The sequence below is a fragment of the Arthrobacter sp. Hb9-2 genome, from assembly GCF_059091165.1.
The window spans coordinates 1-55,259 of sequence record NZ_JBNHGJ010000004.1; the positions used below are offsets into that span (position 1 = coordinate 1).

A 55,259-nucleotide genomic window follows, 5' to 3' on the forward strand; every position below is an offset into this window, starting at 1 on the left:
GGGCCTTGGCTTTGAACCGGTACGCCGGCATCTCCCCGACCGTGGCGGCTGCTCCCGGTTTCGGCGTGTCCGGGTCCAGGAAGTGCGCCTCCAACGCCGCCGCCCCGGCAGGGTCAAGGCTTGCGGTCTGGTCCACCATGGTCCGGGCGTGCGCCCAGGAAATCGTCCCGGCCTGCAATGCCGCCAGGGTGCGGGGCAGGGATGTGATGAGGGCATGGGAATCGGCGAGCAAGGCACCGGCGGCCCGGTCACCGATCGCCAGCACACACCCGACCTCCGCGACCAGGCTCCGCTCCTGCGCCGTCGCCTCATACGGCGAGGCGGCTGGAGCGTTCAGCGCTTTTGTGGCCCCGGCAAACACCGCCACGGTCTGTGTCTTCGCCGCGGCCAGTTTCGCTTCCGACCGGGCCACCGCGGCCAGGACATCCAAAGCCCTGTCAGCAACCCGCTGCAACGGATCATCAGACTCAGCCGCGGCCCCAGGATCAGCGGCACCGGAAGCAGCAGTGCAGCTGCCACCGAGCACCGCAGCAAACGCAGCGACAGAAGCGTCAACAAGCTTCTCCGCATGCACCACTGCCGCGTCCGTCTCCATATGCAAAGCATTTCAGAGGGGTCTGACAATCCAGCACGCGTGGCGCGGATAGGCACAATGCCGCAATGCCCCTACCAAACGGCACGCCCGCGTAACACCCGGGGCACCGATCTAGATAGGACGCTGCTGCTCCGTCACCCATTCGCCCCGGCGCAGAACCCCTGCCAGCTTCAGTTCAGTGTCCACGACGACCACGTCGGCTGGCATCCCTGCCCGCAGGTCACCCGCCTGCCCCGACAATCCCAGGACCGCCGCGGGTATCGCACTGGCTGACGTGATGGCGTCCCTTAACGCAACGCCGGCTGCCACTGCGGTGCGGACAACGTCGAGGAGCGTGGCCGTGCCGCCGGCGATGGCGCCCGTGCTGTCCACGCGGGCTACGCCTCCCTCAACCGTTGCCGTCAGCGTACCCAGCTTGTAGTGACCGTCCTGCAGGCCGGTGGCAGCCATGGAGTCGGTAACCAGCGCAATGTTGTCTGCTCCCACCAGCTCGAACAGGGTCTTCACCGTCTCGGGAGCCAGGTGGACGCCGTCGGCAATGAGTTCGACGACGGCGTCCCCGGCAGCGGCGGCGCTGAGGCACGCGGAGACGGGGCCGGGAGAGCGATGGTGCAGGCTGGGCATGGCGTTGAAGAGGTGCGTGACGGTTGGGCGCCGGCCCCTGTGGGCTGTTTCAGTGCCTGGCTCCGCGTAAAGCGCAGGCGCCGAAGAAAGCCCTGCGGCAGCCCGCTCCAGGAACGCGGCTGCGGCCGGGTGATCTGCGGCGGTGTGCCCCAGGGACGGAATGACGCCGCGCCCAGAAAGCAGGTCCGCCAGTTCGCCCGCGCCCGGCAGTTCAGGGGCCAGCGTCATGGAAGCCAGGGAAGGGCCTGCCACGTCGAGCAGTTCGGCCATCAGCCCGGCGTCGGGTTCCAGCAGCAGCGAGGGGTCATGCGCTCCGCACTGCCCGGGTGAGAGGAAGGGGCCTTCCAGATGCGACCCCGCGACCAGCCCTTCCTCCGTTACCGTCCGCAGCGCCTTAAGGCTACGGAGCAGGTCCGCGGGCGCTGCAGTCACCAGGCTGGCCAGCAGCGTGGTGGTGCCCCGCCCGTGCAGGTAGCGGGCAGCAGCACGGGCGCCCTCCACAGAACCTTCGGAGAAATCCGACCCGTGGGCGCCATGGCAGTGCAGGTCAACCAAGCCCGGCATCAGGATGTGGCCCGCACCTTTTCCGGCGGCATTCCCGTCGGCGGCACTCCCGTTTTGTGCACCCACGTCCCCTGCAGCCTCCCCACGGAAGCCCGACGCCGGGCCGGCGTAGGTGATGTGCCCGCCGCCGACCGCTATCAGGCCGTCCTCGATGTCCATGGTCCCGGACACGATCCGGCCCCGAAGTATCAGTTCCTCGCCCATAAGTCGTCAGCCTCCTGCTGAAAGCGCCGCTGCCATGCTGGCAGCGAGTAAGGGATCAGCGGCATTGGCCCTGGTCCCGGTGGAATGGTCGTAGTTCCGCGCCGAGGTGTGAACGGCATGTACTCCGCTGCGGACCAGCGCGGACATCAGTTCCAGCCGGACACCCCCTCCAGCCATGATCTGTAACGACGGCGCGTGGTCCCGTCCCAGCTCCACCAGCCGGGCCAGCATCGGCAGTCCCGCCGTGCAGTCGGGGCTTCCGCCGCTGGTCAGCACGCGGCTGACTCCGCCGTCGTGCAGCCGGGCCAGTGCATCGGCAGGGTCCACGCCTGCGGCGAGAGCCGCGTCGAACGCCCGGTGGAACGTCACCTCTGCACCTGGACTGTGACTGCGTGCCACGTCTGAAACCCGACGGAGCGCTGCAACGTCAGGGCCGCCGTCGTCCGCCAACATGCCCACCACGACGCCGGCGGCCCCGGCACCCAGCGCCGCATCGACGTCGCGCTCCAGCACCTCAAGCTCCTCGGCGTTGTAGGTGAAGCTGCCCGGGCGGGGGCGGACCAGTACATGGACCGGAAGGCCCACTGCACACGCCTGCTCCACGGTTCCGATGCTCGGGGTGATCCCGTCAGTTTCGGCGAGGGCCGCGCAAAGTTCCACCCTCGCGGCCCCCACTGATGCTGCCAACCGCACGCCTTCGGCACTCTCTACCGCCAGCTCGAGCTGCGGTGTCCGGAGCATGCCCGGGGCCGCGCTCAAAGTCCCTGCCAGGCAGGTTTCCGCCCGAACGTGTCCTGGTAGTACTCGCGGTGAGCCAGCCTGGACGCCGCAGCCTCGTCCAGCAGGACGGTGACGTGCGGATGGAGCTGGAGCGCGGAGGCAGGGCACACTGCCGCCACCGGACCTTCCACGGCCGCCGCGATCGCCTCTGCCTTGGCCTCGCCCATGGCCAGCAGCAGAAGGTGCCGGGCTTCGCGGATGGTGCCCAGCCCCTGGGTCAGCACATGGTCCGGAACATCCGCCGGATCCTCGAAGAAACGGGCGTTGTCCTGCCGTGTCTGCTGGGTCAGCGTCTTGATCCGGGTCCGCGAGCCCAGCGAGGACATCGGCTCGTTGAAACCCACGTGGCCGTCCGTTCCGATCCCCAAAATCTGGATGTCCACCCCGCCTGCTGCCGCAATCGCGGCCTCGTACCGGCCTGCCTCAGCCTCGAGATCCTCCGCCACACCGTCCAGGCCGTGGACAGCGCCCGCGGCGAAGTCAACGCTGTCCACGAACTCTGCCCGGATCACCGAATGGTAGGACTGGGGATGCGCGCTAGGCAGGCCCACGTACTCATCCAGGAGGAAGGCCTGCGCCCCGGCAAAACTCAATCCGCCGTTTCGGTGCCGCGCAATGAGTTCCTGGTAGGTTCCGAGCGGTGTTGAGCCTGTGGCCAGGCCAAGGACGGACGGGCCGCTGCGGACCTGCTGTTCGATGGCGTCTGCAGCAGTGCGGGCCACATCTGCAGGAGCGGGGAGGATGACGATTTCCATGATGTTCAGTGCTTTCGGTTGCTGTGACTGTTGGGTGGTGGCTGGCCTGCGGCCTACTTGGCCGCGTCAGTCTCCACCGTGACTTCGTCGTCTTCCCGGCCGGGCGTCCGCAGGTTCCAGCGCTTGATGACGATGGAAAAGAGGAAGTAGTAGATCACCGCGTAGCCAAGGCCGATGGGGATTAGCAGCCACCCGTTCTCCGACTTGCCGAAGTTGAGGATGAAGTCGATCAGCCCGGCGGAGAACGTGAACCCGTGGTGGATATCCAGCGCGTTGACCAGGGCCATGGAGGTTCCGGTCAGGGCAGCATGGACGATGTAGAGCGGGAAGGCAACGAACATAAAGGAGTACTCGAGCGGTTCCGTGATGCCGGTGAGGAATGCCGTGAGGGCGGTGGAGAGCATGATGCCACCCACAATCTTCTTCTGCGAAGGCTTGGCGTGGCGCCAAATGGCGAGGGCGGCAGCGGGAAGGCCGAACATCATGATGGGGAAGAACCCGGTCATGAAGATGCCGGCGCTGGGATCGCCGGCGAAGAACCGGTTCAGGTCGCCGCGGACCAGTTGGCCGGAAGCGTCGGTGTAGTCGCCGATCAGGAACCAGACGGCGGAGTTCAGGATGTGGTGCAGCCCTGCAGGGATAAGCATGCGGTTGGCAAAGCCGTAGACTCCACCGCCGGCAACGGCGTTGCCTGCCACTGCCTCACCTACGGCTGAAAGGCCTGCATTGAAGAACGGGTAGACAAAGGCAAGGGCGACGCCGGCCACCAGGCTGGCGACGGAGGTCAGGATTGGCACCAGGCGCCGGCCGCTGAAGAAGCCCAGGAAGTCTGGAAGCTTGGTGCGGTAGAACCGCTGCCAGAGCATCGCGGAAAACAGGCCCACCACAATACCGGCGAGCACGCCGTAGTTGATCATGGCTGGCTTGCCCGCGGGGTCCAGCTGTCCGGCAAGTACCAGCGGGGACATCGCCTTGAAGACGCCGTCAATCACCATGTAGCCCACCACCGCCGCCAAAGCGGTGGATCCGTCAGCCTTCTTGGCCCAGCCGATGGCAATGCCCACCGCGAAGATCAGCGGGAGCCAGGTGAAGACGGCGTTGCCTGCCGCCGAGATGACCGCCGCGCCCCCTTCGAAGCCGGGGATGGCTCCCAGCAGATCGGCCTGGCCGATGCGCAGGAGGATGCCTGCGGCGGGCAGGACGGCAATGGGGAGCATCAGGCAGCGGCCAAGGCGCTGCAGTGTTGCGAAAACCCTGTTTGGCTTCTTCTCCGGAGCCAGGGCGGCGGTATCAGATGTTGACATGGTTGCACCTCTGCGGGGTCGGTGGGGCTTGTGGAGTGATGGGGTGAGCCGGTACTGTCTGGTTATGACCAGTTCAGTGTGATCCATCCCACGAGCGCCTGTCAAGGCAGTGGAGAGGCCGCCGGCTATTCAAAAGCCCCGGCGGTGGACGCCATAATTGGTCCACTTGGGCCGCCGGCCCCGGTGATCATTCAGTGCTCCGAACGGGCACCGTCAGAAAGGGCAGCCATGTCCAAAGCAGAAAAGATCATTGAAGGCCTCGGCGGAGCCGGCAACATCGTCGAAATCGAAGCCTGCATCACCCGCCTTCGCACGGAAGTCAAAGACGGCTCACTCGTCAACGAAGCCACCCTCAAGGCCGCCGGAGCCCACGGCGTCCTGGCTGCCGGGACTGCTGTCCAGGTCATTGTGGGGCCTGAGGCTGACAACCTGGCCGAGGACATCGAGGACCTCCTCTAGTGGCGCAGTCCCTGGTTGTCCACGCGCCCATCAGCGGCAGGGTTCTTCCCCTCGCCGAGGTCCCGGACCCCGTGTTCGCGGGCCAGATGGTGGGGTCAGGCGCTGCCGTCGAACCGCCTTCGGGCGAGATGTTCGGCGTCGTATCCCCGGTGGCGGGAAAGGTGATCAAGCTCCTGCCGCACGCCTTTGTTGTGGTGGAGTCGTCCGGGCGGGGTGTCCTCACCCACGTGGGCATTGACACGGTCAAGCTCAAGGGCGAAGGTTTCAAGCTGCTCATTGCCCAAGGGGACACTATTGATGCCGGCGCTCCCGTAATGCGCGTGGACCCCACCGCCGCCCTTGCGGCGGGGTATTCCATGGTGAGTCCCGTCGTCGTCCTTGACACGAAACCTGACACCGCAACCTTGGTCGCATCCGGCACTGTAGCCGCCGGGGCCAGCCTGTTCTCGCTCGACTAGCGCGAACGCCGGGCTGGTTCCTAGAGCCGGACTTCCATGTTGAGGGAGTAGCGGTCCGAGCGGTACCAGGAACGCGAATGCTCGATGGCCAGCAGCCCCGAATAGGAAACGCGGTCAAACGCCAGTACCGGCGCTCCCGTTCCGGTGCCGAGGAGCGCCCCGACGTCCGCCGGGGCGCCCTCGGACCTGACGCTCTGCCGCGCCCGGTCAATTTGGTGGCCCAACTGCGCTGCAAGTGCCTTGTAGACGGATCCCGTCAGGTCAATGTCCAGCAGCCCCCGGGCGTGTTCGGGGTTGTACCAGGCGTCATCCACGCTGACCGGCCGGCCATCCGCCAGGCGGAGCCGCTTGAGGTGGATGGCCTCGGATCCCGGAGCCAGGCTAAGGGCGTCGGCGGTGTCATCGGGGGCCGCAGCGGCCTCCGCTACCAGCACAACGGTGCTGGGCACGTGCCCCATCGCCTCCATTTCCTGGGTGAATGAGGCCAGGTGCAGGGTGGACTGCACAGGGGAATCGGCAACGAAAGTGCCCTTCGCGGGAACGCGGACCAGGTGCCCCTCGTTGACCAGTCGGCCGATGGCGGCGCGCACTGTGATCCGGCTCACGCCATAGGAGTCCATCAGGGTCCGCTCGCTGGGGAGCCGGGCGCCGGGCTCCAGCTCCTCCTTGGCCAGCCTGAGGATGATCAGGCGCAGCTGTTCATGCTTGGGGACCTGGGAATTGTTGATGGCCGCGCTCGCCGCCGGAGCGCTGCTCCCTGGTGCTGCTGTGGCTGGCACGTCGGCCCCTCCAATCCGTGGAGCGGTCCGGTCAGGACCACTGCTTCGGATTATTCCACAGCCTGCTTTGCAAGGGTGCACTCGGAAGCGTTTGCTGAAAGGTGCCGTGCCGGTATTTCCTGCCTAAGGGAAAACCCTTTAGTGTTACTAACACTAAGCATGCTTCCTATCTCAAAAGGGGTTGTACCTGATGCGAAAAGTACCTGCGCTTGGATTGATGACGGCAGCGATGATTGCCTTGGCGGGCTGCACGGGCGGCGGGGGTTCTGCGAGCCCCACGGCCACCGAAACGGCGAGTGCCTCGGCAACCGCAGAAGCAAAGGTCTACTCCGAGGACGAGCTGCGCGAGCTGATCTCGGGCATGAAGGACGAGGACGGCAACGAACTGAAGCTGTACTCCAAGGAACAGGTGGACCAGGGCGGCAACATCGCCAACCTGCTCCTGAGCACGGCGACTGTGGACCCTGAAGACTGCAAGGACATCGCCACCGCAGGACTGCTGGACACGGTCGAAAGCGGTGAGATCGCCGTCGCGCTGTCAGAGGGTGACCAGCCCCGCACCGTCTCTGCGCAGTCGGGCAGCGAGGGGCCTGACGCCGTCGAGGTCCTGGATGAAATCAGCAGCAAGATGGACCAGTGCGCCACGTTCTCCGTAACAGCGCTGGGTCAGACGTACGAGGTCACCAGCGAGGAGCTCCAGGCTGACACGGATGCCGAAAAGAGCTTCGGCACGCTCAGCACCCGCAGCGGGGAGAACCAGCAGAAGCTGATGCAGGTATCCGCCGCCGAGGGCAGGCTGCTTGTCGTCGCCACCAAGAGCGGTGCAAACCTCGGCGATCCGGACCAGAAGGAACTCGAGGACCTTATCAACGAGGTGCTGAAGAAGGCCGACGGCGGCAGCGCAACTTCCAGCCCGACATCCACCAGCACCTCCGGTTCCGCCAGCACGTCGTCACCGAGCGGTTCTGCGTCGCCTGAGGCAACAGAAACCGAGACTGAAGAGGCGGAGACGTCCTCCGCTTCGCCGACGGCCACGCCCTAGGCTGGTGCGTCTGGCAAATAGCAGGGCGGGCAGGGACATGGATAGTCCTGCCCGCCTGCTTTGTTGGGGATCTGGCCGGCAGAAAGCGGGGCGGGCTGAGGGGGCAGCACCGTACACTGAACCAACCAATACCTAGCATGAAGACATGGCGGACTCAATGAGCGATAAGCTGCACCTCACTCCGGAAGACCAGTTCCCGGAGGATCTGGAAACAGTCCCGGACCACGAATTGCAGGTACTGGACAGCCAAGTCCAACGCCAGCTGGATCACGAAGTGGTGGTTGACGGCGAGCCGAACCCCGAAACCGAGTTCCGCCACTACGAACTGGACGAAGAATTCAACGACCGCGACAAACGCTGACGCGCCGGCCCACGGGCGTTGGGTGAAAGGCAGGATCATGACCACTTCGAATGAGGAACCCCGCAACACTGCCGACCTTCGTGGTCCGGGTGACCCCGACGAGGCCGGGCAGGTGACGCAGGCTCCGCAGGGCGGCATGCACCCGGAGCTGCCCGGTGCCAGCAATATCCGCGAAGAGCAGCAGGGGCACGCGGCCGGTACTGTTCCGGCGTCGTACTCCGGAAGCGGCGAGCCGCCGCAGGAGCACAAGCCCGAGGATGCCCTGGCCGAGCCGGGCACCTGGGACGACGAACTCTGAGGTGATTACCCGCGCCGATGTGGATGAAGCGGCACAGCGGACAGCAGGACTCACCCGGCTGACGCCTGTCCTGCAGGCTGACCCGGGTGCGCTCCCGGCCGATGTGTGGTTCAAGTGCGAATTTCTGCAGCACACCGGCACCTTCAAGGCCCGCGGCGCGCTGAACCGCCTCCTTGCCAGCAAAGAGCGCGGTGAGCTGAAGCCTGACGTTGGTGTGGTGGTGGCTTCAGGAGGCAACGCCGGACTGGCCAACGCGTACGCGGCAGCCCAACTGGGAGTGCCGGCAGCCGTGTTTGTTCCGGCTGCCGCTCCGGCTGTGAAGGTGCGGAAGCTCGAAGCGATAGGTGCCACGGTAATCCAGGGCGGAGCCGAATACGCCGTTGCCTACCAAGCGGCTGTGGCGCATGCCCAGGAAACGGGTGCTGTTTACTGCCACGCCTATGACCAGCCCGAAATCGCGGCCGGCGCCGGAACTGTGGGGACGGAGCTGCTGGAGCAGATAGCCGGGATGGACACCGTGCTGGTGGCCGTGGGCGGCGGCGGGCTGATGGCAGGGATCGCTGCTGCTGTCGAAGGCCATGCGAAGGTGGTGGGCGTTGAGCCGGAGAACGCGCCGACGCTCCACGCGGCACTTGCCGCCGGGGAACCTGTTGACGTGGCGGTATCCGGCGTCGCCGCTGATTCCCTGGGGGCCCGACGCATCGGGGACATTGGCTTCTCCGTCGCGGTCCGCGCCGGCGTCGTCAGCGTCCTGGTATCCGACGCCGACATTGTCGCCGCACGTTCCCTGCTGTGGAACGACTACCGCATCATGGTGGAACACGGAGCTGCCGCCGCCTACGCTGCCCTGACCGCGGGTGCTTACGAGCCGAAGCCGGGGGAGCGCGTTGCGGTGGTTTTGTGCGGGGCCAATACGGACCCGGCCACCTTCCAGGAAGGGCAGCCGGGCCCGGTCGAAGAGTAGGGCTTAGCTGCAGAACTGGCTGTAGGTGCTGCCAGCCTGCTCGTAGCCGGCCTGGAGCTCGGAAAGCCTGGCCTCGTCCGGTGTTTCCTTTGCCTGTTCGTCCGTGTATTCAAGGATCGACTGAAGGGCGGGCTTGAGGTCATCCGATGCGACGGCATGGATGGGGCGGATCTGGTTGGCCAGGCGGTTCATACCCGTCTTGCCGGCGTTGTTCGCGGGGTTGGATACAACGCTCTGGATCCGCTCGCAGGTTTCCGCGGTGGAGAGCTGGTTCGAAGCGGTGCAGGCTGTGGCGGAAAGAACGAGTCCGGCAGCGAACAGGGCTGTGGTGAGTTTCTTCATGGGTCCCTCAGTAGTTGATTGAGGTTTTGATTGTAAGCAGAATCCGGGACACGGTGCTGGTCTACCCTGCCTGCGGCCGGGACTATGAAGGGGGCATCGGGCTCTGGCGGCCCTTCCGGCAGGTGCTTAAACTGGCATCACCATCGTGCGGAGCTGCCGCAGATTGGGCCCCGCGCATCAGCCCAATTCAAGGAAGCATCATGCGCCGAACAGTACAGCGCCGTACCGCCGTGGGATTCATTGCTCTTTTGGTACTGCTGTTACCGACGGCATCGCCGGCAGCGGCCTCAGCGCTTTCCCGCGACGATGTCATAGTCCTGGACGGCGCCACGTCAGCAGAGGGCATTGCCGCAGGGGAAGAAACAACTTTTTACGCCGGGGAACTGCTGACCGGCGATATCTTCCGTGGCGACATTGGTGACGGAAAGGCCAAGCGTTTCATTGACGCGCCGGAGGGCAGGATGGCCGTCGGAATGAAGGCGGACGTCCGGAATGACCTGCTGTTTGTGGCCGGTGGATCCAAGGGGAAGGCATATGTCTATAACACCGAAACCGGCGACACCGTCCAAGAATATGATCTTGCCCCCGGCTTCATCAATGACGTAACCCTCACCCCGGACGGCGCCTGGTTCACCAATTCGGCCGCGCCCGAGCTCTACTTCATCCCGGTTAGCCGCTGGGGCAAGCTCGGCAAAGCGGAAGATGTGGAGACATTGAAGGTAGGCGGTGAGGCAGGCGAGCCATTGCAGCCTAACCAGTTCGGATTCAACGGCATTGCAGCAGCCGAAGACGACGACGTGCTCATTGTCGCCCACACGCAGAACCAGGCCCTCTATGCCGTTGACCGGGACACAGGCGAGAGCAGCAGGATTAAAGGACCGGACCTGAAGTTCGTGGACGGGATCCTGGCGAAGGGCGATACCGTATGGGCGGTTCAGAACAGGGCCAACCAGATCAGCCGGCTGGAGCTCTGCGACGACTTGTCGTCATTCACGGTTGAGGACATCACCACGAGCAAGCATTTTGATGTCCCGACGACGGTTGCCAGGTTTGGCGATACCCTCGCCGCTGTCAACGCGCAGTTCATGCGCCCTGCCAGCCCGCATGAAGTGGTGCTGGTTCCTGCGTGGGACTAGCGGGCCAAAATTGGCTGGCGCTAACGTCGCCCTTGGAGCCATCTACTGCCAGCCAGTTTTGTATGTCCGGGCGGACAGGGGCCCCTAGATGGTCCGCGGCGCCTTGGCGAGGTTGTCCTTCAGTTCCTGGGCGGTCTGCCGCACCCCATACGCCGGCCGGTCGCGCTCCACTCGCCAGCTCTCCTCCAGCAGCCCGATGTTTACAGCATCAAAGCCGAATTCGTCATAGAGACGGGTGACCAGTTCGGCCGCTTCCGGGTAGTCGCTGGCCGTGGCCAGTGCCCGCCGGTTCTCCGTGCCCATCGGTGCCCCGTCCGTGGTGATTTGGGCGGCCCCAATGTGGTTGAAGCCCTTGGCCACCTTCGATTCCGGCAGGTGCTCCTGCAGCAGCCCGGAAGTGGTGGCCTCCCCGTTGTCCAGGGCCGGGACGTGACCGTCGCGTTCCCAGTAGTAGTTGTTGGTGTCGATAACGATCTTGCCGGCCAGCGGCTCCGCAGGAATGTCCCTGTAGTTCTTGAGGGGAACTGTGACCACGGCGAAATCGCCGGCCGCTGCTGCTTCTGCCGCTGTGGCTGCCCGTGCCCTGGGGCCGAGCTCCGCGACCAGCCCGGACAGGGTTTCCGGGCCTCGGGAGTTGCTGATGACTACGTCGTAGCCCAGCTCCACCGCCTTCCGCGCGATCTGGCTTCCAATGTGTCCTGCACCAATGATTCCGATGGTTGTCATACCCGGCCCAACTCCGCTTTGCCGGCAGATATTTCCGCACCCACGGTACGCATAACGAAACGTGATAGAACAAATTCGCCCACAAAAGCAACGCCAAAATCCTTGACCCGCCCCCGCCGGCGCTGATAGACCAGTAGGGCAGAAAGCGTTTTCCACTCTTCGCCAGCCACCCCCCTTCTCCCCGGAGCCGGGCGGTCAGCCTTAGTGAAACGTTCCAAACTGTCGTGCGGCAGACTCAGCTGCCGCCGCATCAAAGGAGATGTTCCCTTGCTCTATCCCTCACAATGTTCCCGTCCGTCCCGGGCCGGCCGCGCCTGGAAGGCTGCTCCGCTGGTGGCGGCTGCCTCACTCACCGTCGCCGTACTGGCGTTCACCGGCGTGCCCCTGGCCCAAGCCAACCCCAGCACGGCCCCCGGGCAGTCCGGCAAGGCAGGGCTCCAGCGCCAGGTGGAGAACCTGGACCGGGCACCTGTGGCTGTACTGACGGACCAGGGCGTCACCCTGGGCTGGCGCATGCTGGGCCTGGACAAGGACAGCGTGGGCTTCCACGTGATCCGCGACGGCGTCCAGCTCACCGAAGAGCCCATCCGAAACACCACCACCTACGTTGACCCTGCCGGAACCGCAGACTCCAAGTACGTCATCAAGACCGTGGGCAACGGCAATGGGCAGGACAAGCTCAGCGCCGAGGTCACCCCACTGGCCCAGAACTACCTCGCCATCAAGCTGGACAAGCCGGCCGACGGCGTCGGAAAGGACGGGAAGCCGTACACGTACTCGGCCAACGATGCCAGCGTTGCAGACCTGGACGGCGACGGCAGCTACGAGATCGTCCAGCTCTGGAACCCCTCCAACGCGCAGGATAACTCGAAGTCCGGCTACACCGGCAACGTGTATGTTGACGCCTACAAGATGGACGGCACCAGGCTGTGGCGCATCGACCTGGGCCAGAACATCCGTGCCGGTGCGCACTACACACAGGTGCTTGCCTACGATTTCGACGGCGACGGCAAGGCTGAAGTGTCCATGAAGACGGCGGACGGAACCAAGGACGGGGCCGGAACCGTGATCGGCGACCCCGCCGCGGACTACCGCAACAGCGGCGGGTACGTGCTGTCCGGGCCGGAATTCCTTACGGTCTTCAACGGCGCCACCGGCACCATCATGGACACCGTGCCCTACGACCCGCCGCGGGGCAACGTCAGCTCCTGGGGTGACAACTACGGCAACCGCGTGGACCGCTTCCTGGCGGGCGTCGCGTACCTCGACGGCGAGCGGCCGTCCATGATGTTCAGCCGCGGCTACTACACCCGCGCCGTGCTGGTCACCTATGACCTGGTGGACGGCAAGCTGGTGAAGCGCTGGACGTTCGACTCGGACGTTTCCGGGGCAGAGTACAAGGGCCAGGGCAACCACAACCTGTCTGTGGCCGACGTTGACCAGGACGGCAAGGACGAGTTCGTCTTCGGTTCAATGACCATCGACGACGACGGCAAGCCGCTGTACAACACCAAACTGGGCCACGGCGACGCCATCCACACCAGCGACTGGGATCCGTCCCGCCCCGGGCTGGAGACCTTCGCCGTACACGAGAGCATGAGCCAGAGCGGCAACCGCGGCGCCACCTTCCGCGACTCTGCCACCGGCGAGGTGCTGTGGAGCATTCCCGCTACCCGGGACACGGGGCGCGGCGCCGTCGGGGATATCGATCCCCGCCACGCCGGCGCTGAAGGCTGGGCTGTTGGCGGCGACGCTGCCTGGAACTCACCTGTCGGCTTCCTGATGTCTTCGAAGGGCGAAAAGATTGCCAACAAGATCCCGGCCGCCAACTTCATGGCCTGGTGGGACGGCGACCTCCTCCGCGAAATCGTTGACCACGACTTCGACGCCGCTGCCGGTGTGGGTGTCCCCACCGTTTCCAAGTGGAACTGGGAAACCGAGACCAGCGACCGCCTGCTGACGGCTACCGGCGCCAGGACCAACAACCACACCAAGGGCAACCCCTCGCTCCAGGCGGACCTCCTGGGCGACTGGCGCGAGGAACTGGCCTTCCCGTCGTCGGACAGCACCGAGTTGCGGATCTACACCAGCACCTCGCCCACCGAGGTCCGGCTCCGCACCCTCATGCATGACCCGATGTACCGGACGGGCGTGGCACGCGAAAGCGTCGCGTACAACCAGCCGCCGCACCCGAGCTTCTTCATCGGTGAGGGTATGGAAACCCCGGCCATGCCGTCCGTGAAGTACGCCGGCACGGACCAGTAGCACCAGAACAGCGAAGCGCCGCCCGCCTCCAATAGGAGGTGGGCGGCGCTTTCGTTATGTCCGGAATGTCCGACACCGGAGCCCTGCCTCAGCGGCAAGCCTCAGCCTGTTTCCGGCGTCGGTATGTCCCGCCTAGCGCTGGCCGATTCCGGCGACGGGCGGCAGGCCGCCGTCGGGCCCGCGGTCGTCGTCGCGGCGTTCCGCGCCGCTCAGGTTCTCGCCTTCGGCGGTCCCGTCGGACTCGCCGGTGGTGTCCACCAAGCCGTTCGTCTGATCGAAGGCGTGACCGATCCTGTCATCGCCCAGGTCGGCGACGGAACCCGTGGAGCCGGCTGCCGCCATCGTGCCCGTTGTTGTGCCGGTGCTCTTGGTGTCTGTCGTTGTGTCCGTTGAGATGGGCGTAACGGTGACTGGCTCCCCAGGAACCACAGGAGTTACCGTTTCATCGGCAGCTGCAGTGGTGTCCTTGTTGCCGCCGGCGGCCATGGCTGCTGCTACACCCGCTGCCGCGGCAACACCCAGGCCTGCGGCTACCTTGCCGGAGATGCCCGCCTTGCCTGAGTCGCCACGCGATCCTGCTGCGTCCTCGACGCCGGGCGTGCCTGCGGGTGCCCCGGAGCTGACGCTGCCGCGCCACGCTCCGCTGGCGTAGCCCTCATCCTCGATAAATTCCTTGAACCGCTGCAGGTCTGCCTCTGCCTGGCGCTCCACGACGTTGAGCTTGTCGCCCACCTTCTCAATGATGCCTTCGGGCTCGTACTCAAGCGTCAGCTGCAGGGAGGTCTGGCCGCCGCCGATGTCCTCGAACTCGATTGCGCCGGCGTTTGTGGCGCCTTCCGTAGCGGCCCAGGCCACTTTGCGGTCGGGGATCTGCTCCAGGATCTTGGCTTCCCACTGCCGGCGGATGCCACCGATCTCGGCCACCCACTCCAGCCGGTCGTCACTGAGCTGCGTCACGCTCTTGACGCCGCCCATGAAGTGCGGGAACTCCTCGAACTGGGTCCACTGGTTGTAAGCGGTGCTTACCGGTACGTTCACCAGAATGCGTTTTTCCACCTTCGTGCTCATAACGTCTCCTTCGCTTGTTACCGGAAGCTGATGAGTCGGTAAAATCATCAGCATGCTTACCAACATACCTTTTCGGGTGGCTGGTTTCCAGAGCAAGTAATAACGGCTGCGGCAGGGGGCGCGGAGAGTCCGTGTCGTAGAAGGGCTGGTCAGGGCTGCCCGAAAAGGTTGCCGTAGGGCGGGATTCCCTCCCCGTTATGGCGATTTCGCCGGGCAGTGGAGCTGTAGTTCTCGCCTTCAGCTGTTTCGTCCGACTCGCCCTCGAAGTCCACCAGGCCGCCGGTTTGGTCGAACGGGTGCTCAAACCGGTTGTAGGGCCGCGGCTCTCCGGTAGTCCCTGCGGTTGTCTCTGCAGTCCCAGCTGTCGCCGTGGGTGTTGCCGCTGCCCTGGTGGCTGTCCCCGGAATGGTCTCGCGCCAGGCCCCGGTGGCGTGGCCCTCGTGTTCGATGAATTCCTTGAACTTTTTCAGGTCGTGCTCTGCCTGGCGGCCCACGACGTGGAGCAGGTTGCCCACCTTCTCCACCACGCCTGCAGGCTGGTACTCGAGCGTCAGTGCCAGTTCGGTCCTGTTGTGTCCGATGTCCCGAAATTCGATCGCGCCGGAGTTCGTGGCACCCTCGGTGGACGCCCAGGCCACTTTGCGGTCCGGTACCTGCTCGACGATTTTGGCTTCCCACGTCCGGTGGACGCCGGCGATGTGGGCAACCCACCTCAGGCGGTCATCACTCAGCTGGGTCACGCTGTCCACGCCGCCCATGAAGTGCGGAAAATCCTCGAACTGCGTCCACTGGTTATAGGCCGTGCTGACCGGCACATCCACCACGATCCGTTTCTCCACTTTCGTGCTCATCATGTCTCCTTTGACTGAACCGAATCCGATGAGAGAACTGAGGTCATCAGTAGTTTTACGATAGCCCCGCCGGAAGCCCCCAACCACCCATGGGAGGGGACGGACGACGGCGGCACCTGGCGTTTGGAATTCAGCCCGCCGGGGTGCCGCCGTCGTACGTCGGAGCCTGACGGCTAGCGCAGCTGGTTGCCGATCAGCGCCAGGTTCTGGATGACTGCCAAGCCGAACTGGGAGGCGTCGTTGGTGGAGACGGTGGGTGCCTCGTCCACGGGCAGCAGCACCTGCGGCGGCTCGATCGTCCGCAGCGTGAAGGCCGATTCGTGGTTCAGGTGCTCCCCGCCTTCCGCGAAGCTCGTCCAGGCCCGGGCGGCCAGCTCCGGGTCGTTCAGCCGGGCCGCGGCGTAAGCCGTGAGGCGGCTGTGCGCCTGGGTGAGGTAAATCCCGGTCAGCGGCTGGCCCACGGCCTCCACCTGCTCCTCTTTCGTGGCCAGGAAGAGCCGGCAATACTGCAGCCAGGCCCGCTCGAACTCCGGATCACGGACCAGGTCCACCAGTTCGCTGCAGATTTCCACCAGCCCGAAGACTGCGCTGAGGTGTGAGACCTGGATGAGTTCCCGGCCGGTATCGAACCGTCCCCTGTCCAGGTCGTACAGGGCCTCACCGGTGAGGAAGCCGTACTTGAGTGCACCGATGTCCGCCATGGTGCCCAGCAGCCGGTCGCGGGAGCGGGGGTTCCCGGTGCGCTCCCAGTCGGTGAGCCACGTGGCCGCCAGGGAACCCCAATCCGTGCCCAGCCCCACGCCGAGTGCGTTCCGGTTGGGACGGTAGGTGTCGGCGTCGGGCCGGACCTTTCGGACCGGGTCCAAACCCAGGAAGTTCTGGTCGCTGTCCACCAGTTCGGACAGCAGGTCCCCGGTCCGTTCGTCCGCCGTCAGGTAGTAGTAGAACCGGCGGTAGGCGGGGGTGCTGATGCGCAGCTGCTTGGCGCTGCAGCCCCAGTGCTGGACATTGTGGCGGGAGCCAAGGCCCTTCCAGGGGCCGAGGTGGTAGACGTCCACCTCGCCGGTGTGCCGGGTCATGGCTTCGGCGAAGCGGAAGACGTCTGCCCGGCCGGAGCGCAGGTACGAGTACCAGAGCCACAGGTCCGGGGAGAGCTCGGAGTTGTCCCAGGCGTAGCCGCCCACGTCGTACCGCCACACGTGCCGGTCATGATCGTAGGTGTGCATGACGTCGCCGTAGTTCCAGAAGCCGTACCAGCGGCGCTGCTCCACCTGCCCGGCATAGAAATCGAAGTGGAAGTCCAGGTGGTCCTCAAGTTCGGCCCGGGCGGGGGTGCTGCGGTCCACGGGGTCCCAATCGCCGAAGACGCCCACACGGTGCAGGTATTCGGGTGTGGCTTGCAGCAGGGCCGGGATTGAGGCGGCTTGAGCGTCGGCAGCGACGCTTTCCGTTGCGGGCGTGCCCTCGTAGGCGAAGAGAGTTAACTCATGTGTGCGGGCAATCCCGGTGGCTTTGCCGAAGCCCGGCTCGTAGTCCTCATACGTGATCTCGAGCCCCTCGAGCTGTTCTTCGAAGGTGTCCTGGCCCAGGCCATCGTGGTAGAAGCGGAGGTCCATGGGCTGCGCCTCGGGGGAGTACAGCCAGGCGGTCATTGACGGCTCGCCGGTGGCCGCACCACGAATGTCCAGCTGGCCGGGGTGGGACTGCCAGAAGTCCTTAATGCCCACGCCGAAACCGCCGCGGGTATCGCTCAGCGAGCAGAATCCGGCCGACCTGGTTCCGCCGGAGATCCCCACCCAGGCGTGGCCTGCGGCGGTGCGCTTCCGGAGTTCGAAGCCGTCCGCGCTGAGCTGCGTGAGCGTGTAGTCATTCCACGCGGGAATCAGGTGGAGCCGCTCCGAAACCTCCGGGTTCCATCCGGTCAGCAGCGGCGTGGGCCGGCCTTCCACCTGCGCCCGGCGGACCTCCTCGCCCGGGTCCCGGCGCAGGCCGGTGAGCCCACGCACGCCTTCAACCAGGAATCCGCCGTCGGCCCCGGCGATCCGGATGTGCCGGTCATGAAGCTCGGCCTCCAGCGGCAATGAAAACCGAACGCCCAGCCCGGCCAGGAAGTCCTGCTCGGCGTCGCCATCCCAGATGAATGAATGCACCATCCGCACACTGCGGGCGTTGGCGTAGAAATAGAATCGCACCACAAACGGCAGCCAGCTGCGGCGGCCGCTGGCCGGCGCGTCGGGGCGGTGTTGTCCTTCCAGCCGAACGACGGCACGAACGGGACCAGCTTGTTCAATCACGACGGCGGTGACCTCGCCGGTGAAGGCCTCCCGGCTGGCGGTGCCCGCACCCTCCGGAATGCTGTCCTGCAGAAGGCTGACCAGGCGGGCATCCCGGGCCACTTCGGTTCCGCCGCGTGTAAGGCTGCTGAAAAGGTGGGAACCGCTGCAGTCGATCACCATCTGCAGTGTGCCCGTGTCCACCGTGAACGCTTCGGCCGTTTCGGTGACGGTGACGCTGGGGAGGCTCGACGGCGGGAGGCCAACTTTGGCGGCTGAGGCGCCGCCGTCGGCCGTTACCTCATATGCCTCGGAGGGAGCGCCGGTGGCAGGGATCGCCAACCCGGCCCATTTGAGCGAACCGTCGGGCCAGGTGGCAAGGGGCCAGGCTTGGCTTGGGGTGGGATTGCCATCCCGATCACGGACGCTGAGTTCCGCAGCGTCCGCTACTTTTCCGCGTGGAAACGGCATACCCCAGGTGGTGCCGCTGCTGATTTCTGCCGGGGCGTCGCCATCGATCCACCTGACCAGCGTATTTTCAATCATCGTGTCCAATTCCGTTGTGTTTGTTTCCGCTATTCCGGTTCATGCCCGGACCGCCAGCACGCGGCCCGCCAAGGAGCGAGAAACCGCTTTCTGATTCGTTTCAAAATAGTCGCAGGCGAAAGCGAACCGCAAGGGGTGGCCACCATCTGGAGGGCGTTTCTTAGCCACTCGCCCCGCGCACGCTGGCGGTTGCGTAGCGTGAGGGCCCTGGGGTTCTCCAGAGTTTGGCCGTAGCGGTGCTGGCGATCAGGCCGACTCCTGCTGCGTTGTTTTGCCGGGTACGCGTGGCGCCCCGTTCTCCCTCGTCTTCGACAGCGTGAATATCCCATAGCGCATTGCACCGGTCCGGTAGGCCAGGATCAGGCGGGGGATGCTCAGGATGAAGATGCGGTTGCGTGCGCCGAGGGCGAAGCGAAGGGTCTCGCGGTCCACGAGCAAGGTCTTCACAAGGCGACGGGCGCACACCGTCCATGTGCGCGCTACGCGGCGGCTGACATCTTCATAGTCCTCGACCGTAAAGCCCGCGGCGATTGCCATTGCCTCGTACTCCTCGCGGGTGCCCATCGAGGGTAGGCGCCCTTCGCGGCAAATCGGCTCGAGCAGGTGGCGGACCTTCCACCCGCTCGCATCAGTCCCAGCGAGCCACGCGCAAACGACGAAGCGGCCGCCGGGCGACAGCACGCGATGTGCCTCGGCGAAGAACCTGGGCTTGTCGACCATGTGCTCGCTCGACTCGATTGCCCATGCGGCATTGGCCGAGGCGTCGGGCAGCCCGTTGACGAGCCAGTCGCGGAGATGGATGTCCACGTCGGGCATGGGACGGGCGGCGGCATAGTCGGCCTGCTCAGCGGAAAGCGTGAAGCCGGTAACGCGGACGCTGTGTGTCACCGCGAGCTGCCTTGCAGTGGAGCCATAGCCGCAGCCGACGTCGACGCACGCCTCGCCGGGCATAAGGCGGAGCCGATCGCCGACGGTGTCGACTAGTGCCTCGACGGCCTCGGCGGGCGTCTCGCGACCCGTCGCCCATAGCCCGTGATGGACATGCTCACCCCACACCTGACGATAAATCGGGTCGAGCTCGTCGTAGTGGTCCGCGACCGCCACGGCGTCCTGGGAAGTATTGGGGACGATCACGCCATCACGTTATAACGCCGATCCATGCCAGCGTAAGGTCTCGCCTCACGAATCCAGGGCTTCTAAGGTCGTTGCGGCGCAACGCAGGCTCCGCTGCGCTCCTTCGAGTGCCGGCGTCACCTGTCTCGTAACTAACGATGAGTACTCGATTTTGGCCTAAAGGTTGCAAGACATAGTTATGAGGGCTAGCAACAGCGCCGAGGCAAGAATTTTCATGCTGGCTGCGCGCTCGACGACCGGCTAACGGGCGGGGAGGACGTGATGCTACGTTTGACCGCAGTGACATTCTTATTTTCTCTGTGACCCAGAGTCGATGCAGCGGTTCCCGTTCGCTTCCCTCGGAAGCGGTGATTTCCTGTGCCCTCGAAGGGGACTCCCTCGCGAGTCCCCATGGCACCCGGTCCTTAACCGAACTCATCCAGAGAAGATCACATGCCCTTCACATCGAGCGACTCCACTGCGCCCTCCTCGCCCGCTCTTAACCGGGAATCATTGCGCCCTGATTGCGGCAACTGCTTCGCGCTCTGCTGCACAGCCCTAGGCTTTTCCCGCACCATGGACTTCGCCATCGACAAACCAGCAGGAACTCCCTGCCGGAACCTCGACTCAGATTTCTCCTGCACCATCCACGACAGCCTCCGACCACGAGGCTTCCGAGGATGCACCGTCTTCGACTGCTTCGGGGCCGGCCAAAACGTCTCCCAAAACCTCTTTCAAGGCGTCAGCTGGAAAGCGGACCCAGGAACAGCGAAAGACATGTTCCCGGCGTTCAAGGTCGTTCGGCAACTCCACGAAATGCTCTGGTACCTGACAGAAGCCACGAACCGGACCTTCGACCCGGACACTTCGCACCACGTCAACGAGCTCAGAATGACCATCGAAGATGTAGTGGGCGATACGCAGCAGGTCCTCTCCCTGAACCTTGGCGACATCCACGGCCGGGTTCGCTCCGTGCTGATGGAAGTCAGCGAAGAAGTGCGATCCTCATATCTCGCCACTGGTGACGATCATCTAGATGCGGCGTTTGTCCCGGGAGCGGACCTCATGGGTAAGAAAATGAAGTCCAGGTCACTGCGTGGGGCGGACCTTCGAGGCGCCTATCTCATTGCTGCGGACCTGCGAGGCTGCGACCTTTCAGGCGCTGACCTCCTCGGCGCTGACCTCAGAGACGCCCGTCTCGAAGGAGCCGATCTTTCCAAAACCCTCTATCTGGCACAGGTCCAACTCAACGCCGCTCAAGGCGATGCACACACACTCCTGCCCTCCGAGCTCGACAGTCCTGCTCATTGGCCCATCAACAGCTAAGGACAACGCACCGGTAATCACCGGCAGGCATCCACATTCGGCAGTTGCCTGCCGGTCAGTACCTGGAACCATCGACGAGTAAGTATTCGGTACCCCATTCCCTGGCTGCACCAATGCCGAACGCACGGTCTGGTCCCTATTACTCGGCCGTACCTTACAAGCCCGGCAAGTCGTGAAGCACGGCCGGGGCTTGACGTCATACTTGCATTTTGCAAGTATGGGCCGCATGAGCCTTTTCATTACCTGCCCGGTTGAGAGCGTTGAGCGCGCTACCGCTTTTTATACCGCCCTAGGGTGGACCCTCAACACCAACATGTCCGATCACAACGTGTCATGCTTCGCGATGGCCCCCGAGCAGTACGTCATGCTCGGCAGCCGCGAGATGTACGCGAGCGTCGGCGGCGCCGAGGAGCTGGTCGGCGGACCCGACACCCCCTCGAAGGTCACGGTCTCATTCGACCTCGGCAGCCGCGAGGCGGTCGACGAGCTCATCGAACGCGCCGGCGCCGCCGGCGGGCGGATCGGTGACACCGACGACTACCCATTCATGTACCAGCGCCAATTTGACGACCCCGATGGCTACCACTACTCGCCGTTTTGGATGAAGCCGGACGCCGATCCGACCGCGTGAGCAACCTCGCTGCGGCCCTCGACATAGTCGGAGCGCGGTGGTCCCTGCTCGTCGTGGAGCGGCTGCTCGACGGGCCACAGCGCTACGGCGATCTGCAGCGTGACCTCGGAGTACCGACCAACATACTTGCGACCCGCCTGCGCGAGCTCGAGGCCGCCGGCGTACTGTCCCGCCTGCCCCTCCGGCACAACACCCGGGCCTACGCGCTGACCGATCGCGGGCTCGCCTTGCGCGAGGCCATCGTCGCGCTAGCACGCTGGGGCGGCGAGGAATGACCTAGGTGTGGCGCGGAATCGCGATGCGCTCCGACAAGCTCCCCGGCAGCTACAAGGCCGGAGCCGAGACGATCCGCGTTGTGGGGGACGAGGCGCTTGTCACGGAGGGCCTCCAACCGCGGCCGGCGTTTTTGCCATAGCCTTTCAAAACTTTCATCGATTCGACAGGACCCGCGTGCAGAACGGCATTTCAGGCAGCAACATGGGTGGCGGCCCCCACTACGACGACCAAGTCCGCAATCAGCACGAACAGGCCCTGGCACGCGGTGACAAGAGAATCCTGTTCCGCGCGGTGGAGGGAAGGCTTCACAGCTACGCCAAAGATGAGCTCGGAGTGGTCACTGCCAGTTCCCACCCCCAGGTGCGGTCCGCTGGCGGCTTCCTGGTGATGGCTTGCGTCTTCGCTGCTGTGGCAGTCTTCTCTGTCTTTCTGGTGGCCGGGCCGGCCAGCAGGGGCCAAGATCGCATGTGGAGCGCCTTGTTCCTGACGGCGGCCGGGTTGGGAGGGGCGGTGTACGCCGTGAGGATGGCGGAAGTGGCAGTTAAGGCTAAACGCCTGCGGGCGGAGCGGGGAATCCCCGACCCGACGACCCGCCAGTTCGATTAATTTATCGCTGCGGCGCTATTGGGAACACGGGACAGTCAAAAAAATCATGAATATGCATCGGATTTTCAGTAATTATTGAGAACCCTTGATTCATCCTCAGGATGGTGAGAGCGGGCACGAATTCAATGCTCCAAAGCTCCCTGGTCGCCTTTGGCGACAGGTACCGGCCGGTCGAAAAGCGCCGGTGATCAGTTGGAATTCAGTGCCTAGTCACGCTGCATCTGAACGGTGATCTCGTAGGAATCTGAGCCTTTTGACGACTCTTCGATGCAGAGTGACTCTCTGCTTGCTCCGTGAGACTCGGTACTGATGCAGCCCACATACCGTCCCAAAACGGGGCCGCCTGAGTTGGACTTTATGCCGAATCGGTTTGCTGTCTCTTCCAGGCTGATCTTGTGATCCACGGACCACCGGGCGGACAAACGCAGGCAGGATGTGTCGATGGAGAGACATCCGGGGTCGACCTTGGGATCGTGGCGGAAGACCTCAACCCAATCAGCCTCCGGCACGTTGTCAGCCCGGGCCATCATTTCGCTAGCCTTCTCCGCCTGGGTGCCTCCACCACCGTTGATTTCTTGGACGAGAGCGGAGCATCCCATGAATCCAAGGATGCAGAGCAGTGTCACTGCCAGTGCGATTCCACCGAGTATCCAGCCAAGTTTGTTCTTTTTCTGCGGGGGAGGCCCCTGCCACCCGTGCTGTGGTGGTCCATAGTAGGGCTGTTGCGGATGCTGCCCCTGGCGGGGGTGGGGCGGTTGAAGTGGATACGGCGGCTGGTGCTGTTGGTGCGAATCCATTGCGTAGCCTCTCTGGTTGAATTACTTGCGTCTCCTGCTGGTTGCAGCCCGCCCGGGTTACCGGCACTCGGCGGCGGGTCTGTAACGGCAACGAGCCGAAGGCAGTTAGGCCGGGCTGACATGCACGATGATGACGTGGGTGTTTTTGGAGCCGTCGTAACGGAGGTCGTACTGGACCTGGAGGCCTGTTGAGGTCCCCGGCGCCAGCGCAAAGTCGCTCTTGTCCTCCGGCCGGCTGGAGATGGAGTCGATCCAGCGCTCGGCGGTATCACTGGGGATGCCGTAGCGGTGCACGGCGTCACGGATCAGGGCGGTGTAGTCCTCCAGAGACGCGGCCGTGAGGAAGTAGGTGACTTCGGTGAAGTCAGACCTTGTATTCATGCCGTTCAGGCGCAGTCTGTCGGTTTTCGCGCTGACCGTTCCGCTGGCCCCTGGATCTCCAGGGAAATTACGCCCTCGGGCATGAGGACATCCGGGGCTTCGTTCTTGCCATCCTTCAGGCCGACGCTCTCCTTCGTGAGCCGTCCTGAGGTCATATCCAGCCGGGCGGATTTGGACGCCCTGATTTGTGCGATCCCGGCCTCATCCAGGCGGGCGTAGCCGTCGGCGGCCGCTGTTGCTGTGGTGGTAGCGTCAGCGCCTCCATAGGGGACGACGCAGCCGGTGAGCAACAGCGGGACAAGCAGAATCGACGCGGCAAAGCCCTTCAATGTATCCCCCAATAAGCGTGTGTGACCGTCAGGCCAGTAAATCATTATGCATGGAGGACCAAGGAACTCCGAGCCTGGGTAGTTGTCCCCATGGCCGCTGGCGACATTCTCAGCCACTTTGAGGCCCAAGAGGTCGAGGGACGGCCTTGGGGTTGTACCGGGTGACCTCCTCGATCAGAGCATCCCCGCTGGGCGGCCCGCAGGCGAGAGCGTTCCTCGGGCTCCGGCCGGTGCTCGAAATTGCTGGTTGGTGCCCTGGCTACGAGAATCCCCTGAACCGCGTTGAGGATGCCTCGCTCCCGAGCGAGCGGACCCACCGCTTCACCCAGTCGGCAGGTGGGATCAGCTCACTGGTGTCCAGCAGCAGGATGCGCCCTTGCAGCTCAACAATCGACGGCAGCCGATCCGCCAACGCGAGCTGGTCGATGACCTCCAGACATCGACCCCAAGTCCGCCCCGACACGAGCCGCTCCGGCCCGGCGGCCTCCAGGAGGTGAGGTGGACACCGTCAAAAAGCCACAGCTCCGGGCGCAGGTAGCGCTGCATGACTCAGTGCTTCAGAGGTGGCACATCAAGGGCAAGGGCTAAGTGGCGGGCCCGGTGGTGTCCGGAGTGTCAGGTCCCTCGGCCGGGTCCTGGGTGTGTACCCGGATCTCCGTGATGTCGGCATCCGGGTCGCCCTCGGCGGGCGCCTCTGTGTGGACCCGCTCATCCTGCACTGGATTCTCGCTCATGGCTGCTCCTGACCGCGCCGGGGACTTCGCTACAGATCATTCAGCGCTCCCCGGCCCGGGCTGTCAAGCACCTTCCACCGGCTCTGGCCGTGGGTTGGTCTTCTGTGCTGGACTGGTGCTGCAGTGGGCACCAAACCGCCGCCGGACGCGCGGCATCTTTTCCAGAACGAACTTGGACGCCGGTTCGGACCGGCTTTTGGAAGGAACACTCATGGCACCTTTTAAGATCGGATACTTCGTGGGGAGCCTCGCTACCGGCTCCATCAACAGGGTCCTTGCCAATGCGCTGATCAAACTCGCACCGGAGGACCTCGAGTTTACGGAAATCCCCATCAGGGACCTTCCTCTGTACAGCTACGATTACGACGCCGACTTCCCGCCGGAAGGCCGCGCCCTGAAGGAAGCCATCGAGGCTTCCGACGGCATCCTGTTCGTCTCACCCGAATACAACCGGTCCATCCCCGGTGCCCTCAAAAACGCCATCGACTGGGGCTCCCGCCCGTGGGGGAGCAACTCATTCGCCCGCAAGCCCACCGGCATTATCGGCGCCTCCGTAGGCAGTATCGGCACGGCCGTGATGCAGTCCTCGTTCCGCAGCGTGCTGAGCTTCCTGGACGCGCCGCAGCTGAACGCCCCGGAGGCCTACATCCATTACGACGCTGCGGTATTCGGTGAGGACGGCGAGGTCCGGAACGAGGGCACCGCCAAGTTCCTTCGGCACTTTATGGACGAGTACGCGGCCTTCGTTGCCCGTGTCCTGGCCGCCAACGCACCCGGCCACATCGGCGACCTGGAGCACGACAGCGCGAAGCTGACGCGGTAGCGGCACCAAGTGCCGGAAGCTACGGATGCCCGCCGTCCCAGCGACGGCGGGCATCCGAGTCTTGTAGCAGTCATCCCGGTCTTTAGTCCAACGGCAGGGTGACGGTCACGCTCGTGCCCTCACCAGGGGCGGAACAGATGTCCACGGTGCCGCCCGCCTCATGCACGGCTACGGACATGAGGCGGAGGCCGTATCCGTGGTGGCGGCCGCGCGTGGCGAGCTTGCTGTCAAAGCCTGTGCCGTCGTCGGACACCACCAGGCGGATCCCGTGGTCGACGGCGGCGAGCTGGACGTTGAGCTGGGACGCTTCGGAATACTTGAATGCGTTGCTGAGCGCCTCCCGCGCCGACTGGTACAGCAGGGTGGCGCAATCCGCCGGAATCTCGATGCCCCAGTGCGGAGTATCCCAGCGGATGGCCGTCCCCCGCTGACGGAGGGGTGCGGTGAGCCGGTCGATGCAGCCGGCCAGCCCCAAGGTGTAGAAGTCGAGCGGATGTTGATCCGTGAGCAGGCCTTCTACGGCTGTTACTTCGTCTGAAACTACTTTGTTTCCCATGACTTCCTGCTCCTGCAAGCTGTTTGTCTGATACCTCCAGCGTGAACCTCCAACTGCAACGGGTGGCAAGGTTTACCTCAAGATCCCATCAATTTTCCGCGCGGCGATGGGACGCGGGAGCAAAAGCAGTTATCGCTGGAACTGGGAGCGGAGTTCATCTCCAGTGGGGGGCCGGGTGCCGGCCCGGGATACCGTGACGGCGGCGGCAGCGGCCGCGGTGCGTCCGAGCTGTTCGAGGACCGACGGCGCGTAGCCACCGGTTCCGCGGGTGAGGAGTGCCGGGATCAGGGCCGACATGTAGGAGTCGCCGGCGCCAATGGAGTCAACCACTGCGGACTTCGCTGCCCAGTTGCTGAAGGATTGCCATGACCTTTCCGGCGCCGGTGAGGGCTTCCCAGATCACGACGACGTCCGGCGCCTCCCGGGAGGGTTCGGCTTGCCGTTGCTGTGCATGTTTGTTTTTCCTGGCTTGGGTGCTGACCTACGCGAGCTGCGTGACCTGAAGGCTGGTGACGGTTGCCGTGCCGCCGGCGGCGTAGACGGAGAGGTCAGTGCTGGCCTCGGCCGGGAAGATCAGTTCGGTCATGGTGACTTCGCCGTCCTGGGCGAAGACTTCCACAGAGCAGCGGTCCACGAAGATCGTGAGCTGGTAGGAGCCCGAGGTTGCCCGGAGCGGGGCGGTGTCGAGGGAGGGGAAGGATCCGTGGAAGTCTGTGATCCCGGATTTCTGCCGGTCCACGAACAGTTTGGCTTCGCCGGGACGGATGCCGACGCGGGTTCCGTTGGCGCCGTCGCCACGCAGCATGAGCCCGAATTCTTCTGCGCTTCCGGGCGTGAAGGTGGCGTCGATGCGCTGTACGGTGCCTGCCGCACCGGCCAGAACCTGCACGCCGTCATGAATAGTGGTTTCAGTAAGGCAGAACGGGTCCGGGCCGGCCAGGGCAGCCCAGTCGCCCGCGGGCTGCTGGACCAGGCACAGGTCGCCGTCGCGTGTCTGGAGTGAAATTTCACGGGCGAGGCTCATGGGGCTGCGCCAGGGTGTGGTGGGGATGTGGTTGGCGTATTCCCAGTTGTTCATCCAGGCGATCATGAGGCGGCGGTTGTCCGGGGCGTCGCTGAAGGAGACGGCGGCGTAGTAGTCCCGGCCCCAGTCCAGCCACCGGTAGTCGCCCAGCCGGTCCGGGTCCTGGAGGCCTTCCGTCACCGTAGTGGTTGAGGTGAAGGTGGTGCCGTCGAAGTCGCCCACAAAGTATTGTCCGGCTGAGCCGTTGTTGGGCCCGCCGGGGTTGAGGTTGACGGTGAGGACCCACTTGAGGTTTTCCGGGTCGCCGTCCACCGGCAACTGGAAAAGGTCGGGGCATTCCCAGACGCCGCCGGTGGCGTTCGCGGGGCCGAAGGTGCTCAGCAGTTCCCAGTCCTTCAGGTCGTCGGATTTGTAGAGCACCACCTGGAAGTCTTGGGCTTCGACGGCGACCATCACCCAGTAGCTGCCCGCGTCGCCGTCGTACCGGATGACTTTGGGGTCGCGGAACTCGGCGGAGCCACGGCTCAGCACCGGGTTGTCAGTGTGTTTTGTCCACGTGTAACCCCCGTCCAGGCTGTACGCCAAGGACTGGGCCTGGACCCCCTCATGCCCCGAGCCCGGTTTAAAGGCGCTGGTGTAGATGGCCACGAGCGGTGCAGTTGACTCGGTGCCGAAACCGCTGGTGTTGCGCCGGTCATGGACGATGCTGCCGGAGAAGATGTCCTCGTTCTCGTCGCAGGCGATGGCGACGGCGTGTTCCGTCCAGGTCAGCAGGTCGGTGGAGGTCGCGTGCCCCCAGGACATATTTCCCCAAACGTTTCCCAGCGGGTTGTTCTGGTAGTAAAGGTGGTAGACGCCGTCATGGAAAATCAGGCCGTTGGGGTCATTGAGCCAAGTGTTCCGGGCTGCGTAGTGCAGAACCGGCCGGAAGGTCTCGGCTGTCGTGGCGGTCGCGGCAGTCATGAAGGTGGCGTCTCATTTCTTGGCAGGTGTGGTCGCTGCGGGTCCCGTGGGAGTGCCGGCAGTGGGATGAGCGGGGCGGGTGGGGCCGGCGCGGACAGCGCCGGCCCCACCCGTTTTTGGGTGTTAGGAGTTCTTTTTGTAGCGGTCGTAGGCCTGCTGGTAGACCTCGATCATCTTGTCGACGCCGACGTTCTTGAGCTGGGAGACGTAGCCGTCCCATTCCTGCTCAATTCCTCCGGAGACGATCCACTTGGCCATGTTCTGCTTCACCAGGGACGTGACATCGGTCTGGATGGTGCTGATCTGCTGGAGTTCCTCGTTGGACAGGGCCACCGGGGGGTAGCCGTCGTTGCCGGCGAAGGGCTTGTAGAGCTCGTTGACGGTTTTCTGCCGTTCAGCGGCGCGCGGTTCAGGGGCGACCACCGTCGTGAAGTTCTCAGCGGTGTTTGCCTTCGGGCCGCCGGGAGCGACCTTTTGGCGGCGTTCACCTTCGCTGGTTCCGGCCGCGGCTGGGATCTGGGTCAGCAGGCCGCTGGCGTCCTTTTGCAGGGTCTCGCCGATCGGTCCCCAGTTGGCCTGTGCGGACTGGATGGGGTCGTAGAGGTTGTCGGCCCAGCGCATGGTGGCTGCCGGGTATTTGTTGTTCCGCGTAATGGCGAAGGCGCCGCGGGCGATCTCCTGGTTGTTGGCCTGGCTGGCAATCCGCTTGCCGTCCACGCCTTCCAGCACGGGGACCAGGGCATAGTCGGCGGCCCGGTCCGCGCCGACCATTTCGGGGATTTCCCACCAGACAAAGGAGCCGAGGTTTTCGGTGGCGGCCTTGCCCTTTGCCAGGTACGCCTTGTCGTCCTGTGAGAAGGACTCGGGGTCAATCAGGCCTTCCTGGTACCACTCGTGCAGGGTCTGGATTGCCTTTTTGTAGCCGTCCTGGGTGGCGGTGAAGATGACTTTGTCGTCCTGGACAATGCGGTGGTCCATGTTGTCCGGCACGCCGCCGAGGGCAGCGATCAGGTCTACGATGTCCCCGCACCAGGATCCGGGCATAAAGCTCAGCGGGATGGTCTTGCCGGTCCCGGACGCGTCCTGGGTCTTGAACGCCAGCAAAGCATCGTGGAACTCGTCCACGGTCTTCGGCATCGGGATGTTGAGTTTTTTCAGCCAGGAGGTGTTGATGGCGAGTTCGTGGGGGAACTGGACCAGGCCGAGTTCTTCGATGGAGGGCAGCGAGTAGATGTGCCCGTCCGAGGAGGTGATGGCTGCCTTGATGTCAGGCCGTTCGGAGAGCAGCTTGGAGAGGTTGGGGGCGTTCTTTTCGATCAGGCCCTCAAGCGGGATGAGGGTGCCACTGGCGGAGTACGTGGCGATCTCGGCGTCGGTCAGGCCGGTGTTGAAGAACGCGTCGGGCAGGTCACCGCTGGCCAGGATGAGGTTCTTCTTTTCCTGGAAGACCGTCTCGGGCAGGTTCTCCCAGTTGACGTGGATGTTGGTGGCCTTTTCCCATTCCTGCACCACGGTCATGGTGTTGTAGTCCGGGGCCAGTGCGGTTTTGGTACCGGAGAAGGTCAGGTCAAGTTTCTTGCTCACGATCGGGAAGCCTGTTTCCTGGAAACCGAAGTCAGCGGAGGCGTCTTTGATCTCCGTGGTGCCCGAGCCGCCGCCGGAGCAGGCGGTGAACGTCAATGTTCCGGCCAGGACGGCGCCGAGGACGGCGTATTTGCGGCTGAATGCCATGGTCATTCCTTATCTGAGGTGGAGTTGTTCCGAGGTGGGAAGTGCTGTTGCTGCCCGGTGGCGGTTGCCGGGGCGGTGGTAGGAGCTATTTGACGGCGCCGATCATGGCGCCCTTGGTGAAGTGCTTCTGCATGAATGGCAGGGCAATCATGAGGGGCAGGCTCGAGACGACGATCATGGCGTACTTGGTGAGCTCTGCGATCCGTTGCGCTGCGGCATAGGATTCGATGTCTCCGCCGGTGGTTCCGGTGGACGAGACGTCTGACTGGATGAGGATGTTGCGCAGGACGAGCTGCAGCGGGTATTTGGTGTCGTCGTTGAGGAAGATCAGGGCGTCGAAGAACGAGTTCCAGTGCGCCACCACGTGGATCATGATCATGAGCATGATCAGTGGTTTGGACAGGGGCAGCACCATCTTGAAGAAGAACTTGAAGTCAGTTGCCCCGTCCATCTGGGCGGCTTCGCGCAGCTCGTTCGGGATGGTGTGTTCGAAGAACGACCTTGCGATGATCAGGTTCCAGACACCTACGGCTCCGGGCAGGACAACTGCCCAGACGGTGTCGAGCATGCCCAAGTCGCGGACCACCAGGTACTTGGTGATCAGGCCGCCGTCGAAGAACATCGTGATGACGAACAGGAGCATCAGGAATTTCCGGCCCGGCATGTCTTTGCGGGACAGGGCGTAGGCGCCGCAGAGGATGGTGCTGACGCTGACGGCAGTGCCGAGCACTGTGTAGACAACGGTGTTGCCCAGGCCGTTCCAGATCCTGCTGTCGGCGAAGATCCGCTCGTACCCTTCGGTGGTGATGCCCGAGGGGAGGAGCCAGACCTTTCCTTCGTAGACAGCGTTCGGGTCGCTGATGGAGGCGATCACGATGAAGTACAGCGGATACACCACGGCCAGGATGGACAGCACGAGGACGGCGGTGGCGGCGATGCCGAAGGCGCGGTCGCCGTACCTGGCCCGCAGTGATTGCTTGGGGCGGGCCGGGCTGACAGTCCGGTTTGGGGTATCGGTAGTGCGGGGGTTGGTTGTCAGGGACATATCGGCATCACCACAGGGTCGCTTGGTTGGCCCGGCGTGCAATCGTGTTGAAAACGAGCAGCAGCGCCAGGTTGAGGAGGGAGTTGAAGAGGCCGATAGCGGCCGAGTAGCTGAACTGCGCCTGCTGCAGGCCCGCGTGGTAGACGTACGTCTGGATGATTTCCGAGGATGAGATGTTCAGCGGCGTCTGCATCAGCAGCGCCTTCTCAAAACCGACGTTGAGCAGATTGCCGATGGCCAGGATGAACAGGATGGTCACCACCGGCATGATGCCGGGCAGGTCGATGTGCCGGATGCGCTGAAGCTTGGAGGCGCCGTCCACCTTGGCGGCGTCATGCAAGGCAGGATCGATGGCTGCCAGGGCCGCCAGGTAAACAATCATCGAGAAGCCGGCGTTCTGCCACACATCCGAGATCACGTACACGGGACGGAACCATTCGGCGGAGCCCATAAAGAAGACGGGCTCCCCGCCGGCAAGCTGGATGGCGTTGTTCACCAACCCGGACCGGGGTGAGAGAAGGACGAACATGATGCCCACCACCACAACGGTGGAGATGAACGCGGGCGAGTAGAGCACGGTCTGGGTGAACTTCTTGAACCTCTCGCTTTGAAGCTGGTTGACCAGCAGCGCGAGGATGATCGGAATGGGGAAGGCCACCAGCAGGCCGAGGATGGCGATCCACAGCGTGTTTCCGACCACCTGGCCGAACTGGTAGGAGTTAACAAACCTGATGAAGTGGGTCAGGCCCACCCAGGGGCTGCCCGTGAAGCCGTCCACCGGGTTGTAGTTCTTGAACGCTATCTGCACGCCGTACATCGGCCAGTACTTGAAGACCAGGATGTAAATGACGGCTGGAGCTAGTAATACGTATAACTGCCAGGCACGGGAAATTCTCTTGAGGCGGAGCGAAAGAGAATTTTTCCGCTGCGGCAGCGGTGCCGCAGCTGGACCGCCGCGTCGGGCCGGGATGGTGCGGCTCATGGCGTCTCCTTGGGATGGGTCACTGAGTTCCGTTCGATCAGAGGGCAGTCCATGAGCTCGACCCGGCCATCGGGTTCGGCATCCTGGAGGATCAGTTCAACCGCGCGCCGGCCCATGGCGACGAACGGCAATTCAAAGGTAGTCAGGCCCGGCCGCAGGAACGGCGCCAACGTCGCCTGATTATCGAAGCCCACAATGGACACGTCCCCAGGGATTGAAAGGCGCAGGTCAGACACTGCCTGGTAGGCGCCCCAGGCGCCGCGGTCGTTGGCGCAGAAAATCGCGGTGGGCGGGTTGCTGGAGGTCAACAGTTCCATCGCGTACTTGTAGCCGTCTTCCTCGCCGCCACTGCCGAAGCGGACCAGGTCCGGATCCAGTTCCAGTCCGGCTTCCTCGAGTGCTTTCCGGTAGCCCTCGTAGCGTCCGACGGCGGCCGGCAGTCCGCTTTCGAGGCTCTCAATATTGACCAGCGCGATCCGGGAATGCCCGGCCTGGAGCAGCCGTTGGGTGGCTGAATATCCGCCCGTGACTTCGTCAGGAGCGACACTCGCAACCCTTCCGGCCCGATCCTGTGAATTCAGCACCACGGACCGGACGCCGGTCAGGGTCTCTGGAACATCCAGGCGGCGGTGGTACATGCCGGCGTAAACCACTCCTGCAACCCTGTAGGAGAGCATTGTGTCCAGGGACGCAGCCTCAAGCTCCTTGTCCCCGCCCGTGTTGACCGTCAGCAGGAGAAGTCCGTCTTCCCACGCCCGCTGCTGTGCGCCTTCAATGATGGCGCCGGCAAAAGGAGTGGTCGCAACGGTGTCACCGATGAAGCCGATCATCCCGGCGACACCTTCGCGGAGTGTCTTCGCGTGGGCGTTGGTGCGGTAGCCCAGCCGGTTCACTGCGTCCCGGACCTTCCGGCGGGTATCCTCGGAGAACCGCGATCCTGAAGCCGAGTTCAGCACCAGGGATACGGTGGCCTGCGAGACGCCGGCGGCAGCAGCGACGTCGTGCATTGTCGGTCCTGACTTTGGCCGTGAACCAGCCATGGGCACCTCCTCGGGCCGCTAGTAATTCGTGCAGTTATTCGTATAACTGGGTCAACTGTAGCGGGCGTCACGTTGGAGCGTCAATAGGCAGTGGATGACGGCGTGCAGGAATATCTCCCTTGGACGCGGGCTTGTCCCCAATGGCAGGAGCAGCGCACCACGAGGAGGACCATGACTATCAGCACAGGAACAACACCGGGCACGGGGCGGACGGCTCTCGTGGTGGGAGCCACCGGCATCGCAGGATCTGCCCTGGTGGACACCTTGGCAGGCGAAGGGTGGGACGTCCTTGCCCTGTCCCGCAGGCCCGGCACGGAGCGCGCCGGGGTCCGGTGGCTGTCCGCAGACCTGACCTCGGCTGCATCCCTTGCCGGCGTGCTGGGCCCGGAGAATCCCTCACACGTCTTTTTCACAGCGTGGTCGCGGCGCGACACGGAAGAGGAGAACATCACCGTCAATGCCGGCATGGTCCGCGACCTGCTCGCCGCACTCCGCGGCAAGGACGTGGCCCACGTTGCCCTGATGACCGGCCTCAAGCATTACCTCGGACCCTTCGAGTCATACGCAGCCGGGGAGATGGCGGATACGCCCTTCCACGAGGAGGAGCCGCGACTGCCGGTGCCGAACTTTTACTACGCACAGGAGGATGAGCTCTGGGCAGCGGCGGCCGCGCAGGGCTTTACCTGGTCCGTGCACCGTGCCCACACCGTGATTGGGCATGCGGTGGGCAACGCCATGAACATGGGCCTTACGCTCGCCGCCCAGGCCACCCTTTGCAGGGAGCGCGGGGAGCCTTTTGTCTTTCCGGGTTCCGAAACGCAGTGGAACGGCCTGACCGATATGACTGAGGCTGGCCTGCTCGCCGAGCACATGCTCTGGGCATCCACTACGCCCCAGGCGGAGAATGAGGCCTTCAATATCGTCAACGGCGACGTGTTCCGCTGGCGCTGGATGTGGCCGAAGCTTGCTGCCTATTTCGGCGTGGAGTGGGAGGGATACGAGGGGCAGCCACGGCCCCTCGAGCAGTCCATGGCGGGGCGGGGAAACCAGTGGAGGGAACTTGCCCGGCGCCATAACCTCAGCGAGCCGGAGCTGGACCGGGTCGCCTCCTGGTGGCACACCGACGGTGACCTGGGGCGCAACATCGAGGTAGTAACAGACATGGGCAAGAGCCGGGACGCGGGGTTTACCGGCTACCGCCGGACCCTTGATGCCTTCATCGCGCTTTTCGAGCGCTACCGGGCGGACAACCTCATTCCCTGACCGGGGCGCTCGCCGGGGGCGGTGCCGCTGGTTTTCAGGCGCCGCTGCCCGGCCCCAGGGCAGAAGGATTGAAATCACGACGGCGGGATGCGGCTCCGGGCCGCGTCCCGCCGTCGCTTCCTGCTCGGTTAGAGGCCCTGGCGTGCCAGGTCCTCCGCCACGAGCCGTGCCAGTTCAATGGCGCCGGCCCGGTTGGGGTGCAGGGTGTCGCCGGTCATGAACAGGGCCAGCGTCGCCTCCGGACCAATCTCCGTAAAGTAGGCGGACGCCAGGACATTCAGGTCAACCAGAGGGATGCCCTCCTCCTGTGCCAGGGCAACAGTGGAGTTGCGGTACCAGCGGTTTACTGAGGAATGGACGCCGTCCACGAAGTCCGTTGCCCGGCCCTGCGGCGTGACCAGGACGGGCGTCGCTCCGGTGGCCGCAACCTGCCGGACCATGTCCCGCATAAGCTCCTTGAACTCCGCCTCGGTGGTGGTGTTTTTGGCAGCAGTGTCGTTGATGCCCATCTCCAGCAGGAACAGGTCGCCCGGCTTGATGTACTGCAGGATGGCTTCCAGCTGGCCGTCATTGCGGAAGCCGCGGGCGATCTGTCCGCCGGTTGCCATGTTCCGGACGTCGAAGGCTTCCGGGTCAATAAACTGCGGGAGCATCTGGCCCCAGCCGCCCTGCACGCTGGTCTCCAGCGGGTAGTAGCTGGCAACTGTGGAATCCCCGCCCACCCAGATGGTCGGGTCCATCTCCGGATGGCGGGACACCTTTTCGATTTCCAGTGCGCTCAGCGTGAAGGCCGTGCCAACCTTGCCTTCGGTAACCAGCAGGTTCAACTGGCCATCAGTTACGGGAAGCTCGAAGGAAGCCGTGGCGCCGTTTCCGGTCAGGTTCATTTCCTGGAAGACGCCCTCGGCCGCAATGCTCGCGCGGGAGGTGTCGCCGAGGGTGACGGACACCTTGTACAGGCCTTCCTTCAGGTCCACATCAAAGGTGTTGGCGCTCTTGGTCCCGAACTGCAGGAAGCGGACGGCGTCGCTCCCTGCCCCGGTTCCCTTGGCGGGGACGTTGGCCATGTGCTCGGGGGTGTTGAAGCCGTAACGCTTCTCGGGGTTGTACGCGTCGGTGGCGTTGACCCCGATGTACCCCTGTTCAACCGCTCCGCTGCCGAAATCAAAGAGGTAATTGCTGGGCTCAGCGTGTGCGGCAGGTGCGGACAAGCTGACTCCTGCACCGCTCACCAAGGCCGCGGCTGCCAGGCAGCAGGCAACGGTTTTTCTGGTGGGCTTGCGGGACGTGTTGCGCAGGCTCGGACTTTCGGTCACGTTCATCTCCTTCGATGACGGGTGGGGCGGGGACCACGGCGTCGTGTTCTTGTATCGATTCAAAACGGCCGGCAAGGACGGCTTGATTCGAATGGGGCTGGCCGGGGAGAAATTTGAGGTACCGGCGTTACAGCATTTGTAACAGCCCACAACCTGACTGGTCAAGCGATTTTGGGCGATTTCTGTTCTGTTTTGTTCCGCAATGTGGCAGATGGATCTCTCAGGACTGGGCTGGCGGAAGGGCCCCGCTAGCCCAGTTCCCCGGTTCCAGCTGCGGCAATGGGCAGGATCCTCTCCCAGAAATCCGCGGGAATGTCCGTGCTGGCCAGCTGCAGCGTTTCCTGGACGCGGTCGGGTTCGGACATGCCCACGATGGTGGAGCTGACCCGGGGGTCGCGGGTGGAGAACTGCAGGGCAGCGGCCGCCAGCGGCACGGAATACTCGGCACAGAGCGCCTCCATCTTCCGGACCCGCTCGATGATCGCCGGACTTGCCGGGCGGTAGCAGTAGTTGGGCGCGGCGTCGGGCCCTTTCACGAGCATGCCACCGCCAAAAGGTGCCGCATTGATGAACGCCACCCCGCGTGCCATCGCGTCCTGGATCAGGGGCTCGGCGGTCTGGTCCACCAGGGTGTAACGGTTGTGGCTGATGACGACGTCGAACAGGTCCGTGGCCAGGTACTTCAGCTCCAGGTCAATCGGCCCGCCCGCCACGCCCAGATGCCCGATGATGCCCTGGTCCCGCAAATCAACCAGCGCCTCCAGCGGCCCGCCCTCCCTGGTGCCTTCCTCGAAGGTGATCTTTTCCGGATCGTGCAGGTAGACCAGCTGCAGCCGGTCCATGCCGAGCCGCTCGAGGCTTTCCTCCACCGAGCGGCGGACGCGGTCCCCGGAGAAGTCATTGGTCCCGCTGATGGGGTCCACCTTGGTGGCCACAACGAAGCCCTCCGGGAGGCCGCCGGCCTCGCCAAGGGCCTGCCCGATCCGCTTCTCGCTGTTGCCGCCGTCGCCGTACTCGTTGGCGGTGTCGATGAAGTTGAAGGGACTTTCCAGGACGCGGCGGATGGTTGCGACGGCGGTGTCCGTCCCCCGCGGAGCAGGGTGGCTGCCCAAGGAGCTGGTGCCGACACAGATGGCTGAGACGGAGAGGCCGGTACGGCCCAGAACGCGGTAATCCATTGCTTGCTCCTCAGGGGTGGGTTTCCCCGAAAGGCTACCCCGATCTTGAGCCGGAGCAACTGGAGTACGCTCGTCCAGGAGCCGGCCCCTCACCCGGCGCACGAGGCAGGGAGGTGCGGATGACCTGGGAGACCGTCGCCGGAATTGCCGCCGGATTGCTGCTCGCGTACGCCGTGCTGCTCCTCCTTCTGTGGTGGTACGCGCGCCGCTATCCCGAGGCCGTCACCATGAAGGACGCGCTGCGGCTGCTGCCGGACCTGCTCCGGCTCATCAGGAGGCTGGCCGCGGACCGGACCCTCGCCGTCGGGGTGAGGATGCGGCTGGTACTGCTGCTTGCCTACCTGCTCTCGCCCATTGACCTGGTGCCGGACTTCATTCCGGTGATCGGCTACGCGGATGATGCGGTCATTGTGGCCCTGGTGCTGCGGTCGGTGCTCAAGCGGGCTGGGCCCGAGGCCCTGGAAAGGCACTGGCCCGGAAGCCGGCGTGGGCTGGACGCCATCCTGAAAGCGGCGGCCCCGGTCCGCCGTCGGCCCTAAATTCTTTCGCTTTGTCCGCTCCTTTCTCGCTGGGGGCTGTTAGCGTGGAGGCCCGGCCACTGAAGGAGGAGCAATGACCATCAACTCACCAGATTCACTGCCCGACGACGAGCTGCAGGAAGGCGGCACGGCCAGCAAGGGCAAGGACGACGGCGGCGTTCCCGGCGGCGAGGACGGCGTCGGCATCGGTGCGGATGCGGAGCCGAACACTTTCGAACCAGAAGAGGACCCGGAGGCGACCGGCGGGCCGGAAACGGACTGAAGCCCGGCGGCTTGTTGTCGCCATCGCCGGCTCAAGGTTCAATCAAGATTCGCTTCAAAGGGCCCAACCCGGCTTTCCGGTAGTTACCAGCCGGTAGATTTTAGGTGCTTCCAACTTTTCCCCCAAAGCGGAAGCACAACGGAAGCCCCTGCGCTGGAGCATGACTCGCGCAGGGGCTTCCCATCACCTGATGACGGGACCGCTCGTGTTGGATGTCTGTATATCCAGCGTGGAAGATTGCCGGCGCTGGGTCATCTTCGGCGGATCTGATGACCTGCAGGGTGCCGGGTTTTTTGACGTGAAGCTGCGAGGGGCGCGGTTCGTGAGGCGCGACCTGTCCGGTGCTGTGCTGCGCTCCCGGTGGGCCCGCTGTCGACTAACCGCTACAAATTGAGTGGGGCCGGCGACGGCTGGGGGAGGTGCCCGCGGTCTCAGACGGACACCAACGTCGCCGGCCCCAGCCTGGTCCCCGGCAAATTGCCGGGAAATCTAGGGGCTGAGAGCCAGTAGCGGGAGTTGCTTTCCCCGCTGATGAAAAGACTAAATGGCGGGAGCCGCGTGGACACGAGTAGTCAGTACTCGTTAACGGCAACGACTCCACTTAGGAGAAAGATGGCCGGACGGAGCCTGGGGAGGTTGCTGGGCCCACAGCAAAGAAGGGCGCCGCTCCGGTTGGAGCGGCGCCCTTCCCATCACGGGAAATCAGTCTTTTTTGAATGCGTCTTTGACTTTTTCTCCGGCCTGCTTCAGGTCGCCTTTGGCCTGGTCGCCCTGGCCTTCGGCCCTCAGGCTCTCATCGCCGGTAGCTTCTCCGGCGGCTTCCTTGCCCTTGCCGCCCAGCTTCTCGGCTGCGTTACCGATCTTGTCGTCCAAACCCATGGTGATTCTCCCTTCGGTCGGAATCCGCCCGCATCGCGGTGACGGACTTACGCCACCATCCTAGCCCGGCGGTTTGCGGCGGGATCCTCGGGCCTAAAGAAAACTTTGGCTTGGGCAGGGGTGGTCGCGAAGGGCGAGTGCGGCCTGGACCAGCGCGGAGTGTGTGAGAGCCTGGGGGAAGTTTCCCAGGAGGATGCCGGAGGATGGGTCCATCTCCTCGCTGAAGAGTCCCAGCGGGGAGCCCCTGTGCAGGAGGGCCTCAAACCAGGCGGTGGCTTCGTGGTGTTGGCCGGTCATTGCCAGCGCTTGAACCAGCCAGAAGGAGCAGGGCAGGAACGCTCCCTCGGTCCCGGGAAGTCCGTCCTGGCCGGGCGGATAGCGGTAGAGCAAAGGGAATCCGGCGGACAGTTCCGTGCGGACGGCATCGATTGTTCCCGCCAGGCGGGCCGAGCCCGGTTCTTCCAGGCCTGTGAGCGGCAGGACCAGGAGGGCTGCGTCCAGGTCATGGGAGCCGTACGTGCGGGTGTACGAATTCCTGGAAGCGTTGTAACCGTTCGTTCGCACCTGGGCGGCGATCTGGCTGCGGGCGGATTCCCAGCGGAGCCGGCGCCGCGTGCTGAGCCGGTGGGTCGCCGCGATGCGAAGGGCCCGGTCCAGCGCGAGCCAGGCCATGACTATGGAATGGACGTGCTGGGCTGCATCACCGCGGATCTCCCAAATGCCGGCGTCGGGTTCCTGCCAGTTGGCGGCGACCAGATCGGCGAATCCGCGCATGGCCCGCCACGCTTCGGACGTCAGCCTGTGGCGGTTTTCCACGAATGCCCAGGCTGCGTCCAGGACCCAGCCGTAGCCGTCCAGCTGGTGCTGGCCTGCCGCGAGGTTGCCGGTCCGCACCGGGCTGCTTCCGGCATAACCGGGCCACTCGGAGAGGTTCCGTTCTGCCGGGACGTGTCCTCCGGTCAGGGTGAGAAGGGCGGGAAGGTGCGGCCGTTCAAGGCGGCTGGCATGCAGGAGCCAGCCGAGGAAGTCCTCTGCCTCCTGCCTTTTACCCGCCCGGAGGAAGGCGCCGACGCCGATGCTTGCGTCGCGGGGCCAGGCGTACCTGTAGTCCCAGTTGCGGATGCCTCCCGGGTGCTCAGGCAGCGAGGTGGTGGGGGCTGCCACGGGAGCTCCCGAAGGGGAGTAGGTGAGGAGCCGAAGCGTCAGCAAGCTGCGCACCACGGCATCGCGGTAGGGGATGGTGGTGTCGATTTCCTCGGTCCAGGCCTGCCATTGGGCCTCGTCCCTGCTCACCACGTCCCATGCTGCCCCGGGGTTCACGTGGATCAGCGGTTCGCCGTAGGCCAAAGCGAGGACAAGTGTGAGGGGTTTGCCCGGAACGATCTCTAACGTCAGGGGGCGCCCCGGCTCAAGATCGAGGGTGGGGCTGGTTCCCAGGGATGTTGCCAGTGGGCCCCAATTGCAGACAAGGTCTTGGCCACGGCGCACGCGCATGCGCACGCGGGGACGCCGGTGCTGTTCGCCAAGCCGCGGGTCGAAAAGCAGTGTGGCACGGACCGGCGCGCCCTCCGCTGCAAGGTGCCGCACCAGGAGGGTGGTGGGCAGCAGTTCGCCGGCCACTTCCGCGATCATGGCTTCAGTCAGCGTGAGCCTGCCGTTCCCCGCCGCCCACACCGTTTCCAGGGTTGCGGTGTTCGGCCGGTACCGGCGGGAGGTAGCCGGGGCGGGCCCGGCCGGTCCGGCAAGGAACCGCCCGGCCTCCGGTCCTCCCAGCAGGGCACCAAAGAGGGGCTCGCCGTCGAACGCGGGAGCGCAAAGCCAGTCCACCGACCCTGCCGCGGAAACAAGCGCGGCTGTACGCGTATCACCGAGCAGGCCGTAGTCAGCGATAGGCGTGGGCGTGTGCTGCTCCCACAACGTGCCCGGCAGCTCCCGCTCCTGCGGGGCCGTGTCCCGATGATCAACGCTCATCGTGCCCCCAGAAGCAGCCCAAGCACGGCGCCGTAAATGACGTGCGCCACCACCGCAACGGCAGGGGTCTGGATGCCGTAGTTAAGCCCGAGCAGGCCGGGCGGTTCCAGTACGGCGGTGGTGGCGGGCCCGGCCCTGGTGGACGCCATCCGCGGATGGACTCCGGGCAGCAGGGGCAGGATGACCGTCAGGGCCATGGCGACGTGGAGGAGTCCCAGCAGCGCGCCGAGCCACCACGTTGCCTGCCCCAGGAGTGCGAAGACCGCAGCGTAACCGAGGGCGAAGCCCTGCCCAGCGCCAAGGTGGATAAAGAAGCCTGCCACCCGCGCCTTGTCCGGATCGGGCGTGGCGAGGGTCCCGAGCACCAGCGGCAGGTCCAGCCGGGTGAGCCCGGCCATCTGGGCGGCGATCATCACTGCGGTCAGCACAGAGGAGGCCACCAGCCCGAACAGGGCCCAGCCCTGCCAGTCCATCTCAGGTCACCTGACCGTTACAGCTGGGCGCGCGAATACAACTGTGCATAATGCCCGGATTCCCACAGCGCATCGTGTACTCCTTCTAAAAGTAGATAACCTAACTTTAGAAGTCTTGTCGGGTTTAAACAAGGTATCTGTTTTTAGAAGGGGGCTCGCGGGAATTTGGTTTCGCTTACGTTGGGAACCCGCTTAGGCCGGGATCATGCCCCGCTCCTGCAGGTCCTGCCACAGCGCGTCGGGGACCTCGGTGGACATGCGTTTGGCACTTTCGCTGATCTGCTCAGGCCTGCTGGCGCCGACGGTGACGTTGACCACCGCCGGGTGGCGGAAGGGGAACTGGATGGCGGCGGTGGGAAGTTCAACATCATGTTCTTTGCAGATGGTTGCCAGCCGGCGGGCCCGGTCCAGAATCTCTGTGGGCGCCGGGGAGTAGTTGTAATGTGCGTCGGAGGGCAATTCGGGCTTGGCGAGGATGCCGGAGTTGTAGACGCCGACGCTGACAACGCAGGTGCCCAGCTCCTGGCAGCGGTCCAGCAGTCCTTCACCGGGACGGCCGTCCGAGCCCGGCTGTTCCAGCATGGTGAACCTCCCGGCCAGCATCAGGAGGTCCAGGTCCGCCGCTTCCACGCACTGCAGGGCGGCGCCGGCGGTGTTGGTGCCGACGCCGATGGCCCGGACCAGGCCTTCAGCGCGGAGCTTCTCAAGGGCCGGAAGGGCAGATTTCACGGCATCTTCCATGCTGTACACGTCGGGATCGTGCAGGTAGGCGATGTCGATGTAGGCCAGGCCCAGCCGTTCCAGCGACTGCTCGATGCTGCGCCGCACTCCTGCCTCGGAGGGATCCCATTCGCGCCGCAGTTCAGCGGGTACGTCAAAGCCGTCCGGATCCTTTATGTCCTTGGTTGCGGGTGACGGGACGAGGACCCTGCCCACCTTCGTGGAGGGAATGAAGTCTTTCCGCGGTTTCCTGGCCAAGACTTCGCCGATCCGCCGCTCGGACAGGCCGAGCCCATAGTGCGGCGCTGTATCGAAGTAGCGGATGCCGGCGTCCCAGGCCGCTTCCACCGTTGCAGCCGCCTGCTCGTCAGATATGGCGCGGTACAGGTTGCCCACTCCGGTACCGCCGAAGCCAAGACGGCCCAGCTGATCCCGTAACTGCCCGTTGTCCTCGTTCATGGCGCTGTTCCTCCGCTTCCTTCGGCTCACATTGGCAGGAGCCTAGGTTGGGGCGTTGGTGCTGTCAACGGAATGAGGAAGGGGCTGAGTGTTTGGTCGGCTTCTTGTCCCTGCCGCTGGGGGTGTTCATGCCGAAGGTGTCAGGGTGGGGTCTTTGAGCTTCCGGAAGCATTGCCTGGAAACGGCTGTACCGGCCCTTATCTGACAACTATTTCGAGGGGTTCCTGACGTCAGGTTAGGGTGTGCCTCAACCAGGCGGGCCGGCAGCGTACGGGACCTATAGACCGGCTACACCATAGACCGCTCCACCTCTGCCGACTCCAAACAGGCCTTGGTCGTGCACGTTCTTCAGATGCCACGAAGGGTTGGAAATGGGACGTGGCGTACACATAGGGGACGAGTTGAATAGCTTCCCAGTGGGGGAAGCGACAGAAATTGCGAATGCCCTGTCCCACGGCGCGGACTGATTGCGGTAGGCGTTGGTTAGGCTCAAGACTATGGAATTCAAGCAGTTACGGGTCTTTTCGGCTGTGGCCGAGGATCTCCATTTTGGTAAGGCCGCGAGGCATCTGGGGGTTTCCCAGTCAACGGTTAGTGATCAGGTCCGTGCCCTTGAAACTCACTTCGGGACCGAACTGCTATCCCGGACCAGCAGATCCGTGCAGCTCACGGCCGCGGGAGAAGCCCTCCTCGAAGGCTCCAAACGGCTTCTGGATGAACTGGATAGGGTTCAGAGCCAGGTTTCTGCCGTAGCTGCCGGCCGGCAGGGGACTTTACGTATCGGTGCAGTAGGTCCCGCTATGAACTACTTGGTGCCGCACCTCCTTAAGGAGCTTCGGCGTCAAAGCCCGGACCTTGAGATCACTATTGCGTCACTGAGCACCGCAGTTCAGTTGCGCCAGCTATCGCAGGGCCAGATCGACTTGGGCTTTGTGCGCAGCGTCCAGCACGTACGTGGGGTCCGGTTGGAGAAGGTGCTTGAGGAGCCGCTGACGGCTCTGTTGCCGACCACGCACAGGCATGCAGCTGCGGAATTCCTGGAGATCCAGGATCTTGACGGGGAGGACTTCGTCTATTGGCCGCGTATCTCCAATCCCGACCTCTATGACGTTCTCATCGCCACCTGCTACCGGCACGGGTGCAGCCCACGCCGCATCATCGAGAGCCACGATATGGCTACCCAGCTCGCACTCATCGCCTCGGGACTTGGCGTCTCTGTCCAGCCAGACTCCTTCCGCTATGCCCCTCGTCGGGACGTGGTGTTTGTTCCTCTCAGGGGTCCTTTACCGAAAATTGCCCTTCACATGGCCTGGTCGCCTGAAAGTGATTCGCCGGCCGTGAAAGCGGCCATTGCTGTGGCCCGCCAGTTTAAGAGCGGGCAAATCTCCGAATAGATCATCCGAACTATTCGATCGATTGATCGGCTCTAATCGATTGTTTCGATGTATCACTCAGACTTACGGTTGTTTTGTCAGCTTCGTCACAGGGAATACCCCTCCTGACCAGCCCCCAAAATTACCCCCGAGGAATACTCATGGATTTTCAGACCGTTGCCACAGGCGTCGGATTTACCGAAGGCCCCGTCTACACTCAGCGCGGAACTTTGGCCTTCGTCTCAATCGATCAGGGCGTCGTCTACGAAACTTCGAACGGCACAACGAACGTGCTGGGACGAACCGGCGCAGGACCGAACGGTGCCGCAGAGGGCCTGGACGGCATCATCTACGTGGCCCAGAACGGCGGACAGTGGCCGGCCAACCGGACCGAAGGCGTGTCCGGAGGCGTCCAGGCCATCCACCCCGACGGTACCGTCGTCACGCTCACCACTGACCCGATTTACCCCAACGATCTTTGCTTCGGCCCGGACGGCTACCTCTACGTGACCGACCCCACCCGCGGCCCCCGCCGCGACGACGGACGGCTGTGGCGCATCGACATCACCACTGGTGAAGCGCAACTGCTGCTCAGCGTCGACTGGTTCCCCAACGGGATTGGCTTCAGCGCCGACAACGACAGCATCTTTGTCGCCCAGGGCGGGGAAGGACGCATCCTGCGCTTCCCGTTCGTTCCCGGCGAGCGTCTCGGCGAGCCCGAAGTGCATGTCCAGCTTGATCACGGACGCCCGGATGGATTCGCCTGGGATGTCGACGGAAACCTTGTGATCGGTGCCATCACCGGAACGGCTCCCGGCGACCTACAGGTCTACAGCCCCGAAGGCACCCTCCTGGAGGTCATCAAAATCGGAGACGGCCAGAAGTACACCAACGTCGCCATCTCGTCTTCCGGAACGCTGGCTGTGACCGATTCCGACAACGGCCAAGTCCTCGAAGCAGACTGGCCCGCCGCCGGCCTCCCGCTGCACCCTTTCCGTGAGTCCGTCCAGTCATGAGCCGCAACGCATTCCGGTCCCGCCTCCTGTCGGGCACTCCCGTCTTCGTGACCACGCTGGACTTTCCTGAACCCTCAGCTGCAGAGTTCCTTTCCGAGCTTGGCGTCGATGGAGTCGCCGTGGACACCGAACACGTGTCCGTGACCGGCCCGCAAATTGTCGACTTGGCCAGGGCCTGCAAGGCTGGCGGCGGTGCCCTTGTCGTCAAGACATCAGCGGACCCGGAAAGCATCGGCAGATACCTCGACGCCGGAGTGGCAGCCTTGCAGATAGCCCACGTCCGTTCCCGTCAGGACGTAGACAACGTCGTGAAGGCCTGCGGTTTTGCACCGGAGGGGCTACGGGGACTTGGCCGCTGCCGCAACAGCAACTTCGGCCACTACCCCGGCGGCTACCAGCAGCTCACCAAGGACACCCGGGACAGCGTGGCCCTGATCGTCCATATCGAAAGTGTCGAGGCTGTCGCGGTGCTCGATGACATCCTCGCAGCCGAGGCTGTCGACGCCGTCTTCGTCGGCGCGTTTGACCTGTCAGCGAGTCTCGGCATTCCCGGCGAAGTCCTCGATGACCGCGTCCAGGATGTCATCAAGGACATCGTGACCCGTTCCCTGGCAGCCGGAAAGGTCGTTGGCATGTCCGCCAGCAACCCGGAACAAACCGGCGCTGCAATCGAACGCGGTGCCAGCCTTCTCCTCTCTGCCCAGTCACGGCTCATGTCCACCGCGGTGAGCGGCCTTCGCTCGGCACGCACAATGACAGGAGCAGTGATCTGACGATGAGCCAAACACCGAAGATCACCAGGTCCATCGCCGAGTTCGCGATCTGCACCGAATCAGCCGACATCACAGACGCGGCACGCCACATGGCAACCCGTGCATTAGTCGATACTGTGGCCGTCGCCGTACTCGGAACCCATGACATCGCCTCCACGGCGTTGATGGAAGCCGTCATGACCCCTGCAAGCGTTGGCCACGGCGCCACCGTCCTGGCGACAGGAGAAATGGCGCCGGCGCACACCGCCGCTTTGCTCAATGCCACGGCGGGTCACGCCGACGATTACGATGACCATTTGGTGGACACCAACGGCCACCCCAGCGTCGTTCTGATCCCCGCCCTCCTCGCAGCCGGTGAGGCAGCGGACGCGTCAGGCCGCGACATTCTGGACGCCTACGTTATCGGCCACCAGGTCATGTGTGCCATCTCCGCCGGACTGCCCGTCCGCGCCCACTGGGCAAACGGCTGGCATGCAACCAGCACCGTCGGAGTCATCGGGGCGACAGCAGCGGTGGCACGTCTTCGCCAGCTCACGCTGCTGCAGACCCGTCACGCCCTCGGTATCGCAGCGTCCATGGCAGGGGGAAGCCGCCAGAACTGTGGCTTCATCACCAAGCCGCTGCACGCCGGCTTGGCGGCCTCGAACGCCGTGCTGGCCGTCGACCTCGCAGTAAGGGGCTATGACGCCGACCCGGACCAGCTGGAGGCACCGCTCGGGTTCTTCCACGTCTTTGGTGTCAACCCGGACCTGACCAAGGTGGAGCCGGTACTGGAAGAACGCTGGACCGTTATAACCAGGGGACTGAACGTCAAGACGTTTCCCGCCTGCTACGCGGTTCACCCGGCGGCGCGGGCCGCCACCGACCTGCGGGGTAAAGGACTCGACCCGGAATCCATCGTTTCCGTGGATGTCACTGTCCAGCCCACGGGTCTCGTCGGACCTATTCACCACCTGCCCGAGACGGGGCTGCAGGCGAAGTTCAGCCTGGAGTACACCGTAGCTGCGGCTCTGAGCGATGGCGCTCCGTCACTTAATACGTTCACGGACTCCACCGTTCAGCGCCCGGACCTGCAGCAACTGCTGAGAAAGGTCAGAACCCACGAGAACCCCGTCCCGCCGATCGGGCCCCCGGAGTTCACGCGTTGGTACGCCACGGTCGACGTCGAATTCAGCGACGGCAACCGCACGAGCACCAGGGCCGATATGCCTCACGGCTTCACCCTGGATCCCCTCACCGATCAGGAGATCCAGGAAAAGTTCAACGACTGCCTTGGCTACTCGACAACGCCCTGGGATCCCGAAGCCCTCAGCCGCCACCTGTGGGCGCTTGATCAGACACCCCGGATCAGAAGCCTCTTCAGCGAGACATCAAATCCAACCGGCCGGACACCGGCCACCGTCTAATCGGCCAGCCGGCCAAACATCAGCATCTAACAGTAGGAAATAACAAAATGCCTAACATCTCGATTGAAATCTTCAAAGGCCGTACCCTCGACCAGCGCCGCGAGCTCGTCAGCGGAATCACCGAAGCCGCAGTCTCGGCACTTGGAATCAAGCCCGAAGGTGTTCGTATCACTTTCTTTGAAATTGAGCGGACCGACCTTGCCCGTGGAGGCGTGCTGTTCAGTGACATGGACACCGCCCCAGCAGCGGCGAAATAACTCATCATGCAGACCTTCACCATGCGCAAAGGAGCACTTGGTATGAAAAATCACCTGAAATCGTTCGTTATGACCCGCCGCTCGGCGGGCCTTATCGGCGCCATGGCCGCGCTTGCCCTTGCCGCCACAGGCTGCGGCGGCACTGCGCCGGCCGCACAGCCGGGGTCCACCGAAGGAAGCACTAAAATCACGTTGGTATCCTCGATCACCGGCAGTTCCTTCCTGGCGGTGACAGCTGGCCTGGACCAGAAAATCTTCGCAAAGCACGGCGTGGAAATTGAGCTCATCAAGGTAAAGTCCAGTGCCGAGGCTGCCGCAGCCATCGCCAGCGGGCAGGCCGATATCGCAGCCATGGTGCCCGAAGGGGTGGTCGCAGTCGTGGCCGCGGGAAGCAAGATGAAGATGGTCGGCAACCTCCTGGACCAGGTCCAGCACCGTCTGGAAGTGCCTGAATCCATCAAATCCGCGCAGGACCTCGCAGGTAAAAAGGTCGGCGTCGTCGGGCCCGGCAACGGTTCCGAAATCCTGGCCAAAGCCTATTTGGCTGAGAACGGCGTGGACCCCTCGCAGGTTACGTTTGTGGCAACGGGCCCTCAGCCTGCCCAGCTGGCCGCCCTAACCACAGGACAAATCGAAGGCGCGATGCTCGTGCCTCCATACGACCTCAAAGCCGAGGACGCCGGCATGCATGCGCTGAGCATCCTCCGCGAAGACTTCCCGGACATTCCGGCACAGGTCTTCGCATCCAGCGATCGTTCCCTGAGCGCCAATGCAGAGACCGTGAAGAAATTCATGACTGCCGCCACGGAGTCAGCCCAGTGGGTCGTTGACCACCCGGAAGACGCGGCCACCATCCTGGCCACGGACGCCCAAATCAGCCCCGAAGAGGCTAAGGCGTCCTTCGACCGGGCCAAGGATGCGTACTCCGTGAACGGCGCCATCAGCGATGAGGGCCTGGCCAAGTGGCTGGAACTCTCAGAGAAGTACGCCTCGCTGCCGAAAATTCCGGCGATCAGTGACATCTATGACGCCCAGTACCTCCCCGGGAAGTGAGATGATCATGACCACATCATCCCACCAAGCACTGGAGCCAGCAGCAGCGATGCCAGGCACCGAGAACATCGCGATCTCCGTACAGAACGTTACGTTCGGGTACGGCAAGGAGATCATCCTTAAAGACATCAGCATCGACGTCACGGAAGGGGAATTTGTCTCCCTTATCGGACCGAGCGGCTGCGGAAAGAGCACCCTGCTCTCGATGTTCGACGGCGTTGTCCGCCCCGACGTCGGCAGCGTGCGGATCTTCGGATCCACGGTCCAAGACACGCTAAAGCAACGGGCGATGGTTTTTCAAAACTTTGCGCTGATGCCCTGGAAAACCGTCCGGGAAAATGTGCTGTTGGGCCTGAACTACCGCCGCACTGATATTTCCAAGAAGGAACGTCTGGATCTGGCTAAGGAGTACATCAATCGCGTAGGCCTGACCCACGCATTGGACCTTTATCCTCATCAGATCTCGGGCGGTATGCAGCAAAGGGTCGGCATTGCCCGCGCTTTCGCGGTCCAGCCACGGCTGCTGCTGATGGACGAGCCGTTCGGTGCACTTGATGCCCAGAACGCCGAGCTCCTCCGTGAAGATCTTCTCAAGCTCGTGGCTGAAGAACGCCGCACAGTCGTGTTCGTCACGCACAACCTGGATGAGGCACTCCAGATGTCTGACCGTGTGCTGCTGATGACCGCCCGGCCGGGCACGATCCGCGATGAAGTCCGCCCGGACTTTGGACCCAAGTCCTCCGCAGAGTACCGGGAGCGCTACGACTCACAACGAGATCTCCTTTGGGATCACCTCAAGAGCGAAGTCCTGACGGTTCAGGCACGTGAAGAAGGACAGAAGCCATGAGCATCATGACCAAACCTGCTCCGGTCTCTCCCGGCGGTCCCGTCCGCCGGCCCGAACCCAGCTGGCTCAAGAAAAACGAAAAGCGCTGGCTGCCAGTCGTCACCGTGATCGGAATTTTCACGGTCTGGGAAATCGCCGGCAACATGAATCTCTGGGATCCGCTGTTCTTCAGTCACCCCTCAGTGATTTGGGACGGGTTCCTCTCGCTGACCACAGGTCCGCTGCTGTCGGACCTCCGGGTAACCGGACTCGAATTCCTCCTGGGCATGATGATCGCCCTAGGCATCGGCGTACCCCTCGGAATCCTGCTGGGAACCTCCAAGCGCCTCTACTGGGCCTTCGACCCGGTAGTGACCGCACTGTACTCCACGCCCATCCTCGTCCTCACCCCACTGATGGTCATCTGGTTCGGTCTCGGCATCGGTTCCAAGATCGCAAACGTCGCTATCCTGGCGGTCTTCCCTGTACTGATCAACATGATGGAAGGCGTCCGCAACACTGATAGCTCCCTGATGAGAGCTGCGAGATCCTTCGGTGCGAACGGATGGGCCATCCAAAAGGACGTCATTTTCCCATCCGTGGTTCCGTTCTTCGTCACCGGCCTCCGCCTCGCCATCGGTAAGGGCATGATCGCCGTTGTGGTCGGTGAGTACATCGCCGCCACAGAAGGCATCGGCTACCGCATCAGGGCAGACGCCGAAGTCTTCAACACCCCCCGGTATCTTGCGGGTGTTCTGATCATGGTGGTTGTATCGGTGGTCATCATGGCACTCATCAAGGTACTGGAGCGCAAACTCGCTCCATGGAGGACCCCGGTCCTCGGCGAGTAAACAGAAGATGGGCGGGCGCGTGCCCGCCCATCTTCTGACGTGCAGATTCCTATCTACAGAAAACGAGTAGACTCCCATGTTCCGCAACCCCTCCACCCGGCCGAAGATGGCCGGACTTCTCGGCGCTGTCATGGCTTGCCTGCTGACAGCCACGGCCTGTGGCAGTCCGTCAGAGGGTCCAAGTTCCGGCAGTTCAACCGAGAAGATCACGCTGGTCTCCTCCATTACGGGAAGCTCGTTTCTTGCCGTAACTGCCGGGCAGAACCAAAAGATCTTTGAAAAGCACGGACTTGAGATCGAGCTCGTCAAGGTCAAGTCCAGCGCGGAGGCGGCTGCTGCTGTTGCCAGTGGCCAGGCAGATGTCGCGGCCATGCTGCCCGAGGGTGTCGTTGCTGTTGCCGCTGCCGGCAGCAAGATGACGATGATCGGCAACCTCTTGAACCAGGTCCAGTACCGGCTGGAAACCACCGCTGGAATCACCTCCGCTGAGGATCTCATCGGCAAGAAGGTGGGAATTGTTGGTCCGGGCAGCGGTGAGGAAGTTCTTGCCCGCGCGTACCTCGACTCCCAAGGCGTCGATGCTTCCCAGGTCACGTTCGTCGCGACCGGGACCATGGCTGCAAAGTTCGCTGCCATGACGACCGGACAAGTCGAAGGGGCCATGCTGGTCCCGCCTTTCGACATCAAAGCGGAGGCTGCAGGCATGCACCCGCTGAGCGTCCTTGGCGAAGACTTTCCGGACATGCCCGCCCAGGTATTTGCGTCCAGTGAGCGGGCGCTGAAGGCTAAGCCCAAGACGGTCAGGAAGTTTATGGCTGCTGCCGCGGAGTCAGCCCAGTGGGTCCTGGCCCATCCCGAGGACGCCACGAAGATCCTGTCCGAGGACTCGCAGGTCAGCATCGAGGACGCGAAGGCTTCGTTCGACCGCGCGAAATCGGCCTACTCCCAGGATGCTGCTATCAACATCGAGGGTCTGAACCGCTGGCTGGAATTGTCCAAAAAGTACTCTTCCCTGACCAATATCCCCGCAGCCAGCGAACTGTACGACCCCCAATACCTTCCCACCAGTAGCTAGCTCAGGCGGGGCCAGATGCGCCCCAGCCTCCTTACAGGACGCTCCGTCCATTAGTACCTGCAGCATGCAACAGTGCGTGCTGCGGGTACCCAGTCATCCATTAAGTAACACCAAGGAAAACAATGTCTGTTCCCGCCATCCAAGAACTCGATCTCCTGGACTCCGTCCCGACCGGTCTGCTTATCAACGGCCAATGGCGGCCTGCAACTACCGGAAAAACGTTCGACGTCGAAGATCCTGCCACTGGAAAAGTCCTGATGAGCATCGCAGACGCCGGCAGCGAGGATGGCATGGCCGCCCTCGCTGCCGCTGTCGCCGCGCAGGAATCCTGGGCACAGGTCCCTGCACGTGAACGAGGCGAAATCCTCCGACGGGCCTTTGAGCTCGTGACTGAGCGGGCAGAGGACTTCGCCCTGCTGATGACCATGGAGATGGGCAAGCCCCTGGCGGAAGCGAGGGGCGAAGTCACCTACGGCGCGGAGTTCCTGCGCTGGTTCTCCGAGGAAGCCGTCCGTGCCTTCGGCCGCTACTCGGTCTCCCCGGACGGTAAGTCACGTTTGCTGGTCACCAAGAAGCCGGTCGGTCCGTGCCTGCTGATCACGCCGTGGAACTTCCCGCTGGCCATGGCCACCCGGAAAATCGCCCCGGCAGTGGCCGCCGGCTGCACCATGGTCCTCAAGCCAGCAAAACTCACACCCCTGACATCGATACTGTTCGCCGCCGTCATGCAGGAAGCAGGGCTGCCCGCCGGAGTCCTGAACGTCATCCCCTCCTCCAGTGCTGGCGCCACCACCGGCCCCTTGATCAAGGACTCCCGGCTGCGGAAGCTGTCCTTCACCGGCTCCACCGAAGTGGGCCGCCGCCTGCTGGCCGACGCGTCGGAAACCGTGCTGCGCACCTCGATGGAGCTCGGCGGCAACGCCCCGTTCGTGGTCTTCGAGGACGCGGACCTGGACGCCGCCGTCGCAGGGGCGATGCTCGCGAAGCTGCGGAACATGGGGGAGGCTTGCACCGCCGCCAACCGGTTCATCGTCCACGAATCAGTCGCCGCGGAGTTCGCTGAGAAGTTTGCCGCGAAGATGAAGGAAATGACCACAGCCCGCGGCACCGAACCGGAATCCAAGGTGGGCCCGCTCATCGATGCCAAGAGCCGGGACAAGGTTCACGAACTGGTCTCCGACGCCGTTGCCTCCGGCGCGAAGGCAGTCCTGGGCGGCGGACCGGTGGAGGGCCCGGGCTACTTCTACCAGCCCACCATCCTCTCGGGCGTCACCGAGGGCACCCGGATCCTGTCCGAGGAGATTTTCGGGCCCGTCGCCCCGATCATCACCTTCGGCAGCGAAGACGATGCGGTGCGGCTGGCCAACAACACCGAGTACGGGCTGGTTGCCTACGTCTTCACCAGGGACCTCAACCGCGGCATCCGGATGGGCGAAAAGCTGGAAACCGGCATGCTGGGCCTGAACGCCGGTGTCATCTCCAACGCCGCCGCCCCGTTCGGCGGCGTCAAACAGTCCGGCCTGGGACGCGAAGGCGGCCTCGAAGGCATCGAGGAATACCTCTACACCCAGTACATCGGCATCGCCGACCCTTACGCCAGCTGAATCCATCCGCAACTGCTGCGGCCCAAAGACACCAAGGCCCCTCATTCCCGCAACGATGGGGGGCCTTGGCATGCTGTGTCCCGGGCAGCTGGAGGGTCTTCGCCGCTCAAGTGCTGGTTGGAGGCGATGAACTCCGCTTACTGCACTGGTCAACTACGTACCTATTGATTAGTGCAAGCAATATATTCATTGATAATTCATCTATTGTGCAATAAATTCGCCAAACATAATCTGGCAATGTGCCGTTCATCACCCGGCAACTTCCCAGCAAAACAAAGGAAAACGCATTGAGCATTGTCAGCCAGGATTACGAGGAGTACCAGAGCGCCGGACGGATATGGGGCCTGGTGCCGCAGGAGCGCATTCGAAAAATAAAATTCGAACGGCCCTCCCGCGCCATCATCGACCGCTACCTCGCAGTCGAGGACCTCACAACCACCGTCTCTGACGTCCTCGACAGTTTGGGCATCAACGGCACCGTGCCCGCGTCCTACCTCAAGCCGCTCTCAACCGGACACCGCGTCGTAGGCCCGGCCGTGACCATCCGCAACCTCGTCGAGCGTAAGACACCCACCCAGGGGTACGTCGATAAAGACTTCATCCGCATGTCCACACGCGACATCTACTACCTTGCCGAGCCCGGGGACGTGTTGGTCACCGACACTGGCGGCAACCTGGATGTATCGAACATGGGCGGCCAGTCCTGCACCGTGGCCCAGACACGTGGCCTGGCCGGCAGCATCGTCAACGGCGCAGTCCGTGACGCGAACACCATCCGCAAGCTGGACTACCCGGTATGGAGCGCAGGAATTACCCCGCTGACCGGTAAGTTCCGCATTGAAGCGATCGAGATGAACGCCCCGGTGCAGGTTTGGAACATTCGGGTGGAACCGGGCGACCTGATCGTCGCAGACGACTCGGGCATCTGCTGTGTGCCCTTCGAACACATCGAGTACGTCATCGACCAGGTTGAAGAAATTACCGCCAACGAAGCGCACATGGCAGAACTCATTGTCAAAGATGTTCCCCTGGACGAACTGCGGCCTCTCTTCCGGAAGCGGTACGACGGATGATCGCCTCCCGCGCACTTGCCGCCATCACACTCGCTGCGGCCGGACTGCTCGTGACCTCCTGCGCCGTCGGCGCCGGGCCTCAGAGCGGAGGGACGGAGGCAGAGTACCCCAACGCCTCCATCGAAGCAGTCGTTCCTTATGACGCCGGCGGAGCAACGGATCAGCTGGCCCGGACCGTCATCTCAGGGATGGAACCGGAACTGAACGGCCAGTCCGTCGTCGTACTCAACGAATCCGGCGGCGCCGGAACCAGCGGCATGACATCGGTTGTAAACAGCGAGCCCAACGGCTATCGGCTGGCTTTTATTGCCGGCGGCCCCCTAACCGTTCAGCCCCACTACGGCAAGACCTCGTACTCCTACGATGACGTCACCCCGATCGCCCGCATTGCCACCTCGCCCATTGTTCTTGCCGTTCGGGCTGACGCGCCCTGGAACACCATCCAGGAACTCGTTGCACATCTGAAGGCCAATCCGGGCTCTTTCCGGTATGCCTCCACGGGTGTCGGAAATCCGGCAAGTATCGCGATGGAGAAATTCGATTCCGCCGCCGGAGTGGACACCAAGCAGGTTCCTTTCAAGAGCAGTAGCGAGACCGTAACCGCGCTTCTCGGGAAGAACGTGGACGGTGCCGCGGGCCTGCCGCAAGGCTTCGTCGCGTCGGTGAAGTCCGGTGATCTGAAAATCCTGGCCAACCTGGGCAGCGTCAAGGATCCGAGCTATGAGACGGTGCCGACCCTGAAGGAAAGCGGTATTGACGCCTCGACAGACATTACCTCCGGGATTGTCGGCCCCAAGGGACTCAGCAATGACGTTGTAACGGCCCTCACAGATGCAGTGCAGGCCTCCCTTAAAGACCCGAAGGTAGTTGAACGGATTTCATCCTCAGGCGCGGTGCCCGACTTTGGCACAGGGGAGGAATATGCTGCCGACATCAAGTCCGATTACGACGAGAACGGTGTCATCTTGAAAGAATTGGGCCTGATTCCATGAGCAAGCAGTCCGAGGACGTACGGTCGAGCCGGGGTAGCGGCCAGCCCAGTGCAAAAACACGGCTCTACAGCATGGCGGTCCCTGTCGTCCTCGGACTCTGTGGCATCGCACTGCTCGGCGGCTCGCTTGCCCTGGGCGTCGGGACCACCAGTGAACCGGGACCGGGTCTATGGCCGTTTGCCATTGCTTGCGCATTGACGCTCGCCGCGGCGACCATAGCGTGGGAAAGCTTCAGAGGCACCGCGCTCCCACCGGTCGGCCCTTCGCAGCGGCCAGCGGTGGGCTTCGCCCTGACCCTGGCCTTCATCCTGATTTTCAGCTACATCGGGCTGATTCCTGCGGTGCTCATAGTCACGTCAGCGTGGATGAAGTTGCTCAGCGATATGTCCTGGAAGAGGATCCTCATCGCTTCCTTGACCATCACAGCGCTGCTCTACATTCTCTTCGCAATCATCATCGGCACAGCCTTCCCGGCTTCCGTGCTGCCGATCCCTTAGGAAACGAACTTACATGAACGACTCGATTCTCCTTGGGTTCAGTGTTGCTCTGGATCCGATGAATCTCCTCGCAGTCCTCGCCGGCTGCCTCCTTGGCGTCGTCGTAGGTGTCCTGCCCGGCCTCGGCCCGATCACCACAATCTCGATATTGCTTCCCTTCACCTACGCGATGGAGCCCACGACGGCGATCATCCTCCTCGCCGGGATTTACGCCGGCGTGATGTACGGCGGAACAGTCACCTCGGTGCTGCTGAAGCTGCCAGGCGAAGCTGCGTCCGTCGTCACCGCAATTGACGGATACGAGATGGCCCGTAAGGGCCGCGCCGGGCCCGCCCTGGGAATTTCCGCGATTGGTTCCTTCATCGGAGCGACCGTTGCCCTGGTTGCTCTGACGTTCTTCGCCCCCGCCCTCGCGGAGCTGGCAGTGAAGCTTGGTCCACCGGAATACGCCATGCTGGCACTCCTCGGCCTGTTGCTGATCGCATATCTTGGCGCCGGAGCGTTCGCAAAAGCAGTCGTTGCAGCCGCAATAGGACTCTTTCTTGCCACCGTCGGACTAGACCCCATCTCAGGCGACGCACGCTTTGTAGGCAATTCACTGCAGCTCCTAGACGGAATGGACGTAGTCGCCGTGGTGCTCGGCCTGTTCGGT

The 55,259-nt window shown here is 63.7% G+C and carries 55 protein-coding genes and 3 pseudogenes (1 of these 58 running past the window's edge); 30 read left to right on the plus strand and 28 right to left on the minus strand.

Annotation, left to right across the window (positions count from 1 at the left end; all coding sequences use genetic code 11):
• The 5 genes and pseudogenes from AC5RV1_RS03930 to AC5RV1_RS03950 form a co-directional block, all read right to left on the minus strand.
• Positions 1-595: pseudogene (locus tag AC5RV1_RS03930) on the minus strand (HNH endonuclease signature motif containing protein); the annotation flags it as partial.
• A 111-nt stretch (positions 596-706) separates the two neighbouring features.
• Complete coding sequence (locus tag AC5RV1_RS03935; RefSeq protein ID WP_493993617.1) at positions 707-1,987, minus strand: N-acetylglucosamine-6-phosphate deacetylase; 1,281 nt, start codon at positions 1,985-1,987, stop codon at positions 707-709.
• Between the two features lie 6 nt (positions 1,988-1,993).
• Positions 1,994-2,746, minus strand: coding sequence for a copper homeostasis protein CutC (locus AC5RV1_RS03940; RefSeq protein ID WP_493993618.1), 753 nt, complete (start codon positions 2,744-2,746; stop codon positions 1,994-1,996).
• Entirely contained in the window at positions 2,743-3,522 is a 780-nt protein-coding gene (nagB, locus tag AC5RV1_RS03945) for a glucosamine-6-phosphate deaminase (protein ID WP_493993619.1), read from the minus strand. The genes AC5RV1_RS03940 and nagB overlap by 4 nt, the downstream gene beginning before the upstream one ends.
• 53 nt (positions 3,523-3,575) lie before the next feature.
• Positions 3,576-4,826, minus strand: coding sequence for a PTS transporter subunit EIIC (locus AC5RV1_RS03950; RefSeq protein WP_493947931.1), 1,251 nt, complete (start codon positions 4,824-4,826; stop codon positions 3,576-3,578).
• 228 nt (positions 4,827-5,054) lie between these two features.
• Between AC5RV1_RS03950 and AC5RV1_RS03955 the strand changes: the two genes are divergently transcribed.
• Together AC5RV1_RS03955 and AC5RV1_RS03960 are read left to right on the plus strand one after the other, a co-directional pair.
• Positions 5,055-5,285, plus strand: coding sequence for a PTS sugar transporter subunit IIB (locus tag AC5RV1_RS03955; RefSeq protein WP_104043504.1), 231 nt, complete (start codon positions 5,055-5,057; stop codon positions 5,283-5,285).
• Complete coding sequence (locus AC5RV1_RS03960) at positions 5,285-5,743, plus strand: PTS sugar transporter subunit IIA (protein WP_493993620.1); 459 nt, start codon at positions 5,285-5,287, stop codon at positions 5,741-5,743. The genes AC5RV1_RS03955 and AC5RV1_RS03960 overlap by 1 nt, the downstream gene beginning before the upstream one ends.
• 20 nt (positions 5,744-5,763) lie before the next feature.
• On the opposite strand, the gene AC5RV1_RS03965 is transcribed toward AC5RV1_RS03960, so the two are convergent.
• A complete protein-coding gene (locus AC5RV1_RS03965; RefSeq protein ID WP_493993621.1) occupies positions 5,764-6,522 on the minus strand; it encodes a GntR family transcriptional regulator in 759 nt (252 codons plus the stop codon).
• Positions 6,523-6,712: 190 nt separating this feature from the next.
• Here AC5RV1_RS03965 and AC5RV1_RS03970 point away from each other — a divergent pair, with 190 nt between their 5' ends.
• The 4 genes from AC5RV1_RS03970 (at position 6,713) to AC5RV1_RS03985 (ending at position 9,187) form a co-directional block, all read left to right on the plus strand.
• Positions 6,713-7,564, plus strand: a complete 852-nt coding sequence (locus AC5RV1_RS03970) for a hypothetical protein (RefSeq protein ID WP_493993622.1) — start codon at positions 6,713-6,715, stop codon at positions 7,562-7,564.
• A 145-nt stretch (positions 7,565-7,709) separates the two neighbouring features.
• On the plus strand, positions 7,710-7,925 hold the full coding sequence (locus tag AC5RV1_RS03975; RefSeq protein ID WP_493947927.1) for a hypothetical protein: 216 nt from the start codon (positions 7,710-7,712) through the stop codon (positions 7,923-7,925).
• 37 nt (positions 7,926-7,962) lie between these two features.
• Complete coding sequence (locus tag AC5RV1_RS03980) at positions 7,963-8,223, plus strand: hypothetical protein (RefSeq protein WP_493993623.1); 261 nt, start codon at positions 7,963-7,965, stop codon at positions 8,221-8,223.
• Position 8,224: 1 nt separating this feature from the next.
• The gene (locus AC5RV1_RS03985) at positions 8,225-9,187 is read left to right on the plus strand and encodes a threonine/serine dehydratase (RefSeq protein WP_493947925.1); all 963 of its coding nucleotides are present in this window, start codon (positions 8,225-8,227) and stop codon (positions 9,185-9,187) included.
• 3 nt (positions 9,188-9,190) lie between these two features.
• Here AC5RV1_RS03985 and AC5RV1_RS03990 read toward each other — a convergent pair whose 3' ends face one another.
• A complete protein-coding gene (locus tag AC5RV1_RS03990) occupies positions 9,191-9,529 on the minus strand; it encodes a hypothetical protein (RefSeq protein WP_493947924.1) in 339 nt (112 codons plus the stop codon).
• A gap of 200 nt (positions 9,530-9,729) precedes the next feature.
• Between AC5RV1_RS03990 and AC5RV1_RS03995 the strand changes: the two genes are divergently transcribed.
• Positions 9,730-10,665 (plus strand): SMP-30/gluconolactonase/LRE family protein, encoded by a 936-nt coding sequence (locus tag AC5RV1_RS03995; protein WP_493993624.1) that lies wholly within the window; start codon positions 9,730-9,732, stop codon positions 10,663-10,665.
• Positions 10,666-10,749: 84 nt separating this feature from the next.
• On the opposite strand, the gene AC5RV1_RS04000 is transcribed toward AC5RV1_RS03995, so the two are convergent.
• Positions 10,750-11,391, minus strand: a complete 642-nt coding sequence (locus AC5RV1_RS04000; protein WP_493993625.1) for an NADPH-dependent F420 reductase — start codon at positions 11,389-11,391, stop codon at positions 10,750-10,752.
• 267 nt (positions 11,392-11,658) lie between these two features.
• Here AC5RV1_RS04000 and AC5RV1_RS04005 point away from each other — a divergent pair, with 267 nt between their 5' ends.
• A complete protein-coding gene (locus AC5RV1_RS04005) occupies positions 11,659-13,656 on the plus strand; it encodes a rhamnogalacturonan lyase (RefSeq protein ID WP_493993626.1) in 1,998 nt (665 codons plus the stop codon).
• Positions 13,657-13,788: 132 nt separating this feature from the next.
• On the opposite strand, the gene AC5RV1_RS04010 is transcribed toward AC5RV1_RS04005, so the two are convergent.
• The 4 genes from AC5RV1_RS04010 to AC5RV1_RS04025 all read right to left on the minus strand — a co-directional run bounded on the left by AC5RV1_RS04010 (position 13,789) and on the right by AC5RV1_RS04025 (position 19,528).
• Positions 13,789-14,724 carry an SRPBCC family protein gene (locus AC5RV1_RS04010; RefSeq protein ID WP_493993627.1) on the minus strand — a complete coding sequence of 312 codons (936 nt, stop codon included), beginning with the start codon at positions 14,722-14,724 and terminating at the stop codon, positions 13,789-13,791.
• 149 nt (positions 14,725-14,873) lie between these two features.
• A complete protein-coding gene (locus AC5RV1_RS04015) occupies positions 14,874-15,575 on the minus strand; it encodes an SRPBCC family protein (protein ID WP_493993722.1) in 702 nt (233 codons plus the stop codon).
• 173 nt (positions 15,576-15,748) lie between these two features.
• Positions 15,749-18,394, minus strand: a complete 2,646-nt coding sequence (locus AC5RV1_RS04020; RefSeq protein ID WP_493993628.1) for an exo-rhamnogalacturonan lyase family protein — start codon at positions 18,392-18,394, stop codon at positions 15,749-15,751.
• A gap of 246 nt (positions 18,395-18,640) precedes the next feature.
• Entirely contained in the window at positions 18,641-19,528 is an 888-nt protein-coding gene (locus tag AC5RV1_RS04025; protein WP_493947918.1) for an SAM-dependent methyltransferase, read from the minus strand.
• Positions 19,529-20,083: 555 nt separating this feature from the next.
• On the opposite strand from AC5RV1_RS04025, the gene AC5RV1_RS04030 reads away from it, so the two are divergent.
• From AC5RV1_RS04030 to AC5RV1_RS04045, 4 genes are all read left to right on the plus strand, one after another.
• A complete protein-coding gene (locus AC5RV1_RS04030) occupies positions 20,084-20,833 on the plus strand; it encodes a pentapeptide repeat-containing protein (protein WP_493993629.1) in 750 nt (249 codons plus the stop codon).
• Positions 20,834-21,059: 226 nt separating this feature from the next.
• A complete protein-coding gene (locus AC5RV1_RS04035) occupies positions 21,060-21,464 on the plus strand; it encodes a VOC family protein (protein WP_493947916.1) in 405 nt (134 codons plus the stop codon).
• Positions 21,461-21,739 (plus strand): winged helix-turn-helix transcriptional regulator, encoded by a 279-nt coding sequence (locus AC5RV1_RS04040; RefSeq protein WP_493993630.1) that lies wholly within the window; start codon positions 21,461-21,463, stop codon positions 21,737-21,739. The genes AC5RV1_RS04035 and AC5RV1_RS04040 overlap by 4 nt, the downstream gene beginning before the upstream one ends.
• 175 nt (positions 21,740-21,914) lie before the next feature.
• Entirely contained in the window at positions 21,915-22,346 is a 432-nt protein-coding gene (locus AC5RV1_RS04045; protein WP_493993631.1) for a hypothetical protein, read from the plus strand.
• A gap of 902 nt (positions 22,347-23,248) precedes the next feature.
• Here AC5RV1_RS04045 and AC5RV1_RS04050 read toward each other — a convergent pair.
• From AC5RV1_RS04050 to AC5RV1_RS04060, 3 genes are all read right to left on the minus strand, one after another.
• Positions 23,249-23,524 carry a hypothetical protein gene (locus AC5RV1_RS04050; protein ID WP_493993632.1) on the minus strand — a complete coding sequence of 92 codons (276 nt, stop codon included), beginning with the start codon at positions 23,522-23,524 and terminating at the stop codon, positions 23,249-23,251.
• 5 nt (positions 23,525-23,529) lie between these two features.
• Positions 23,530-23,865, minus strand: a complete 336-nt coding sequence (locus AC5RV1_RS04055) for a hypothetical protein (RefSeq protein WP_493993633.1) — start codon at positions 23,863-23,865, stop codon at positions 23,530-23,532.
• A gap of 572 nt (positions 23,866-24,437) precedes the next feature.
• Positions 24,438-24,587 (minus strand): hypothetical protein, encoded by a 150-nt coding sequence (locus tag AC5RV1_RS04060; RefSeq protein WP_493947910.1) that lies wholly within the window; start codon positions 24,585-24,587, stop codon positions 24,438-24,440.
• 211 nt (positions 24,588-24,798) lie between these two features.
• On the opposite strand from AC5RV1_RS04060, the gene AC5RV1_RS04065 reads away from it, so the two are divergent.
• Positions 24,799-25,410: an NADPH-dependent FMN reductase gene (locus AC5RV1_RS04065; RefSeq protein ID WP_163165931.1), complete on the plus strand. Its 612-nt coding sequence runs from the start codon at positions 24,799-24,801 to the stop codon at positions 25,408-25,410.
• A gap of 82 nt (positions 25,411-25,492) precedes the next feature.
• Here the strand turns inward: AC5RV1_RS04065 and AC5RV1_RS04070 are convergent, their stop codons facing one another.
• From AC5RV1_RS04070 to AC5RV1_RS04100, 7 genes and pseudogenes are all read right to left on the minus strand, one after another.
• Positions 25,493-25,966, minus strand: a complete 474-nt coding sequence (locus AC5RV1_RS04070) for a sensor histidine kinase (protein ID WP_493947909.1) — start codon at positions 25,964-25,966, stop codon at positions 25,493-25,495.
• Between the two features lie 129 nt (positions 25,967-26,095).
• Positions 26,096-26,311: pseudogene (locus AC5RV1_RS04075) on the minus strand (PfkB family carbohydrate kinase); the annotation flags it as partial.
• 136 nt (positions 26,312-26,447) lie between these two features.
• Positions 26,448-27,953: a glycoside hydrolase family 32 protein gene (locus AC5RV1_RS04080; RefSeq protein WP_493993634.1), complete on the minus strand. Its 1,506-nt coding sequence runs from the start codon at positions 27,951-27,953 to the stop codon at positions 26,448-26,450.
• A gap of 123 nt (positions 27,954-28,076) precedes the next feature.
• Positions 28,077-29,684 carry an ABC transporter substrate-binding protein gene (locus AC5RV1_RS04085; protein WP_493993635.1) on the minus strand — a complete coding sequence of 536 codons (1,608 nt, stop codon included), beginning with the start codon at positions 29,682-29,684 and terminating at the stop codon, positions 28,077-28,079.
• An 85-nt stretch (positions 29,685-29,769) separates the two neighbouring features.
• Entirely contained in the window at positions 29,770-30,729 is a 960-nt protein-coding gene (locus AC5RV1_RS04090; RefSeq protein ID WP_493993636.1) for a carbohydrate ABC transporter permease, read from the minus strand.
• 7 nt (positions 30,730-30,736) lie between these two features.
• Positions 30,737-31,711, minus strand: coding sequence for an ABC transporter permease (locus AC5RV1_RS04095; protein ID WP_493947903.1), 975 nt, complete (start codon positions 31,709-31,711; stop codon positions 30,737-30,739).
• Complete coding sequence (locus AC5RV1_RS04100; protein ID WP_493993637.1) at positions 31,708-32,751, minus strand: LacI family DNA-binding transcriptional regulator; 1,044 nt, start codon at positions 32,749-32,751, stop codon at positions 31,708-31,710. The genes AC5RV1_RS04095 and AC5RV1_RS04100 overlap by 4 nt, the downstream gene beginning before the upstream one ends.
• Before the next feature lie 171 nt (positions 32,752-32,922).
• Here AC5RV1_RS04100 and AC5RV1_RS04105 point away from each other — a divergent pair, with 171 nt between their 5' ends.
• Complete coding sequence (locus tag AC5RV1_RS04105; RefSeq protein ID WP_493993638.1) at positions 32,923-34,014, plus strand: SDR family oxidoreductase; 1,092 nt, start codon at positions 32,923-32,925, stop codon at positions 34,012-34,014.
• A 128-nt stretch (positions 34,015-34,142) separates the two neighbouring features.
• Here AC5RV1_RS04105 and AC5RV1_RS04110 read toward each other — a convergent pair whose 3' ends face one another.
• Positions 34,143-35,330, minus strand: a complete 1,188-nt coding sequence (locus AC5RV1_RS04110) for a rhamnogalacturonan acetylesterase (RefSeq protein WP_493993639.1) — start codon at positions 35,328-35,330, stop codon at positions 34,143-34,145.
• Between the two features lie 248 nt (positions 35,331-35,578).
• Positions 35,579-36,508, minus strand: a complete 930-nt coding sequence (locus tag AC5RV1_RS04115) for an aldo/keto reductase (RefSeq protein ID WP_493993640.1) — start codon at positions 36,506-36,508, stop codon at positions 35,579-35,581.
• 338 nt (positions 36,509-36,846) lie between these two features.
• On the opposite strand from AC5RV1_RS04115, the pseudogene AC5RV1_RS04120 reads away from it, so the two are divergent.
• Positions 36,847-36,928, plus strand: a pseudogene (locus AC5RV1_RS04120) (YkvA family protein); the annotation flags it as partial.
• 192 nt (positions 36,929-37,120) lie between these two features.
• On the plus strand, positions 37,121-37,309 hold the full coding sequence (locus tag AC5RV1_RS04125; RefSeq protein WP_493947898.1) for a hypothetical protein: 189 nt from the start codon (positions 37,121-37,123) through the stop codon (positions 37,307-37,309).
• A 702-nt stretch (positions 37,310-38,011) separates the two neighbouring features.
• On the opposite strand, the gene AC5RV1_RS04130 is transcribed toward AC5RV1_RS04125, so the two are convergent.
• The 4 genes from AC5RV1_RS04130 to AC5RV1_RS04145 form a co-directional block, all read right to left on the minus strand.
• Positions 38,012-38,188: a CsbD family protein gene (locus tag AC5RV1_RS04130; protein WP_163165952.1), complete on the minus strand. Its 177-nt coding sequence runs from the start codon at positions 38,186-38,188 to the stop codon at positions 38,012-38,014.
• Positions 38,189-38,281: 93 nt separating this feature from the next.
• Positions 38,282-40,159, minus strand: coding sequence for a glycoside hydrolase family 15 protein (locus AC5RV1_RS04135; RefSeq protein ID WP_493993641.1), 1,878 nt, complete (start codon positions 40,157-40,159; stop codon positions 38,282-38,284).
• Complete coding sequence (locus tag AC5RV1_RS04140; RefSeq protein ID WP_493993642.1) at positions 40,156-40,632, minus strand: hypothetical protein; 477 nt, start codon at positions 40,630-40,632, stop codon at positions 40,156-40,158. Before AC5RV1_RS04140 ends, AC5RV1_RS04135 begins: the two co-directional genes overlap by 4 nt.
• Before the next feature lie 192 nt (positions 40,633-40,824).
• Positions 40,825-41,811 carry an aldo/keto reductase gene (locus AC5RV1_RS04145; protein ID WP_493993643.1) on the minus strand — a complete coding sequence of 329 codons (987 nt, stop codon included), beginning with the start codon at positions 41,809-41,811 and terminating at the stop codon, positions 40,825-40,827.
• Positions 41,812-42,308: 497 nt separating this feature from the next.
• Between AC5RV1_RS04145 and AC5RV1_RS04150 the strand changes: the two genes are divergently transcribed.
• From AC5RV1_RS04150 to AC5RV1_RS04215, 14 genes are all read left to right on the plus strand, one after another.
• Positions 42,309-43,205: a LysR family transcriptional regulator gene (locus AC5RV1_RS04150; RefSeq protein WP_493993644.1), complete on the plus strand. Its 897-nt coding sequence runs from the start codon at positions 42,309-42,311 to the stop codon at positions 43,203-43,205.
• A gap of 140 nt (positions 43,206-43,345) precedes the next feature.
• On the plus strand, positions 43,346-44,200 hold the full coding sequence (locus tag AC5RV1_RS04155; protein WP_493993645.1) for an SMP-30/gluconolactonase/LRE family protein: 855 nt from the start codon (positions 43,346-43,348) through the stop codon (positions 44,198-44,200).
• Positions 44,197-44,973, plus strand: a complete 777-nt coding sequence (locus AC5RV1_RS04160) for an HpcH/HpaI aldolase family protein (RefSeq protein WP_493993646.1) — start codon at positions 44,197-44,199, stop codon at positions 44,971-44,973. The genes AC5RV1_RS04155 and AC5RV1_RS04160 overlap by 4 nt, the downstream gene beginning before the upstream one ends.
• Before the next feature lie 2 nt (positions 44,974-44,975).
• Positions 44,976-46,379, plus strand: coding sequence for an MmgE/PrpD family protein (locus AC5RV1_RS04165; RefSeq protein ID WP_493993647.1), 1,404 nt, complete (start codon positions 44,976-44,978; stop codon positions 46,377-46,379).
• Positions 46,380-46,426: 47 nt separating this feature from the next.
• Positions 46,427-46,636 (plus strand): tautomerase family protein, encoded by a 210-nt coding sequence (locus AC5RV1_RS04170; protein WP_028271786.1) that lies wholly within the window; start codon positions 46,427-46,429, stop codon positions 46,634-46,636.
• Between the two features lie 42 nt (positions 46,637-46,678).
• Positions 46,679-47,689, plus strand: a complete 1,011-nt coding sequence (locus AC5RV1_RS04175; RefSeq protein ID WP_493993648.1) for an ABC transporter substrate-binding protein — start codon at positions 46,679-46,681, stop codon at positions 47,687-47,689.
• Between the two features lie 7 nt (positions 47,690-47,696).
• The gene (locus AC5RV1_RS04180; RefSeq protein WP_493993649.1) at positions 47,697-48,536 is read left to right on the plus strand and encodes an ABC transporter ATP-binding protein; all 840 of its coding nucleotides are present in this window, start codon (positions 47,697-47,699) and stop codon (positions 48,534-48,536) included.
• Positions 48,533-49,366, plus strand: a complete 834-nt coding sequence (locus AC5RV1_RS04185; RefSeq protein WP_493993650.1) for an ABC transporter permease — start codon at positions 48,533-48,535, stop codon at positions 49,364-49,366. Before AC5RV1_RS04180 ends, AC5RV1_RS04185 begins: the two co-directional genes overlap by 4 nt.
• A 76-nt stretch (positions 49,367-49,442) precedes the next feature.
• A complete protein-coding gene (locus AC5RV1_RS04190; RefSeq protein WP_493993651.1) occupies positions 49,443-50,441 on the plus strand; it encodes an ABC transporter substrate-binding protein in 999 nt (332 codons plus the stop codon).
• Positions 50,442-50,563: 122 nt separating this feature from the next.
• Positions 50,564-52,045 carry an NAD-dependent succinate-semialdehyde dehydrogenase gene (locus tag AC5RV1_RS04195; RefSeq protein WP_493993652.1) on the plus strand — a complete coding sequence of 494 codons (1,482 nt, stop codon included), beginning with the start codon at positions 50,564-50,566 and terminating at the stop codon, positions 52,043-52,045.
• Between the two features lie 287 nt (positions 52,046-52,332).
• Positions 52,333-53,118 carry an RraA family protein gene (locus tag AC5RV1_RS04200; RefSeq protein ID WP_493993653.1) on the plus strand — a complete coding sequence of 262 codons (786 nt, stop codon included), beginning with the start codon at positions 52,333-52,335 and terminating at the stop codon, positions 53,116-53,118.
• Complete coding sequence (locus tag AC5RV1_RS04205) at positions 53,115-54,110, plus strand: Bug family tripartite tricarboxylate transporter substrate binding protein (protein ID WP_493993654.1); 996 nt, start codon at positions 53,115-53,117, stop codon at positions 54,108-54,110. The genes AC5RV1_RS04200 and AC5RV1_RS04205 overlap by 4 nt, the downstream gene beginning before the upstream one ends.
• Entirely contained in the window at positions 54,107-54,607 is a 501-nt protein-coding gene (locus tag AC5RV1_RS04210; RefSeq protein WP_493993655.1) for a tripartite tricarboxylate transporter TctB family protein, read from the plus strand. The genes AC5RV1_RS04205 and AC5RV1_RS04210 overlap by 4 nt, the downstream gene beginning before the upstream one ends.
• Positions 54,608-54,620: 13 nt before the next feature.
• Positions 54,621-55,259, plus strand: the 5' portion of a protein-coding gene (locus tag AC5RV1_RS04215; protein WP_493993656.1) for a tripartite tricarboxylate transporter permease. It continues 882 nt past the right edge of the window; only the first 639 of its 1,521 coding nucleotides appear in the window; it begins with the start codon at positions 54,621-54,623; its stop codon lies beyond the right edge, outside the window.

Coding starts and splice junctions, on each gene's coding strand:
- AC5RV1_RS03935 (WP_493993617.1), bottom strand. CDS start 1,987: ATGGGCGAGGAACTGATACTTCGGGGCCGGATCGTGTCCGGGACCATG.
- nagB (WP_493993619.1), bottom strand. CDS start 3,522: ATGGAAATCGTCATCCTCCCCGCTCCTGCAGATGTGGCCCGCACTGCT.
- AC5RV1_RS03950 (WP_493947931.1), bottom strand. CDS start 4,826: ATGTCAACATCTGATACCGCCGCCCTGGCTCCGGAGAAGAAGCCAAAC.
- AC5RV1_RS03955 (WP_104043504.1), top strand. CDS start 5,055: ATGTCCAAAGCAGAAAAGATCATTGAAGGCCTCGGCGGAGCCGGCAAC.
- AC5RV1_RS03970 (WP_493993622.1), top strand. CDS start 6,713: ATGCGAAAAGTACCTGCGCTTGGATTGATGACGGCAGCGATGATTGCC.
- AC5RV1_RS03975 (WP_493947927.1), top strand. CDS start 7,710: ATGGCGGACTCAATGAGCGATAAGCTGCACCTCACTCCGGAAGACCAG.
- AC5RV1_RS03980 (WP_493993623.1), top strand. CDS start 7,963: ATGACCACTTCGAATGAGGAACCCCGCAACACTGCCGACCTTCGTGGT.
- AC5RV1_RS03990 (WP_493947924.1), bottom strand. CDS start 9,529: ATGAAGAAACTCACCACAGCCCTGTTCGCTGCCGGACTCGTTCTTTCC.
- AC5RV1_RS03995 (WP_493993624.1), top strand. CDS start 9,730: ATGCGCCGAACAGTACAGCGCCGTACCGCCGTGGGATTCATTGCTCTT.
- AC5RV1_RS04000 (WP_493993625.1), bottom strand. CDS start 11,391: ATGACAACCATCGGAATCATTGGTGCAGGACACATTGGAAGCCAGATC.
- AC5RV1_RS04010 (WP_493993627.1), bottom strand. CDS start 14,724: ATGAGCACGAAGGTGGAAAAACGCATTCTGGTGAACGTACCGGTAAGC.
- AC5RV1_RS04015 (WP_493993722.1), bottom strand. CDS start 15,575: ATGAGCACGAAAGTGGAGAAACGGATCGTGGTGGATGTGCCGGTCAGC.
- AC5RV1_RS04020 (WP_493993628.1), bottom strand. CDS start 18,394: ATGATTGAAAATACGCTGGTCAGGTGGATCGATGGCGACGCCCCGGCA.
- AC5RV1_RS04030 (WP_493993629.1), top strand. CDS start 20,084: ATGGACTTCGCCATCGACAAACCAGCAGGAACTCCCTGCCGGAACCTC.
- AC5RV1_RS04035 (WP_493947916.1), top strand. CDS start 21,060: ATGAGCCTTTTCATTACCTGCCCGGTTGAGAGCGTTGAGCGCGCTACC.
- AC5RV1_RS04050 (WP_493993632.1), bottom strand. CDS start 23,524: ATGAATACAAGGTCTGACTTCACCGAAGTCACCTACTTCCTCACGGCC.
- AC5RV1_RS04060 (WP_493947910.1), bottom strand. CDS start 24,587: ATGAGCGAGAATCCAGTGCAGGATGAGCGGGTCCACACAGAGGCGCCC.
- AC5RV1_RS04065 (WP_163165931.1), top strand. CDS start 24,799: ATGGCACCTTTTAAGATCGGATACTTCGTGGGGAGCCTCGCTACCGGC.
- AC5RV1_RS04070 (WP_493947909.1), bottom strand. CDS start 25,966: ATGGGAAACAAAGTAGTTTCAGACGAAGTAACAGCCGTAGAAGGCCTG.
- AC5RV1_RS04080 (WP_493993634.1), bottom strand. CDS start 27,953: ATGACTGCCGCGACCGCCACGACAGCCGAGACCTTCCGGCCGGTTCTG.
- AC5RV1_RS04085 (WP_493993635.1), bottom strand. CDS start 29,684: ATGGCATTCAGCCGCAAATACGCCGTCCTCGGCGCCGTCCTGGCCGGA.
- AC5RV1_RS04090 (WP_493993636.1), bottom strand. CDS start 30,729: ATGTCCCTGACAACCAACCCCCGCACTACCGATACCCCAAACCGGACT.
- AC5RV1_RS04095 (WP_493947903.1), bottom strand. CDS start 31,711: ATGAGCCGCACCATCCCGGCCCGACGCGGCGGTCCAGCTGCGGCACCG.
- AC5RV1_RS04100 (WP_493993637.1), bottom strand. CDS start 32,751: ATGGCTGGTTCACGGCCAAAGTCAGGACCGACAATGCACGACGTCGCT.
- AC5RV1_RS04105 (WP_493993638.1), top strand. CDS start 32,923: ATGACTATCAGCACAGGAACAACACCGGGCACGGGGCGGACGGCTCTC.
- AC5RV1_RS04115 (WP_493993640.1), bottom strand. CDS start 36,508: ATGGATTACCGCGTTCTGGGCCGTACCGGCCTCTCCGTCTCAGCCATC.
- AC5RV1_RS04125 (WP_493947898.1), top strand. CDS start 37,121: ATGACCATCAACTCACCAGATTCACTGCCCGACGACGAGCTGCAGGAA.
- AC5RV1_RS04130 (WP_163165952.1), bottom strand. CDS start 38,188: ATGGGTTTGGACGACAAGATCGGTAACGCAGCCGAGAAGCTGGGCGGC.
- AC5RV1_RS04135 (WP_493993641.1), bottom strand. CDS start 40,159: ATGAGCGTTGATCATCGGGACACGGCCCCGCAGGAGCGGGAGCTGCCG.
- AC5RV1_RS04140 (WP_493993642.1), bottom strand. CDS start 40,632: ATGGACTGGCAGGGCTGGGCCCTGTTCGGGCTGGTGGCCTCCTCTGTG.
- AC5RV1_RS04145 (WP_493993643.1), bottom strand. CDS start 41,811: ATGAACGAGGACAACGGGCAGTTACGGGATCAGCTGGGCCGTCTTGGC.
- AC5RV1_RS04150 (WP_493993644.1), top strand. CDS start 42,309: ATGGAATTCAAGCAGTTACGGGTCTTTTCGGCTGTGGCCGAGGATCTC.
- AC5RV1_RS04155 (WP_493993645.1), top strand. CDS start 43,346: ATGGATTTTCAGACCGTTGCCACAGGCGTCGGATTTACCGAAGGCCCC.
- AC5RV1_RS04160 (WP_493993646.1), top strand. CDS start 44,197: ATGAGCCGCAACGCATTCCGGTCCCGCCTCCTGTCGGGCACTCCCGTC.
- AC5RV1_RS04165 (WP_493993647.1), top strand. CDS start 44,976: ATGAGCCAAACACCGAAGATCACCAGGTCCATCGCCGAGTTCGCGATC.
- AC5RV1_RS04170 (WP_028271786.1), top strand. CDS start 46,427: ATGCCTAACATCTCGATTGAAATCTTCAAAGGCCGTACCCTCGACCAG.
- AC5RV1_RS04175 (WP_493993648.1), top strand. CDS start 46,679: ATGAAAAATCACCTGAAATCGTTCGTTATGACCCGCCGCTCGGCGGGC.
- AC5RV1_RS04180 (WP_493993649.1), top strand. CDS start 47,697: ATGACCACATCATCCCACCAAGCACTGGAGCCAGCAGCAGCGATGCCA.
- AC5RV1_RS04185 (WP_493993650.1), top strand. CDS start 48,533: ATGAGCATCATGACCAAACCTGCTCCGGTCTCTCCCGGCGGTCCCGTC.
- AC5RV1_RS04190 (WP_493993651.1), top strand. CDS start 49,443: ATGTTCCGCAACCCCTCCACCCGGCCGAAGATGGCCGGACTTCTCGGC.
- AC5RV1_RS04195 (WP_493993652.1), top strand. CDS start 50,564: ATGTCTGTTCCCGCCATCCAAGAACTCGATCTCCTGGACTCCGTCCCG.
- AC5RV1_RS04205 (WP_493993654.1), top strand. CDS start 53,115: ATGATCGCCTCCCGCGCACTTGCCGCCATCACACTCGCTGCGGCCGGA.
- AC5RV1_RS04210 (WP_493993655.1), top strand. CDS start 54,107: ATGAGCAAGCAGTCCGAGGACGTACGGTCGAGCCGGGGTAGCGGCCAG.